This window comes from Glycomyces sp. L485, assembly GCF_022548875.1.
In the GTDB taxonomy this organism is placed as follows: domain Bacteria; phylum Actinomycetota; class Actinomycetes; order Mycobacteriales; family Micromonosporaceae; genus Glycomyces.
In genome coordinates this window covers 55,940-111,044 of the sequence record NZ_JAKZEW010000005.1, presented here as the reverse complement: position 1 = coordinate 111,044, position 55,105 = coordinate 55,940, and the positions used below count along the sequence as shown (strand labels likewise).

At 69.0% G+C, this 55,105-nt stretch carries 56 protein-coding genes, 6 tRNA genes and 2 pseudogenes (2 of these 64 cut by a window edge); 20 read left to right on the top strand and 44 right to left on the bottom strand.

Going from position 1 to position 55,105, the window contains the following annotated elements; all coding sequences use genetic code 11:
• Window positions 1–35: the 3' portion of a hypothetical protein gene (locus L0U85_RS05175; protein WP_241376689.1), read on the top strand. The gene continues 148 nt to the left of window position 1, outside the view; 35 of the gene's 183 nt are visible here — the last part of the coding sequence; the start codon falls outside the window, past its left edge; its stop codon occupies window positions 33–35.
• 145 nt (window positions 36–180) lie between these two features.
• Window positions 181–819 carry a TetR/AcrR family transcriptional regulator gene (locus L0U85_RS05170; protein WP_241376688.1) on the top strand — a complete coding sequence of 213 codons (639 nt, stop codon included), beginning with the start codon at window positions 181–183 and terminating at the stop codon, window positions 817–819.
• 91 nt (window positions 820–910) lie between these two features.
• Here L0U85_RS05170 and L0U85_RS05165 read toward each other — a convergent pair.
• Together L0U85_RS05165 and L0U85_RS05160 are read right to left on the bottom strand one after the other, a co-directional pair.
• Window positions 911–1,011 (bottom strand) — tRNA-Gly (locus tag L0U85_RS05165).
• A 65-nt stretch (window positions 1,012–1,076) separates the two neighbouring features.
• A tRNA-Gly gene (locus tag L0U85_RS05160) sits at window positions 1,077–1,152 on the bottom strand.
• 304 nt (window positions 1,153–1,456) lie between these two features.
• On the opposite strand from L0U85_RS05160, the gene L0U85_RS05155 reads away from it, so the two are divergent.
• The 5 genes from L0U85_RS05155 to L0U85_RS05135 all read left to right on the top strand — a co-directional run bounded on the left by L0U85_RS05155 (window position 1,457) and on the right by L0U85_RS05135 (window position 6,969).
• On the top strand, window positions 1,457–1,795 hold the full coding sequence (locus L0U85_RS05155; protein WP_241376687.1) for a winged helix-turn-helix domain-containing protein: 339 nt from the start codon (window positions 1,457–1,459) through the stop codon (window positions 1,793–1,795).
• The gene (locus L0U85_RS05150; RefSeq protein WP_241376686.1) at window positions 1,795–2,040 is read left to right on the top strand and encodes a hypothetical protein; all 246 of its coding nucleotides are present in this window, start codon (window positions 1,795–1,797) and stop codon (window positions 2,038–2,040) included. The genes L0U85_RS05155 and L0U85_RS05150 overlap by 1 nt, the downstream gene beginning before the upstream one ends.
• 181 nt (window positions 2,041–2,221) lie before the next feature.
• Entirely contained in the window at window positions 2,222–4,603 is a 2,382-nt protein-coding gene (locus L0U85_RS05145; protein WP_241376685.1) for a phosphoketolase family protein, read from the top strand.
• A 77-nt stretch (window positions 4,604–4,680) separates the two neighbouring features.
• The gene (locus tag L0U85_RS05140; RefSeq protein ID WP_241376684.1) at window positions 4,681–5,145 is read left to right on the top strand and encodes a DUF4188 domain-containing protein; all 465 of its coding nucleotides are present in this window, start codon (window positions 4,681–4,683) and stop codon (window positions 5,143–5,145) included.
• Between the two features lie 378 nt (window positions 5,146–5,523).
• Window positions 5,524–6,969, top strand: coding sequence for an ATP-binding protein (locus L0U85_RS05135; protein WP_347177360.1), 1,446 nt, complete (start codon window positions 5,524–5,526; stop codon window positions 6,967–6,969).
• Between the two features lie 179 nt (window positions 6,970–7,148).
• Here L0U85_RS05135 and L0U85_RS05130 read toward each other — a convergent pair.
• The 3 genes from L0U85_RS05130 to L0U85_RS05120 form a co-directional block, all read right to left on the bottom strand.
• A tRNA-Cys gene (locus L0U85_RS05130) sits at window positions 7,149–7,222 on the bottom strand.
• A 49-nt stretch (window positions 7,223–7,271) separates the two neighbouring features.
• Window positions 7,272–7,343: transfer RNA gene (locus tag L0U85_RS05125), tRNA-Val, on the bottom strand.
• Window positions 7,344–7,367: 24 nt separating this feature from the next.
• Window positions 7,368–7,440 (bottom strand) — tRNA-Gly (locus L0U85_RS05120).
• 135 nt (window positions 7,441–7,575) lie between these two features.
• Here L0U85_RS05120 and L0U85_RS05115 point away from each other — a divergent pair.
• From L0U85_RS05115 to L0U85_RS05095, 5 genes are all read left to right on the top strand, one after another.
• Complete coding sequence (locus L0U85_RS05115) at window positions 7,576–9,915, top strand: Tex family protein (protein ID WP_241376682.1); 2,340 nt, start codon at window positions 7,576–7,578, stop codon at window positions 9,913–9,915.
• Between the two features lie 10 nt (window positions 9,916–9,925).
• Complete coding sequence (locus L0U85_RS21095) at window positions 9,926–11,068, top strand: sensor histidine kinase (protein WP_241376681.1); 1,143 nt, start codon at window positions 9,926–9,928, stop codon at window positions 11,066–11,068.
• On the top strand, window positions 11,065–11,736 hold the full coding sequence (locus L0U85_RS05105) for a response regulator transcription factor (RefSeq protein ID WP_241376680.1): 672 nt from the start codon (window positions 11,065–11,067) through the stop codon (window positions 11,734–11,736). The genes L0U85_RS21095 and L0U85_RS05105 overlap by 4 nt, the downstream gene beginning before the upstream one ends.
• Window positions 11,737–11,838: 102 nt before the next feature.
• Window positions 11,839–12,084, top strand: coding sequence for an MMPL family transporter (locus tag L0U85_RS05100; RefSeq protein ID WP_241376679.1), 246 nt, complete (start codon window positions 11,839–11,841; stop codon window positions 12,082–12,084).
• 338 nt (window positions 12,085–12,422) lie between these two features.
• The gene (locus L0U85_RS05095) at window positions 12,423–13,172 is read left to right on the top strand and encodes a CPBP family intramembrane glutamic endopeptidase (RefSeq protein ID WP_241376678.1); all 750 of its coding nucleotides are present in this window, start codon (window positions 12,423–12,425) and stop codon (window positions 13,170–13,172) included.
• Window positions 13,173–13,176: 4 nt separating this feature from the next.
• Here L0U85_RS05095 and argH read toward each other — a convergent pair whose 3' ends face one another.
• The 8 genes from argH to argC form a co-directional block, all read right to left on the bottom strand.
• Window positions 13,177–14,574 carry an argininosuccinate lyase gene (gene argH / locus L0U85_RS05090; protein ID WP_241376677.1) on the bottom strand — a complete coding sequence of 466 codons (1,398 nt, stop codon included), beginning with the start codon at window positions 14,572–14,574 and terminating at the stop codon, window positions 13,177–13,179.
• A gap of 1 nt (window position 14,575) precedes the next feature.
• Window positions 14,576–15,787: an argininosuccinate synthase gene (locus L0U85_RS05085; protein ID WP_241376676.1), complete on the bottom strand. Its 1,212-nt coding sequence runs from the start codon at window positions 15,785–15,787 to the stop codon at window positions 14,576–14,578.
• Window positions 15,780–16,358 carry an arginine repressor gene (locus L0U85_RS05080; RefSeq protein ID WP_241376675.1) on the bottom strand — a complete coding sequence of 193 codons (579 nt, stop codon included), beginning with the start codon at window positions 16,356–16,358 and terminating at the stop codon, window positions 15,780–15,782. Before L0U85_RS05080 ends, L0U85_RS05085 begins: the two co-directional genes overlap by 8 nt.
• A gap of 67 nt (window positions 16,359–16,425) precedes the next feature.
• Window positions 16,426–17,373 carry an ornithine carbamoyltransferase gene (gene argF / locus L0U85_RS05075; RefSeq protein ID WP_241376674.1) on the bottom strand — a complete coding sequence of 316 codons (948 nt, stop codon included), beginning with the start codon at window positions 17,371–17,373 and terminating at the stop codon, window positions 16,426–16,428.
• The gene (locus L0U85_RS05070) at window positions 17,370–18,572 is read right to left on the bottom strand and encodes an acetylornithine transaminase (RefSeq protein ID WP_241376673.1); all 1,203 of its coding nucleotides are present in this window, start codon (window positions 18,570–18,572) and stop codon (window positions 17,370–17,372) included. The genes argF and L0U85_RS05070 overlap by 4 nt, the downstream gene beginning before the upstream one ends.
• Entirely contained in the window at window positions 18,569–19,468 is a 900-nt protein-coding gene (gene argB, locus L0U85_RS05065) for an acetylglutamate kinase (RefSeq protein WP_241376672.1), read from the bottom strand. Before argB ends, L0U85_RS05070 begins: the two co-directional genes overlap by 4 nt.
• Window positions 19,465–20,619, bottom strand: a complete 1,155-nt coding sequence (gene argJ, locus L0U85_RS05060; RefSeq protein WP_241376671.1) for a bifunctional glutamate N-acetyltransferase/amino-acid acetyltransferase ArgJ — start codon at window positions 20,617–20,619, stop codon at window positions 19,465–19,467. The genes argB and argJ overlap by 4 nt, the downstream gene beginning before the upstream one ends.
• The gene (gene argC / locus L0U85_RS05055) at window positions 20,616–21,629 is read right to left on the bottom strand and encodes an N-acetyl-gamma-glutamyl-phosphate reductase (protein WP_241376670.1); all 1,014 of its coding nucleotides are present in this window, start codon (window positions 21,627–21,629) and stop codon (window positions 20,616–20,618) included. Before argC ends, argJ begins: the two co-directional genes overlap by 4 nt.
• A 445-nt stretch (window positions 21,630–22,074) precedes the next feature.
• On the opposite strand from argC, the gene L0U85_RS05050 reads away from it, so the two are divergent.
• Window positions 22,075–22,962 (top strand): transposase family protein, encoded by an 888-nt coding sequence (locus tag L0U85_RS05050; RefSeq protein WP_241376669.1) that lies wholly within the window; start codon window positions 22,075–22,077, stop codon window positions 22,960–22,962.
• 276 nt (window positions 22,963–23,238) lie between these two features.
• Window positions 23,239–23,751: a hypothetical protein gene (locus L0U85_RS05045; RefSeq protein ID WP_241376668.1), complete on the top strand. Its 513-nt coding sequence runs from the start codon at window positions 23,239–23,241 to the stop codon at window positions 23,749–23,751.
• 207 nt (window positions 23,752–23,958) lie between these two features.
• Here L0U85_RS05045 and L0U85_RS05040 read toward each other — a convergent pair whose 3' ends face one another.
• The 14 genes from L0U85_RS05040 to L0U85_RS04975 form a co-directional block, all read right to left on the bottom strand.
• A complete protein-coding gene (locus L0U85_RS05040) occupies window positions 23,959–24,600 on the bottom strand; it encodes a response regulator transcription factor (protein ID WP_241376667.1) in 642 nt (213 codons plus the stop codon).
• Window positions 24,597–25,754, bottom strand: coding sequence for a histidine kinase (locus tag L0U85_RS05035; protein ID WP_241376666.1), 1,158 nt, complete (start codon window positions 25,752–25,754; stop codon window positions 24,597–24,599). The genes L0U85_RS05040 and L0U85_RS05035 overlap by 4 nt, the downstream gene beginning before the upstream one ends.
• Window positions 25,755–25,980: 226 nt before the next feature.
• Window positions 25,981–26,400 (bottom strand): DUF4190 domain-containing protein, encoded by a 420-nt coding sequence (locus tag L0U85_RS05030; RefSeq protein ID WP_241376665.1) that lies wholly within the window; start codon window positions 26,398–26,400, stop codon window positions 25,981–25,983.
• Window positions 26,400–27,125 carry a phosphatase PAP2 family protein gene (locus tag L0U85_RS05025; RefSeq protein ID WP_241376664.1) on the bottom strand — a complete coding sequence of 242 codons (726 nt, stop codon included), beginning with the start codon at window positions 27,123–27,125 and terminating at the stop codon, window positions 26,400–26,402. The genes L0U85_RS05030 and L0U85_RS05025 overlap by 1 nt, the downstream gene beginning before the upstream one ends.
• Entirely contained in the window at window positions 27,125–28,600 is a 1,476-nt protein-coding gene (locus L0U85_RS20455; RefSeq protein WP_347177358.1) for a penicillin-binding transpeptidase domain-containing protein, read from the bottom strand. The genes L0U85_RS05025 and L0U85_RS20455 overlap by 1 nt, the downstream gene beginning before the upstream one ends.
• Before the next feature lie 120 nt (window positions 28,601–28,720).
• Window positions 28,721–31,186, bottom strand: a complete 2,466-nt coding sequence (pheT, locus tag L0U85_RS05015) for a phenylalanine--tRNA ligase subunit beta (protein ID WP_241376663.1) — start codon at window positions 31,184–31,186, stop codon at window positions 28,721–28,723.
• 3 nt (window positions 31,187–31,189) lie between these two features.
• Entirely contained in the window at window positions 31,190–32,257 is a 1,068-nt protein-coding gene (gene pheS / locus L0U85_RS05010; protein ID WP_241376662.1) for a phenylalanine--tRNA ligase subunit alpha, read from the bottom strand.
• A 145-nt stretch (window positions 32,258–32,402) separates the two neighbouring features.
• A complete protein-coding gene (locus L0U85_RS05005) occupies window positions 32,403–33,209 on the bottom strand; it encodes an RNA methyltransferase (RefSeq protein ID WP_241376661.1) in 807 nt (268 codons plus the stop codon).
• Window positions 33,210–33,593, bottom strand: coding sequence for a 50S ribosomal protein L20 (gene rplT, locus L0U85_RS05000; protein WP_241376660.1), 384 nt, complete (start codon window positions 33,591–33,593; stop codon window positions 33,210–33,212).
• Between the two features lie 46 nt (window positions 33,594–33,639).
• Window positions 33,640–33,834 carry a 50S ribosomal protein L35 gene (gene rpmI, locus L0U85_RS04995; protein ID WP_241376659.1) on the bottom strand — a complete coding sequence of 65 codons (195 nt, stop codon included), beginning with the start codon at window positions 33,832–33,834 and terminating at the stop codon, window positions 33,640–33,642.
• A 78-nt stretch (window positions 33,835–33,912) separates the two neighbouring features.
• A complete protein-coding gene (gene infC / locus L0U85_RS04990; protein ID WP_241376658.1) occupies window positions 33,913–34,482 on the bottom strand; it encodes a translation initiation factor IF-3 in 570 nt (189 codons plus the stop codon).
• Window positions 34,483–34,803: 321 nt separating this feature from the next.
• Complete coding sequence (locus L0U85_RS04985) at window positions 34,804–35,271, bottom strand: PH domain-containing protein (RefSeq protein ID WP_241376657.1); 468 nt, start codon at window positions 35,269–35,271, stop codon at window positions 34,804–34,806.
• Between the two features lie 20 nt (window positions 35,272–35,291).
• Window positions 35,292–35,687, bottom strand: coding sequence for a hypothetical protein (locus L0U85_RS04980; RefSeq protein WP_241376656.1), 396 nt, complete (start codon window positions 35,685–35,687; stop codon window positions 35,292–35,294).
• Window positions 35,684–35,989: a ribbon-helix-helix domain-containing protein gene (locus L0U85_RS04975; RefSeq protein WP_241376655.1), complete on the bottom strand. Its 306-nt coding sequence runs from the start codon at window positions 35,987–35,989 to the stop codon at window positions 35,684–35,686. Before L0U85_RS04975 ends, L0U85_RS04980 begins: the two co-directional genes overlap by 4 nt.
• Before the next feature lie 123 nt (window positions 35,990–36,112).
• Here L0U85_RS04975 and L0U85_RS04970 point away from each other — a divergent pair, with 123 nt between their 5' ends.
• The 4 genes from L0U85_RS04970 (at window position 36,113) to L0U85_RS04955 (ending at window position 41,648) form a co-directional block, all read left to right on the top strand.
• Window positions 36,113–37,588: an aminopeptidase P family protein gene (locus L0U85_RS04970; RefSeq protein ID WP_241376654.1), complete on the top strand. Its 1,476-nt coding sequence runs from the start codon at window positions 36,113–36,115 to the stop codon at window positions 37,586–37,588.
• Between the two features lie 378 nt (window positions 37,589–37,966).
• Complete coding sequence (acnA, locus tag L0U85_RS04965) at window positions 37,967–40,687, top strand: aconitate hydratase AcnA (protein WP_347177359.1); 2,721 nt, start codon at window positions 37,967–37,969, stop codon at window positions 40,685–40,687.
• Between the two features lie 63 nt (window positions 40,688–40,750).
• Window positions 40,751–41,161, top strand: coding sequence for a VOC family protein (locus tag L0U85_RS04960; protein ID WP_241376652.1), 411 nt, complete (start codon window positions 40,751–40,753; stop codon window positions 41,159–41,161).
• A gap of 25 nt (window positions 41,162–41,186) precedes the next feature.
• A complete protein-coding gene (locus L0U85_RS04955; protein ID WP_241376651.1) occupies window positions 41,187–41,648 on the top strand; it encodes a DUF3291 domain-containing protein in 462 nt (153 codons plus the stop codon).
• 101 nt (window positions 41,649–41,749) lie between these two features.
• Here the strand turns inward: L0U85_RS04955 and L0U85_RS04950 are convergent, their stop codons facing one another.
• The 5 genes and pseudogenes from L0U85_RS04950 to L0U85_RS04935 all read right to left on the bottom strand — a co-directional run bounded on the left by L0U85_RS04950 (window position 41,750) and on the right by L0U85_RS04935 (window position 45,235).
• Entirely contained in the window at window positions 41,750–42,592 is an 843-nt protein-coding gene (locus L0U85_RS04950; RefSeq protein ID WP_241376650.1) for an endonuclease/exonuclease/phosphatase family protein, read from the bottom strand.
• Window positions 42,593–42,714: 122 nt separating this feature from the next.
• A complete protein-coding gene (locus L0U85_RS20450; protein WP_277605388.1) occupies window positions 42,715–42,843 on the bottom strand; it encodes a hypothetical protein in 129 nt (42 codons plus the stop codon).
• On the bottom strand, window positions 42,812–43,051 hold the full coding sequence (locus L0U85_RS21090; protein ID WP_347177357.1) for an FAD-dependent oxidoreductase: 240 nt from the start codon (window positions 43,049–43,051) through the stop codon (window positions 42,812–42,814). The genes L0U85_RS20450 and L0U85_RS21090 overlap by 32 nt, the downstream gene beginning before the upstream one ends.
• Window positions 43,052–43,282: 231 nt before the next feature.
• Window positions 43,283–44,476: a VLRF1 family aeRF1-type release factor gene (locus L0U85_RS04940; RefSeq protein WP_241376649.1), complete on the bottom strand. Its 1,194-nt coding sequence runs from the start codon at window positions 44,474–44,476 to the stop codon at window positions 43,283–43,285.
• Window positions 44,477–44,525: 49 nt separating this feature from the next.
• Window positions 44,526–45,235 (bottom strand): annotated as a pseudogene (locus L0U85_RS04935) (DsbA family oxidoreductase).
• A gap of 142 nt (window positions 45,236–45,377) precedes the next feature.
• On the opposite strand from L0U85_RS04935, the gene L0U85_RS04930 reads away from it, so the two are divergent.
• A tRNA-Val gene (locus L0U85_RS04930) sits at window positions 45,378–45,452 on the top strand.
• A 203-nt stretch (window positions 45,453–45,655) separates the two neighbouring features.
• On the opposite strand, the pseudogene L0U85_RS21085 reads toward L0U85_RS04930, so the two are convergent.
• Window positions 45,656–46,165 (bottom strand): annotated as a pseudogene (locus L0U85_RS21085) (tyrosine-type recombinase/integrase); the annotation flags it as partial.
• Between L0U85_RS21085 and L0U85_RS04920 the strand changes: the two are divergent.
• Window positions 46,124–46,645 (top strand): hypothetical protein, encoded by a 522-nt coding sequence (locus L0U85_RS04920; RefSeq protein WP_241376646.1) that lies wholly within the window; start codon window positions 46,124–46,126, stop codon window positions 46,643–46,645. The pseudogene L0U85_RS21085 and the gene L0U85_RS04920 sit on opposite strands and share 42 nt — an antisense overlap.
• 101 nt (window positions 46,646–46,746) lie before the next feature.
• Here L0U85_RS04920 and L0U85_RS04915 read toward each other — a convergent pair whose 3' ends face one another.
• The 11 genes from L0U85_RS04915 to L0U85_RS04865 form a co-directional block, all read right to left on the bottom strand.
• Entirely contained in the window at window positions 46,747–46,965 is a 219-nt protein-coding gene (locus L0U85_RS04915) for an excisionase family DNA-binding protein (protein ID WP_241376645.1), read from the bottom strand.
• A 173-nt stretch (window positions 46,966–47,138) separates the two neighbouring features.
• A complete protein-coding gene (locus L0U85_RS04910; protein WP_241376644.1) occupies window positions 47,139–48,152 on the bottom strand; it encodes an AAA family ATPase in 1,014 nt (337 codons plus the stop codon).
• Between the two features lie 25 nt (window positions 48,153–48,177).
• Entirely contained in the window at window positions 48,178–49,095 is a 918-nt protein-coding gene (locus tag L0U85_RS04905) for a bifunctional DNA primase/polymerase (protein WP_241376643.1), read from the bottom strand.
• A gap of 323 nt (window positions 49,096–49,418) precedes the next feature.
• On the bottom strand, window positions 49,419–49,628 hold the full coding sequence (locus L0U85_RS04900; RefSeq protein ID WP_241376642.1) for a hypothetical protein: 210 nt from the start codon (window positions 49,626–49,628) through the stop codon (window positions 49,419–49,421).
• 30 nt (window positions 49,629–49,658) lie between these two features.
• Entirely contained in the window at window positions 49,659–51,698 is a 2,040-nt protein-coding gene (locus tag L0U85_RS04895) for a hypothetical protein (protein ID WP_241376641.1), read from the bottom strand.
• Between the two features lie 65 nt (window positions 51,699–51,763).
• Complete coding sequence (locus L0U85_RS04890) at window positions 51,764–52,840, bottom strand: hypothetical protein (protein ID WP_241376640.1); 1,077 nt, start codon at window positions 52,838–52,840, stop codon at window positions 51,764–51,766.
• Window positions 52,841–52,906: 66 nt separating this feature from the next.
• On the bottom strand, window positions 52,907–54,169 hold the full coding sequence (locus L0U85_RS04885) for a hypothetical protein (protein WP_241376639.1): 1,263 nt from the start codon (window positions 54,167–54,169) through the stop codon (window positions 52,907–52,909).
• Entirely contained in the window at window positions 54,166–54,387 is a 222-nt protein-coding gene (locus L0U85_RS04880) for a hypothetical protein (protein WP_241376638.1), read from the bottom strand. Before L0U85_RS04880 ends, L0U85_RS04885 begins: the two co-directional genes overlap by 4 nt.
• On the bottom strand, window positions 54,387–54,773 hold the full coding sequence (locus L0U85_RS04875) for an RRQRL motif-containing zinc-binding protein (protein ID WP_241376637.1): 387 nt from the start codon (window positions 54,771–54,773) through the stop codon (window positions 54,387–54,389). The genes L0U85_RS04880 and L0U85_RS04875 overlap by 1 nt, the downstream gene beginning before the upstream one ends.
• A gap of 2 nt (window positions 54,774–54,775) precedes the next feature.
• Window positions 54,776–54,985, bottom strand: a complete 210-nt coding sequence (locus L0U85_RS04870; protein ID WP_241376636.1) for a hypothetical protein — start codon at window positions 54,983–54,985, stop codon at window positions 54,776–54,778.
• Window positions 54,982–55,105, bottom strand: the end of a protein-coding gene (locus L0U85_RS04865) for a hypothetical protein (protein ID WP_241376635.1). 368 nt of this gene lie beyond the right edge of the window; only the last 124 of its 492 coding nucleotides appear in the window; the start codon falls outside the window, past its right edge; the stop codon is at window positions 54,982–54,984. Before L0U85_RS04865 ends, L0U85_RS04870 begins: the two co-directional genes overlap by 4 nt.

Here is a 55,105-nt window from a genome sequence, read left to right as displayed (position 1 = left end):
TCTTCGGCTACATGGGGGCCGGCCAGCAGAGCTGATGCCGTCGGGCGGCCTTTCGCGCCGCTCGATCCCCTGTTCACGGGCGTTCTCGAGAATTTTAACGGAACGGATTGTTCTGGTCTGTTATGGTGGCGACCGCTTCGGCGATCAGAACAAAACATTCTGTTCCAGTATGATGTCCTCATGGCCGACAAGCCGATGGGCGGGCGCAAGGCCCAGGCCGCCCGCAACGACAAGCTCATCCTCGAAGCCGCCCGCGAGGTCTTCATCACCGACCCGGAGGCGCCGATCGCGGACGTCGCCAAGCTGGCCGGCGTCGGCATCAGCGCACTGTACCGGCGCTATCCGAGCAAGGAGGACCTGCTGCGGAAGCTGTGCAGCGACGGACTGTCCCGCTACACGGAGCTGGTACGCGAGGCGGTCGAGACCGAGGGCGACCCTTGGGATGCCTTCTGCACGTTCCTGCGGAAGGTCGTGGAGGCCGATACGCCGTCGATCACGACGAGACTCGCCGGGACGTTCACACCGTCGCCCGACCTGTTCGAGGCGGCGGTGGCCGCCGACGCATTCAACCGGGCGCTGATCGACCGTCTCAAGGACGCCGGACTGCTGCGCGCCGAGATCGAGAACGGGGACTTGGCGTTGGTGACCGAGTCGGTCGCCTCGATCAACCTGGGCGGGGCCGAGCGGACCCGCGAACTGCGCCTACGGTGCCTGGAGCTGCATCTGGAGGCGCTGCGAGCGCCGGGGGCCGAGCCGCTGCCCGGATCGGCCCCGACCGAGGAGGAGATGGGCGCCCGCTGGAAGCACCTTGAAGGATAGGGGAACCGACGGAGAGAGGCACCCGCATTTCACGGGTTCACCCCGCGAACCACCCGAACAACGAAAAAGCCCGGCGCTGCCGCCGGGCCCCTGGAGCGGACGACCGGGATCGAACCGGCGACCTACACCTTGGCAAGGTGTCGCACCAGCACGAAGTGCTGCCAACAACACCGCCAACTGCGCTACGTCCGCATTTCACGGGTTCACCCCGCGAACCACCCGAACAACGAAAAAGCCCGGCGCTGCCGCCGGGCCCCTGGAGCGGACGACCGGGATCGAACCGGCGACCTACACCTTGGCAAGGTGTCGCGCTACCAACTGCGCTACGTCCGCATTTCACGGGTTTACCCCGCGAACGATGAATACTGTAGCGCATGATTCAGGCTTTGCACACGGGGCCTAGGGCGTCTCCTCTGTCCCTCGGCGGCGAGGTCGGCGAGCGCGCCGAACTCCTCGTGGTCGGGCAGGCGCAGCTCAAGTTGTTCGGTCCGGACCGGAGTTTGTAGATCGGCAGGTGCTCGGTGAGCATGCATCGATTCTGGTCGTGGCGCGGTTCACCGGCAATCCGATTTCCAAGGCTTGCGTCATCACACTGACATGTGTCAGACTTTTCTTACATATAGCAGGGATGGTTGACATGGACTCGGAGGAACTGACAGGGGCGGAGCTGGTCGCGGCCTTCGCGGCCCTGTCCAACCCGCACCGCCTGCGCATCCTCGGCGCACTCGCGGACGGCAGGCAGTACGTGAGCCTGCTGGCCCGGCAGCTCGGCATGAGCCGCCCGCTGCTCCACATGCACCTGCAGAAGCTGGAGGCCGCCGGGCTCGTCACCGGCGAGCTGGAGCTGTCCGAGGACGGCAAGGCCGTCAAGTACTTCTCGGCGACGCACTTCACGCTCCGCGTCACTCCTCAGGCCATCAAAGCGATCGTGCCGACTCTCCCCGAGCCGGCCGACAAGGGAGAGGAAACCAACTGATGGACACCGCCAATGCCGGAATGCTGTTCGTATTCGGCGTACTGCTACTCATCACGGCCGTCATCATCGCCGGGATCGTCTGGGGAGCGTCCACCACGAAGGCGAAGGCCTCGGCCGCCCGAGAGGCCAACTACCGCGAACTGGCAGAGAAGACCAGCATGGACGCAGCGGAGACCAAGGCGTCGCTCTCGGAGATCAAGGGCCGGGTGGCCGCGATCGAGCGGATGTTGAAAGAGGTGGAATGATCGCCGGTCGCGACGCGGGCCGGGGCCCGCTCCGGCCCACCGATCCGGGACCTACGCGGGGCCCAACGTCCCTGGGCGGATCCCGGCGCTCCAGCTAAGCAGGGCCGGTGTGCCGCAACCTGGCCCGAATAGTTCTTGCGAATTGTTCAAATCACGCCCCGGATGCGGCAGTCTCGAACCCATGAGCACTTCTGAGACCAATCGCAAGGCGAGTCCCTTGTCTGCGGACGAACTCCGCCGTATCGACGCCTACTGGCGCGCCGCCAACTACCTCACCATCGGCCAGATCTACCTTCTCGACAATCCGCTCCTGCGCGAACCTCTCCAACCCGAGCACATCAAGCCCCGCCTCCTCGGCCACTGGGGCACCAGCCCCGGCCTCAGCCTCATCTACGCGCACCTCAACCGCTGCATAAGGGCCCGCGACCTCGACATGATCTACGTGACCGGCCCCGGCCACGGTGGACCCGCGATCGTCGCCAACACCTGGCTCGAAGGCACCTACCCTGAGCTCTACCCATCGGTCGGACACTCCGAGCAGGGCATGAAGGAGCTCTTCCGCCAGTTCTCCTTCCCCGGCGGCATCCCCTCACACGTCGCCCCCGAGATTCCCGGCTCCATCCACGAGGGCGGCGAGCTCGGCTACGCCCTCTCGCACGCCTACGGCGCCGCTTTCGACAACCCCGACCTCACCGTCGCGTGCGTCGTCGGTGACGGCGAGGCCGAGACCGGCCCGCTGGCCGGCTCGTGGATGTCGAACGTGTTCCTCAACCCGGTCTCCGACGGCACGGTCCTGCCGATCCTGCACCTCAACGGCTACAAGATCGCGAATCCGACCATGTTCGCGCGCATCTCCGACGAGGACCGCACATCGTTCTTCCGCGGCTGCGGCTACGAGCCGTTCACGGTCGAAGGCGACGACCCGCAGTCCGTCCACCAGCAGCTGGCAGCGACGCTCGACATGTGCTTCGACCGCATCACCGAGATACGGACCGAGGCCCGGCGCCACCCGGCTTCTCCGCCGCGGCCGCGCTGGCCCATGATCGTCCTGCGCACCCCGAAGGGCTGGACGGGCCCCGACGAGGTCGACGGCGTCCCTGTCGAGGGCACCTGGCGGGCCCACCAGGTCCCGCTCGCGAATGTCCGCAATAATCCCGAGCACCTCGCGGCACTTGAGGAGTGGATGCGGTCCTATCGCCCCGAGGAGCTGTTCGACGCCACCGGCGCACCGATTCCGGAGCTGCGCGGGCTCCACCCCGAGGGCACGGCCCGCATGAGTGCGAGCCCGCACGCCAACGGCGGACTCATTCTGCGCGAGCTCGTGCTCCCCGACTACCGCGACTACGGCGTCGAGGTCGAGGACCACGGTCAGACCGTCGCCGAGGCCACGAAGGCGCTCGGCGCGTGGCTACGCGACGTCATCTCCGCCAACCCGGACCGGTTCCGGCTCTTCGGCCCCGACGAGGTCGAGTCGAATCGCCTCGGTGCGACCCTCGAGGTCACCGACCGCCAGTACGAGGCCGAGCTGTACCCCACCGACGTCAACCAGGCACCGCACGGCCGAGTCATGGAGGTGCTCTCGGAGCACTTGTGCGAGGGCTGGCTCGAGGGCTACCTCCTCACCGGCAGGCACGGGCTCTTCACCTCCTACGAGGCGTTCATCCACATCATCGACGCCATGTTCAACCAACACGCGAAGTGGCTGGAGTCGACGAACGACATCCCCTGGCGCCAGCCGATCGCCTCGCTGAACTACCTCCTGTCCAGCCACGTCTGGCGCCAGGACCACAATGGATTCTCGCACCAGGACCCGGGGTTCATCGACCACGTCATGAACAAGAAGGCCGACGTCGTGCGCGTCTACCTGCCCCCGGACGCGAACACGCTGCTGTCTACGATGGACCACTGCTTGCGCTCGCGCCAGTACGTCAACGTCGTCGTGGCCGGCAAGCAGCCCGCGCTCCAGTACACCAGCATGGAGGAGGCCGTCCGACACTGCGAACGGGGCCTGGGCATCTGGGAGTGGGCCTCCACCGACGACGGCCTCGCCCCCGACGTCGTGCTCGCCTGCGCCGGCGACACCCCCACGCTGGAAGTGCTCGCCGCGGCGGACCTGCTGCGCACGCACCTGCCCGACCTGCGGGTCCGGGTGGTCAACGTCGTCGACCTCATGCGGCTCCAGCCGGACACCGAGCACCCGCACGGCCTGAACGACAAGGAGTTCGACACGATCTTCACCACCGACAAGCCGGTCCTGTTCGCCTACCACGGCTACCCGATGCTCATCCACCGGCTGACGTACCGGCGCACCAACCACCACAACATCCACGTGCGCGGCTACAAGGAGGAGGGCACCACGACCACGCCGTTCGACATGGTGATGCTCAACGACCTCGACCGGTACCGGCTCGTGATCGACGTCATCGACCGAGTGCCGGGACTGGGACACAACGCGGCCGGGCTGCGTCAGCAGATGGTCGACGCCCGCCACGCCGCCCGCGAGTACACCCGCGCCCACGGCACGGACATTCCGGAAGTGGCCGAGTGGCGGTGGCGCCACTGAGGCATGGGTGGCGCCGTCGGCACGTGTCGTTCCCCCTTGAGGGGAGGGGCCCCACCGCTTCCCTTGGAGGACTTCACATGGCGAACATCCGAGCCGGCCGTGTAGTGGCGGACCACGACGAGGAATTCAGCGTGTTCACCGTCGGGATGCGGATCAACCGGCTGTGGAAGATCCACAAGTGGTGGCCCGTGTTCGTCTCGATGCCGCGGATGCTGCGCGAGCTCCAGGACGATCCCGAACTCGGGCTCCTGGACTCGCGCAACATGATCGGCGGGCGCGTCATCATGGGCGTCCAGTACTGGAAGAGCGCCGGCCACCTGGAACGCTTCGCGCACTCCACCGACCACTCGCATCGGCGCTTCTGGAAGTGGTTCAACCAGAACGTCAAGGGCGACGGCGACGTGGGGCTGTGGCACGAGCATTATCCGACCCGCGCGGGCGAATTCGAGACCTCCTACTCCAACATGCCGCTGTACGGTCTGGCGAAGGCCACGGCCACCAAGGACGCCGGGCGGACCGACCCCGACGACCACGGTTTCTAGCCGTCGAGGACTGTCAGGTCGGCCGAGCTCGGGGCGGATGGCGATCGCGGCATTCTCTGCCTGGAAGCGCCTGCGGGCGCCACGGGCCCGAAAAGCGGAGATCGAGGCCGAATAGCCGCATACGGGCGCGAGGGGCGTTCCCGGAACGGATTCTGGGAAGTCATCGAATCCCCCCGAATCGGCGGTTGCTCCCAGACCTGCTCCCCGAACAGGTCTGGGGCTCCAACCTCCGCGGCATACTCACCCGGGACGAGTGGGACCGGCTCGACAATGCGAGTGCTCGAACAGCTAACCGCTCTTTCGCAAGACTTGAACTATAGTTAGTTGAACTACATTTCAATTTGGGGAGGCTGCGTGACTCTACTGAAGCCTGTCGACATGTTCGACCGCGAACGCGAGTGGTCGGCGCTGGACCGGTTCGCCGGGAGCGGGCAGTCGAGTGCGACCCTCGGGGTCGTGTCCGGACGCCGCCGCCAGGGCAAGACGTTCCTGCTCGAGGCGCTCTGCGAGGCGGCAGGCGGGCTGTACATCGCAGCGGAACAAGCCTCGGAGGCCGAATCGCTGCGATCCTTCGCGGCCGCAGTAGGCACCTTCGCAAGGTCGCCGCTGCCGATCGCCTTCACTGACTGGCGCCAAGCTGTCGACGCACTCCTCGCCGTCGGGGTCGACAGAGAGATCCCGGTCGTCATCGACGAGTTTCCCTACCTGGTCAAGGCCAGCCCGCAACTGCCTTCGATCATCCAGGCCGCGTTCGCACCCCGACGCGCCGAATTCACCGCATCGCGCACGAGGCTGCTGCTCTGCGGATCAGCGATGTCCTTCATGGGGTCACTCCTGTCCGGAACCGCGCCCCTGCGAGGCCGGGCCGGGATGGAGCTGGTCGTCCCCACGCTCGACTTCCGGCTCGCCGCCGAATTCTGGGGCATCACCGACCCCTTGCTCGCGCTCAAAGTCAATGCCGTCGTCGGCGGCACACCCGCCTACCGCAGGCAGTTCACCGCCGACGACGCACCCTCCTCCATCGAGGATTTCGATCCGTGGATGCTGCGACACCCGCTGAACCCGGCCAGCCCGCTGTTCAGGGAAGCCCGCTACCTGTTGAGCGAAGAGACCGAGATCCGCGATCCGGGGCTGTACCACTCGGTGCTCGCGGCCGTGACCGCAGGGAACGCGACCAGCGGCGGCATCGCCGGCTACGTCGGCCGCAAGGCAAGCGACATCGCCCATCCACTACATGTCCTCGAAGACGCCGGGCTCCTCCGCAAGGAGACGGATGCGTTCCGCAAGAACCGCACGGTCTACCGCGTGAACGAGCCGCTCATCGCCTTCCATCAGGCCGTCCTGCGCCCGAACTGGACCGACTGGGAACTGGGCCGGCAGCCCGAGCGCCTCTGGTCCCGCGCGCAATCGCGATTCAATCCGCAGGTACTCGGCCCCCGCTTCGAGCAAATCTGCCGCGAATGGGCTCAGACCTACGCGGATGAAGAGGTCTTCGATGGTTTCGCCGATCGGGTCGGGAGCGGCACCGTAAACGATCCGGCCGATCGCACCACCCACGAGGTCGACCTGGCGGTCTTCACTACCGCAGACGACGGCAGCGAATCCCTACTGGCCATCGGCGAATGCAAGCTGAGCGAAACCATGGGCAAGGCCCACCTCGAACGGCTGGAGCACATTCGCACACTGCTGTCGACCCGATTCGACACCAGCCGAACGAAACTCGCGCTGTTCAGCGGCTCCGGATTCTCGGACTCCCTGCCGCAACGGGAAGATGTGGTCCTGATCGGGCTACCCGATCTCTACGGATTCACGAGAAGCGCTTGACCGAGCCCAACGAGTACCGCGACGTCGTATCCGCGAAGAAAGATGGGGCCGAGGGGACTCTTCACTTGAGGCGACCTCGCCTCGCCGCCCGAGAGTGCCAGTACTTCTACATACGCATGCGAAAACCCCGGGAACATTTCTCATGTTCTCGGGGTCCGTTTGTGGAGGTACTGAAGGTGTGGAGGTGGGTACGGGAGTCGAACCCGTGTATACGGCTTTGCAGGCCGCTGCCTCGCCACTCGGCCAACCCACCCTGATGCGAAGCGGGCCCAGGTCTTACGACCCGGACCCCTCCGCGGCGGTGGACGATACTGGGATTGAACCAGTGACCTCTCCCGTGTCAGGGGAGTGCTCTCCCGCTGAGCTAATCGTCCGGGATAGCGCTCTTTCGAGCTCCGAGCGGACGACCGGGATCGAACCGGCGACCTACACCTTGGCAAGGTGTCGCGCTACCAACTGCGCTACGTCCGCATGTCATCAGGAGGTTTTCCGTTGCCCCCCGGCGACGGGATAGAACTTTACCCAATGCTCGCGGGGGCGTCCACTCGGGGGTCCGGTACCGCGGCTTCGGCCGCCGTTGTCGCAGCGTTCTGGCAGAATGCTCCCGTGGCTCAAGCTATCGATCAACGCATCGCCGAAGAACTCTCGGTCGGCGCCCACCAAGTCCGCTCCGCCGTCGCTCTACTCGACGACGGCTCGACCGTCCCGTTCGTCGCCCGCTATCGCAAGGAGGCCACCGGGGGCCTCACCGACGAACAGCTCCGCGCGCTCGAAGAGCGCCTCGGCTACCTTCGCGAGCTGGAGGCGCGACGCACCTCGATCCTCGAATCGGTCTCCGAACAAGGCAAGCTGACCGCCGAGCTGCGGGCGCAGATCGACGCCGCCGACACCAAGGCCAGGCTCGAAGACCTCTACGCCCCATACAAACAGAAGCGCCGGACCAAGGCTCAGATCGCGCGCGAGGCCGGGCTCGAACCGCTCGCCGACACGCTGCTGAACGATCCGACACAGGACCCCGAGACCGTCGCCGCCGGCTTCCTCAACCCCGAAGCGGAGGTCAACGACGCCGCGGCGGCATTGGCCGGGGCCCGCGCCATTCTCACCGAGCGGTACTCCGAGGACGCCGACCTCATCGGCGAGCTGCGCGAACGCATGTGGCGACGCGGCCGCGTCGCCTCCCGCGTCAGGGACGGCGCCGAGGAGAAGGGCGCCAAGTTCTCCGACTATTTCGAATTCTCCGAGACGTTCACCACCCTTCCGTCCCACCGGGTCCTGGCGCTCCTGCGCGGCGAGAAGGAGGAAGTTCTCTCCCTCACGCTGGAGCCGGGCGGGGACGAGGCCGACGCGGCCGACTACGAGGCCATGATCGCCGCGAAGTTCGGCATCCAGGACCTCGGGCGCGCCGCCGACGCCTGGCTCGCCAAGACCGTCTCCTGGGCGTGGCGCACGAGGATCCTCGTCAAGCTCGGCGTCGACCTTCGGATGCGGCTGTGGCAGGGCGCCGAGGACGAGGCAGTCAAGGTCTTCGCCACGAACCTCAAGGACCTGCTGCTGGCCGCTCCTGCCGGGCAGAAGACCGTCATGGGCCTCGACCCGGCCTACCGCACCGGTGTGAAAGTCGCCGTCGTCGACCCGACCGGGAAGGTCCTGGAGACCGCCGCGGTCTACCCTCACCAGCCCCAGAACCAGTGGGACGCTTCGCTCGCCGCCTTGGCGGCGCTCGTGCAGAAGCACGGCGTGGAGCTCATCGCCATCGGCAACGGCACCGCCTCCCGCGAGACCGACAAGCTCGCCGGGGATCTGGTGAAGGCGCTCGCGGGCAAGGCCGAGCTCGCCAAGCTCGTGGTCTCCGAGGCGGGCGCCTCGGTCTACTCCGCGTCGGCCTACGCCACCAAGGAGCTGCCCGGCCTGGACGTGTCGCTGCGCGGCGCCGTGTCCATCGCCAGGAGGCTCCAGGACCCGCTCGCCGAGCTGGTCAAGATCGACCCCAAGCACATCGGCGTCGGCCAGTACCAGCACGACCTGACTGAGTCGAAACTCACCAAATCCCTTGAGGCCGTGGTCGAGGACGCCGTGAACGCCGTCGGGGTCGACCTCAACACCGCGAGCGTCCCGCTGCTGAGCCAGGTCTCCGGGCTCACCCAGTCGATCGCGGCCAACATCGTCGCCTGGAGGGACGAGCACGGCCGGTTCAACGACCGCAAGGACCTGCTCAACGTCGCCAGGCTCGGCCCGAAGGCGTTCGAGCAGGCCGCCGGGTTCCTGCGCGTCCCCGGCGGGTCGAACCCGCTCGACGCCTCCGCCGTCCACCCCGAGGCCTATCCGGTCGTCGAGCGCATCCTCGCCGGCACCGGCGAGGGCATCACCGGCCTGCTCGGGAACGCGGCGACGCTCCGCAAGCTCAAGCCCGGCGACTTCGCCGACGAACGCTTCGGCGTCCCGACGGTCTCGGACATCCTCACCGAGCTGGAGAAGCCCGGCCGAGACCCGCGCCCGGAGTTCAAGGCCGCCACGTTCAAAGAGGGCGTCGAGAAGGTCTCCGACCTCGAAGAGGGCATGATCCTCGAGGGCGCGGTCACGAACGTGGCCGCGTTCGGCGCGTTCGTCGACGTCGGGGTCCACCAGGACGGCCTCGTCCACATCTCGGCGCTCGCGAACCGCTACGTCGAGGACCCGCGCGAGGTGGTCAAGCCAGGCGACGTCGTCCGCGTGAAGGTCCTGTCGGTCGACATTCCACGCCAGCGCATCTCACTGTCGATGCGGCTCGACGACGAGCCCGAGGCCGGCGGCGGCAAGAGCCGCGGAGGCGAGGGCGCAGGCCGGCGCGGCAAGAGCGGCAAGAGCGAGAAGGGCGGCCGTCAGCAGCAGCGCCAGGCGCGCGGCGGCCAGTCCCAGCCGCAGGGGGCGATGGCGGAGGCGCTCAGGCGGGCCGGCCTGAGCCAATAGGTTCAGAGCCGTGTTCGACCGCTACTCCGACCGCAAGGGCGACCTCATCGTCGGGATCGCCAACGCCTTCGTCATCCTGGCGTGGACGGGCGTCGACGCGGCACTGCGAGAGCCCGATCCGATCGGGCTCTCCGAGCCGGTCGCGTGGGCGGCGCTGCTGGTCGCCTGCGCGGTGGTGTTCTTCCGCTCGGCGTATCCGCTGACGGTCACAATCGTCACCTGGGTGTGCACGATGGTGTACTACCCGGCGTCCGCGGTCGACGGACCGATGCTGCTGGCGTTCGTCATCGCCCTGTATTCGCTGGCGGCGCATGGCAGGACGATCGCGGCCACCGTCGTCGGCGCGGTGACGTTCGTGCTGACGGTGGTCTCGGAGACCCTCGCCGGCTTCGCGCACATGACCGAGGGCGAGACATTGCTGCTGTCGGGGTGGATCATCGCGATCGTCGCGATCGGCACGGTGGTCGCCCACTACAGGCGCTACCGTGCCGAGATGGAGACCGCCCTGGCCGAGGGGCAGCGGCGCAGCATCGCCGAAGAGCGGCTGCGGATCGCCAGGGAGCTGCACGACGCGGTGGGCCACCACCTGTCGCTCATCAACGTGCAGACCGCGGCGGCGCTGCGCAGGCTCAAGAGGAACCCCGAGTACGCGACGAGCGAGACGCTGGAGATCGTCTCGGAGACGAGCCGGCTGTCGCTTCGGGAGCTGCGCTCGATGGTCGGAGTGCTGCGCGAAGCCGGTGAGGACTCGCCGACCGGTCCGGGACCGAGCCTCGATCAGTTGCCGTCGCTTGTGGCGGCGGCCGAGGCGACCGGTCTGGAGGTGACGCTGCGCCAGGACGGGCGGGCCGAGCTGCCGGCGGCGGTGGACGCGGCGGCCTACCGGGTGGTGCAGGAGGCGCTGACGAACGTGGTCAGGCACGCGGACGCGGGCCGAGCGCGGATCAACGTGGTGACCGGGACGTCGACGCTGGCGGTGAGCGTCACCGACGACGGTACGGCATCGGTGAAGGCGGACAAGGTGATCGCGGGGAACGGGCTGGCGGGGATGCGTGAGCGGGCCGAGGGGCTCGGCGGTACCTTCAACGCGGAGCCTCGCGACGACGGCGGCTTCGTCGTCGAGGCCACGTGGCCGCTGGAGGTGCAGCAGTGATCCGAGTGATGCTGGTCGACGATCAGCGGCTGGTGCGCGCCGGGTTCGCGTCGATCCTGGGCGACGAGGACGACATCGAGATCGTCGCCGAGGCGAACGACGGCGGCGAGGCCATGGAGCTGATCCGCAGGCACCGCCCCGACGTGGTCCTCATGGACATCCGCATGCCCGGTGTGGACGGTCTGGAGGCGACCGACCGGATCGGTTCGGACCCGAGGCTCGAAGGGGTCAAGGTCGTCATCCTGACGACGTTCGACGAGGACGACTACGTCTACCGGGCGCTGCGGGCGGGCGCGAGCGGGTTCCTGGTCAAGGACACCGACCCGGACGAGCTGCTCAGGGGCATCCGCGTGGTCGCCGCGGGCGAGGCGCTGATCTCACCGAAGATCACGCGGCGGCTCATCGGCGAGTTCGCCGGGCGCGTCGCCAGGCCCGAGCCGAGCCCGAAACTGAACTCGCTGACCGAGCGCGAGACCGAGGTCTTGAAGCTCGTGGCGACCGGCATGAGCAACGACGAGATCGCCGGAACGCTCTTCCTGGCTCCGGCGACGGCGAAGACGCACGTCAGTCGCATCATGTCGAAGCTATCGGCCCGCGATCGGGCGCAGCTGGTGGTCACCGCGTACGAGTCGGGGCTGGTGCGCCCGACCTGGACCGACGGCGAGTGATGCGACTCGGGGAGTACGCCTCGGGGCCCGCCTGACGCCCCGGTGGTAGGCCGATCGCCTCTGTCGGGCCGATGCGGACCGGGGCCGCCGACGGCGATAGTCATGTTCGGCGCGTTCATGCTCTCCGAGGCACGGCTGCTCCAACAGTTCGGCATCGGCCTGGCCGTGGCGATCTTCATCGACGCGATCGTGATCCGCTGCCTGCTGGTCCCGGCGATCATGAAGATCATGGGCAGGGCGGCCTGGTGGATGCCGAGGTGGCTCGACCGGGTCCTCCCGCACGTGACGGTCGAACCCGAGGCCGAGGCCCCGCGCGCCCAACAGCGCGAGCCGGCCCACACCCGATAAGCACCACACGACAACCGATGAGCGGCCCCGGCGTTTCGCGCCGAGGCCGTCGGTGTTCAACCCGGCAGTCCGCGACAGCGGGTGACCGCATATTCGACCTGCTCCATGTCTTCGCCGTTCAAGAAGTCGACTCCTATAGCGATGAGCACCCCGAAGCCCTGGGCCCGCCGTGGTTCCGGCTCCTCTGGCCGTCCGAGGGCGCACTGGCGCCGGCGATCGGGTTCTTCGCGATCATCTGGGGCGCCATCACGATCGTCACCAGCGTCAGGTTGCGCGCCTCGCGAAGGAGCTCAGCAGCCGTACCGATCCGGCGGCGCTGTCCGACTAGCATTCGTGGCGTGTCCCTTCGCGAATCCAGGTTCTCCCCGCCCCCGCTCGTCCTGGCCGCGGGCCTGACGCTGCTCTGGCACGCGGTCCTGTTCACGGCCGCGGAGCTCGTCCCCTCCCAGGAATCACCACACCTCGGGGCCACGCTCATCACCCTCTGCACCCTGCCGGTCCCGGTGCTCGCCGCCCTCGCCATGGGCGACTGGCGCTACACGGGGTTCGCTCCGATCCGCTCCGGCGTCCCCGTCTTCGGGGTCACGGTGCCACTGTTCCTGGTCAGCGCCGTCTATATCGTGCCCGGCATCGAAGGCGACGGAGAGACACTCCTGCGACTGGCGGTCTTCTGCCTCGTCGTCGGCATAACCGAGGAGAGCCTGTCCCGAGGCGTCGTGCAGCGCGCGCTCACGAGCGTGGGCCGACTGCCCGCGGCGGTCTGGGTCGGCGTGCTCTTCGGGCTGGGCCACGCGCTGTCGGGCCTCTGGTTCGGCCGGGACCTCGGCGACACGCTGTTCCAGGTCGTCAGCACCGCCGCGTTCGGGTTCGGCTACGCGGCCGTGCGGTTCCACCTGACCACGGTCTGGCCCCTGGTCGCCTCGCACGCGCTCTACAACTTCGCGCAGTACGCCAGCCCGGGCGCCGCCGCCTGGCCCGTGCAGGCGGCGGTGGCGGTCGGCTTCATCGGCTACGGGATCTGGGTGCTGCGGCTCCTCGACCGGCGTACGGAGCCGACCGAGGAGCCCGCGCGGACCGCGCCGCGGTAACGACCTAGATCTCGGACCAGACGCGCCAGGTCTCGACCTGTTCGCGGACCGCCGCGAGCTGGTCGGCCACGGCCTTCGGGCCGGTCGAGCCCGGAGTGGTGCGGGCCGCCAGCGCACCGTCCACGTCGAGCACCCGCTTGACCGTCGGGTCCAGGTGCTCGGAGATCCCGGCCAGGTCGGCGTCGTCGATCTCGTGAAGCTCGATGCCCCGCGCCTCGCAGTGCGCGACGCACGCGCCGGCGATCTCGTGGGCGCTGCGGAACGGCACGCCCCTGCGCACCAGCCAGTCGGCGATCTCGGTCGCCAGGCTGAAGCCCTTCGGCGCCGCCGCCCGCGGGAGTTCGACGTTGAACGTCAGCGTCTCGACCATGCCGGTCACCGCGGGCAGGAGCAGCTCCAGGTTGTCCAGGGAGTCGAAGACCGGTTCCTTGTCCTCCTGCAGGTCCTTGTTGTAGGCGAACGGCAGACCCTTGAGCGTCGTCAGCAGGCTCATGAGGTTGCCGGTCAGCCGCCCGGACTTGCCGCGAGCGAGTTCGGCCACGTCCGGGTTCTTCTTCTGCGGCATGATCGACGACCCGGTCGAGAAGGCGTCGTCCAGCGTGACCCAGCCGAACTCCTGGCTCGCCCACAGAATGACCTCCTCCCCCAGCCGGGAGAGGTGGACGCCGATCATCGAGCACACGAACGCCAGTTCGGCGGCGAAGTCGCGGTCGGCAACGCCGTCGATGGAGTTCGCCGCCGGGGCGTCGAAGCCGAGCTCGGCGGCGACGGCCGCCGGGTCGAGCGGCAGCGACGAGCCCGACAGGGCGCCCGAGCCGAGCGGCGAGACGGCCGCCCGCCTGTCCCAGTCGGCGAGCCGGTCCAGGTCGCGCAGGAAGCCCTGGGCGTGCGCGAGCAGCTGATGTCCCAAGGTCACCGGCTGCGCGTGCTGAAGGTGCGTCATGCCCGGCGCGGGCGCGTCGGCCACGGTCGCGGCCTGCTCGGCCAGCGCGGACACGAGGCCCGCCAGGTTCGCGGCGAGGCCGCGCGCTTGCGCTCGGCAGTACATCCGCAGGTCGGTGGCGATCTGGTCGTTCCGGCTGCGCCCGGCGCGGAGCTTGCCGCCGAGGTCGCCGAGGCGTTCGACCAGGCCGCGCTCCAGCGCGGTGTGGACGTCCTCGTCGGCGACGGTGCCGGTGAAGGCCCCGGAGGCGACGTCGTCGCCGAGGCCGTCCAGCGCTTCGAGCATCCGGTTCAGTTCGGTTTCGTCGAGGAGCCCGGCCCGGTGCAGGACGCGGGCGTGGGCCTTGGAGGCCGCCAGGTCGTACGGTGCCAGCCGCCAGTCGAAGCCGATCGAGGCGTTCAGGGCTTCTAGGGCGGCGGCGGGGCCGCCGGTGAAGCGGCCTCCCCACAGTTTCGCCACGCTATTCGCCCTCGGTCTTGATCCGCTCGTTGCGGGCTGCGGCGAGCTTGGAGGGCAGGCTCCACAGCTCGACGAAGCCGCGCGCGTTGGACTGGTCGAACGCGTCGCCCTCGTCGTAGGTGGCGAGGTCGAAGTCGTAGAGGCTGGCGTCGGAGCGCCTACCGGTGACGGTGGCCTTGCCGGCGTGGAGGGTCAGCCGGACGTCGCCGGTGACGTGGGCCTGGGTGTCGGCGATGAACGCCTCCAGGCTGTCCTTCAGCGGCGAGAACCACAGGCCGTCGTAGACCAGTTCGCCCCAGCGCTGGTCGACGTTCCGCTTGAAGCGGGCTTGCTCGCGCTCCAACGTGACGTTCTCGAGCTCCATGTGGGCGGCGATGAGGGTGATGCCGGCCGGGGACTCGTATACCTCGCGGGACTTGATGCCGACCAGCCGGTCCTCGACCATGTCGATCCGGCCGATGCCCTGGGCGCCGGCGCGCTCGTTGAGTTCGTGGACGAGGTCGAACGCGGACTTGGCGACGCCGTCGATGGCGACGGGGCGTCCGGCCTTGAAGGAGATGATCACTTCATCGGCCTCGCGCTGCTGCGCGGGGTCCTGTGAGTAGGAGTAGATGTCCTCGATAGGGCCGTTCCAGATGTCCTCCAGGAAGCCGGTCTCGACGGCCCGTCCCCACAGGTTCTGGTCGATCGAGTACGGCGACTTCTTGGTGACGTCGATCGGGAGCTTCTTCTCCTCGGCGAAGGCGATGGCCTTGTCGCGGGTCCAGGCGAAGTCCCGGGCGGGGGCCACGATCTTCAGGTGCGGAGCGAGGGCGGCGAGCCCGGCCTCGAACCGGACCTGGTCGTTGCCCTTGCCGGTGCAGCCGTGCGAGACGATCGTCGCGGCGTGCTTCTCGGCGGCGGCCACCAGGTGCTTGACGATGAGCGGGCGCGAAAGCGCGGAGACGAGCGGGTAGCGGTCCATGTAGAGGGCGTTGGCGGCCACTGCCGGGAAGCAGTACTCGGCGGCGAACTCCTCGCGGGCGTCGACGACTTCGGCGGCTACCGCGCCGCAGCCGATGGCCCGCTCCCTGATGGCGTCGAGGTCCTCGCCGCCTTGGCCGACGTCGATCGCCACGGCGATCACCTCGGCATCGAGCTGCTCGGCCAGGTACGGGATCGCCACGGACGTGTCCAGGCCGCCCGAATAGGCGAGCACTACCTTCTCAGTCATTGCTGTTCTCCTTCATCTCACTGGTGGTGTAGGGGATGGCGGTCTCGATGGAGGCGGCGTCGCCTCCGGCGTCTTGGGTGGGGGCCTTGCCGGCCCACTGGAGCATCTGGTCGGCGACCTTGCGGCCGGTCACGCCGTCGCTCGCGATGACGGCGATGGTGTCGTCGCCGGCGATGGTGCCGATGACGTCGGCGAGGCCGGACCGGTCGATGGCGCTGGCGAGGTACTGGGCGGCCCCGGGCGGGACCCACAGCACGGCCATGTTGGCCGAGTAGTCCGCCCCGACGAGCAGTTCGCGCAGCAGGCGCTTGAGCCGGTCGGGGGCGGCCTCGGCGTCACGCAGGGGCCGTTCGCCTTCGGGGAAGATCGAGTAGACGGCGCCGCCGCCGTCGGTGCCGCGGACCTTGATGGCGCCGAGCTCTTCGAGGTCGCGCGACAGGGTCGCCTGGGTGACCTCGATGCCGGATTCGGCGAGGAGTTCGGCCAGTTCGGACTGGGACTTGATCGCCTCACTGGAGATGAGTTCGACGATGCGGGACTGGCGCGCCGCCTTCGTGGTCGGCAAGTTCATCAGCGTTCACTCCGGTTCGGGGTGGGCGAGTGAAGCGGGCCGGTCGGGCGGGGCGACGGGTGGGGGCTCATTCGCGTTCACCGCCGATCATCCAGGAGAGCAGGGCCTTCTGGGCGTGGAGGCGGTTCTCGGCCTGGTCGAAGACCTTCGACTGAGGGCCGTCCATGACGGCGTCGGTGATCTCCTCGCCGCGGTGCGCGGGCAGGCAGTGCAGGACGATGGCGTCCTCGGCGGCCTGGCCGAGGAGCGCGGCGTTGAGCTGGTACGGCGCGAGGTCGGTGATGCGCTGCTCGCGGTCTTCCATGCCCATCGAGAGCCAGGCGTCGGTGGACACGACGTCGGCGCCGCTCACGGCCTTGACGGGGTCGTCGGTGACGATGACCGAGCCGCCGGTTTCGGCGTTGATCTCGGCGGCGCGCGCCAAGACGTCGGCGGCGGGCTGGTAGCCGGCGGGTGCGCCGACGCGGACGTGCATGCCGGCCATGGAGCAGGCGATGACGGTGGAGTTGCCCATGTTGAACGCGGCGTCGCCGACGTAGGCGATGCTGGTGCCGCGCAGCATGTGCAGGCCGGCTCGGCGGTGCTCGGCGATGGTGTGGAGGTCGGCGAGCAGCTGGCAGGGGTGCCAGCCGTCGGTGAGGGCGTTGACCACGGGGACGGTGGCGTGCTCGGCGAGCTCGGCGATGCGGTCGTCGCCGAAGGTGCGGATGACGATCGCATCGACGTAGCGGGAGAGGACGCGGGCGGTGTCGGCGATGGACTCGCCGCGGCCGAGCTGGCTGGACTGCGAGTCGATGACGACGGGGTTGCCGCCGAGTTCGGCGATGCCGATCTGGAAGGACAGGCGGGTGCGGGTCGAGGGCTTCTCGAAGACGACCGCGACCGACCGGAGCCGTCCGGATTGGTTCAGGCTGTCGAAGCCGTGGCGGTCGTCCTTCATGTCCGCGGCGAGGCGCAGCAGGTCGCCCTGCTCGGCCGCGGTGATGTCGTCGTCTTTGAGAAAGTGCCGGGTCACGGTCGTCCTCCTGGGGCCGGCTGAACCTCGTCGAGCGCGGCGATGAGCTTGTCGCAGAACTCGTCGAGTTCGGGGGCGGTGATGGTGAGCGGTGGCGCGATGCGGATCGTGTCGGGCCGGGGCGCGTTGGCGAGCACGCCGAGTTCGGCGAGCTTCGCGACGACGTCGGCGGCGTACGAGCCGGTCAGGGCGATGCCGCGCCACAGGGCCTTGCCGCGCGCCTCGGTGATCTGGGCGACGCCTCCGAGCCGGGCGTCGAGGTGTTCGCCGAGTGCGGTGACGTTGTCGAGGAGGTGCTCGCGCTCGATGGTGTCGATGACGGCGAGCGCGGAGGCGCAGGCGATGGGGTTGCCGCCGAAGGTGGAGCCGTGCGTCCCGGGGGTGAGGGCCTCGGCGTAGGCGCCGGTGCCGATGGCGGCGCCGATGGGGAGGCCGCCGCCCATTCCCTTGGCGACGGTGATGACATCGGGGGTTATGCCTTCGGCGTGGTGGGCGAACCAGTCGCCGGTGCGCCCGAAGCCGGACTGGATCTCGTCGACGACGAGGGCGGCGCCGTGCGTGGCGGTGAGTTCGCGGGCCGCGGCGAGGTAGCCGGGCGCGCCGGTGAAGATGCCGGCCTCGCCTTGGACGGGTTCGAGGAAGAGCGCGGCGGTCTCGTCGTCGACGGCTGCCTTGAGGGCGTCGACGTCGCCGTATGGCACGAACTCGACGTTGCGCCCGAGCGGCTCGAACGGCTCGCGGATGGAGGCCTTGCCGGTGATGGACAGCGAGCCGAGGGTGCGGCCGTGGAAGCCGTTCTCGGCGGCGACGATCTTCGTCCTGCCGCTGTCCTTGCCGGCCAGCAGGACCAGTTTCAGGGCGGCCTCGTTGGCCTCGGTGCCGGAGTTGCACAGGAACACCTTGCCCTCGACCCGCGCGAGTTCGAGCAGCTTCTCGGCCAGCTCGATCTCCTTCTCGTGCAGGTAGAGGTTGGAGGTGTGGGCGAGCCGCGCGGCCTGGGTGCTCACTGCATCGACAAGGGCCGGGTGGTCGTGGCCGAGGCTGGAGACGGCGATGCCGCCGATCATGTCGAGGTAGGTCGTGCCGTCGACGTCGGTGACGTGGCGGCCCTCGCCGTAGCTGATGGCGACCGGGGGAAGCCCGTAGTTGCCCATGATGGCCGCCTGGAACCGCGACTTGAGTTCGTCCGAATAGGTCATTGTTCCTCCACGACCATGGTTCCGACGCCTTCGGAGGTGAAGATCTCCAGCAGGGTCGAGTGGGGGACGCGCCCGTCGATGACGTGCGCTTGGGGGACGCCGCCCTTGACCGCCCGGAGGCAGGCCTCCATCTTCGGGACCATGCCCGACTGGAGTCTCGGCAGCAGTTCGGCGAGCTGCGAGGTCACTACCTGCCGCAGCAGCGAGTCCTTCTCGGGCCAGTTCGCGTACAGCCCTTCGACATCGGTGAGAATGACGAGCTTCTGCGCGCCGAGGGCCTCGGCGAGCGCGGCGGCGGCGGTGTCGGCGTTGAGGTTGTACAGGACGCCGTCGTGGTCGAGCGCCACGGTCGAGACGACGGGGATGCGCCCGGCCGCGATGATGTCGTCGACAGCGGCGGTGTTGACGCTGGCGACGTCGCCGACGCGGCCCACGTCGACCTGCTCGCCGTCGACGTCGGCCCAGCGCCGCTTCGCGGTGAACAGCTGAGCGTCCTCGCCGCTCATGCCGACCGCGTGCGGGCCGTGGTTGTTGATCAGGCCGACGAGTTCCCGGCCGACCTGGCCGACCAGGACCATCCGGACGACGTCGGCCGCCTCGGGCGTGGTGACCCGCAGGCCCCCCTTGAACTCGGATTCGATGTCGAGCTTGTCGAGCATCTTCGAGATTTGCGGGCCGCCGCCGTGGACGACGACCGGCTTGATGCCGACGCAGCGCAGGAACACCATGTCGGCGGCGAACGCCGACTGGAGCTCGGGGTTGATCATGGCGTTGCCGCCGTACTTGACGACGACGACGTGGCCGGCGAAGCGCTGGAGCCACGGCAGGGCCTCGATGAGTGTCTCGGCCTTGCCGAGCGCCGACTTCAGATGCGGTGCTAGATCACTGATGCTCATGTCGAGTAAGCCGAGTTCTCGTGGACGTAATCGTGGGAAAGGTCATTGGTCCAGATCGTGGCCGATGCCGGGCCGTTGTGGAGTTCGATGTCGATCGCGACGTCACGGCCCTTGAGGTCCACCTCGTCGCGGCTGACACCGGCGGCGCCGGCCTTGCAGATCCACACGCCGTTGACGGCCACGTCGACCTCGTCGGCGTCGAACGGCGCCTTCGCGCAGCCGACCGCGGCGAGGATGCGGCCCCAGTTCGGGTCGCAGCCGAACATCGCCGTCTTGACGAGGCTGTCCCTGGCGACGCCACGGGCGACCTCGACTGCGTCGTCTTCAGTCTGCGCCCCCGAGACGGTGATGGCGATGTCTTTGGTGGAACCTTCGGCGTCGGTCAGGAGCTGGCGGGCGAGATCCTTGCACAGGTCGGTCAGCGCGGCGGTGAACTCGTCGGCGTCGGCCTCGGCGCCCGAGGCGCCGGAGGCGAGCAGGAGGACGGTGTCGTTGGTCGACATCGAGCCGTCGGAGTCGAGCCGGTCGAACGAGTACCGGCAGGCCGTGCCGAGCGCTGCGTCGGCCTGCGCGGCGTCGATCACCGCGTCGGTGGTGAGGACGACGAGCATGGTGGCCAGGCCGGGCGCGAGCATGCCCGCGCCCTTGGCGATGCCGCCGACCGTCCAGCCGGCAGGGCTGGTGACCACGGCGTTCTTCGCGACGGAGTCGGTGGTCATGATCGCGGTGGCGGCGGCTTCGCCGCCGGTCTCGGTGAGTGCGGCGGCGGCCTCGTCGACGGCCGGCAGGAGCTTGCCCATGGGGAGGCGCTCGCCGATGAGCCCGGTGGAGCAGACGGCGACCTCGGCCGCGCCGCAGCCGAGGACCGCGGCGACCTTCTCGGCGGTGGCGTGCGTGTCCTGGAAGCCTTCGGGACCGGTGCAGGCGTTGGCACCGCCGGAGTTGAGGATGACGGACTTCAGCCTGCCGTAAGTGATGACCTGCTGGGTCCACTTGACCGGGGCGGCCTTGACGCGGTTGCCCGTGAATCGGCCGGCGGAGACTTGGGAGGGCCCGTCGTTGACGACGAGCGCGACGTCGGGCTTGCCCGACGGCTTGAGCCCGGCGATGACGCCGGAGGCCCGGAAACCCTTCGGTGCTGTCACCGTCATGGTGCGACTCCGTTCACGGTCAGACCGCTCGCCTCGGGCAGGCCGAGCATGAGGTTGGCGCACTGGACGACCTGCCCGGCCGCGCCCTTGCCGAGGTTGTCGATGGCCGCGCACACGATGATGCGGCCCGAGTCGAGGTCGACCGTGCCCTGGAGGTGGACGGCGTTGGTGCCGTACGTCGAGGCCGTCGCGGGCCAGGCCCCTTCGGGGAGCAGGCGGACGAAGTGCTCGGCGTCGTAGGCCTTGGACAGGGCCGCGCGGACCTCTGCGGCGCTCACGTCCCCGGCGGGCTTCGCGGTGACCGTCGAGAGAATGCCGCGCGGCATCGGGGCCAGCAGCGGCGTCATCGACAGGCTCGCCGCCCCGGTGGCCTGCTTGATCTCGGGTACGTGCTGGTGCGCGCCGGCCTTGTAGGGGCTCATCGAGCCCACGACCTCGCTCGCCAGCAGGTGCTTCTTGGGCGCGTTGCCGGCCCCTGAGGTGCCGGAGGCGGCGACCACCACGATGTCGTTCGGGTCGGCGATGCCGGCCTCGACGAGCGGACGCAGCGCCAGGGTGGTCGCGACCGCGTAGCAGCCGGTGGCGGCGACCCGGTTCGAGGCGGCGATGGCCTCTCGACCGCCGGGCAGCTCGGGCAGGCCGTAGGTCCAGGTCCCTGCGTGCGGGCTGTGGTAGTAGGCCTCCCAGGCGTCGGCGTCTTCGAGCCGGTGGTCGGCGCCCAGGTCGACGACCTTGACGTCGGCGGGCAACTGTGCGGCCAGCGCGGCGGACTGGCCGTGCGGGAGGGTCATGACGACCAGGTCGGCGCCCGCGAGGGCCTCCGGGGTGGTCTCGCAGAATCGTCGGTCGCCGTAAGCGGAGAGGTGGGGGTGGACTGCGGTGATCGGCTCACCGGCCTGGCTGTGGGCGCTGGCGGCTACGACGTCGAGCTGCGGGTGGTCGGCGAGCAGCCGGAGCACCTCGCCTCCCGCGTAGCCGCTGGCACCGGCCACGGCGACCTGGTACGTCACTGGAAACCTCCGATTTGAATGCTTATGCATGACACTGTATCAGCATTCAGAAGGTGGTTCAACGATATATTCCGGTGATTGAGAGCGCACGGAACGTTTCGGTAGCGGCCCCTGGGTTTCAGCGGGTACTTGAGCGCGCACTCTTGTGGAAGAGACTGGAGAAGAGGTAACCGAGCATGCCAGCAGAATCATGGGGAGCGTTGATGCTCGTCATAGGTGCAATCATCGTGCTAGTCGTGATCGGGCTAGTCCGGTGGAGTGTCCGCACCGCGCGTCTCTGGAGGCGTGACCTAGAGCGTCGGAACGGTGGCGATCCACCGCCACCGACCAAACCGCGCCGCCCGTGGGAACGCGACGAATAGGATGACTGAGCTTTTCCCAGCAAGGCTCTTCTGACTGTCTGTGATGAGATGCCCTGAGATGCAACGAAGCCCCCTGGTGAACAATGGAGTTACCACACAACATTGTTGCGCCAGAAGGGCTTCGCTTGTCCTCCAGTGTCACATACCGCTGCGTCCTGCCGGTTGACCGGGAGGTCGTCACCTGGTTCGCGGCGAAGCTCCAGACCGGTCGGCGCCGGCGCCGCACTCGCAAGGGCACCCGGTCGCTTGGGGCCTTCCGCCAAGCGGTCATGGTGCTCCGGTGGCTGTTCGACGGCACCCGAATGACCCAGCTGACGTGTGACAACGCCGTGAGTTCCTCGACGGGGTACCGGTATCTCCACGAGGGCCTGGACATCCTGGCCGCCCAGGTGCCCTCGCTGGACGAGGTGATCGAGGCGGCCCGAGCGGCCGGATACGAGCATGTGGGCCTGGACGGCACCCTGATTCCGATCGACAAGGCGCACGTTGAAGGGCCCACGAAGGGCGTTGACCTGTGGTGGTCGGGCAAGCACGCCGCGCACGGCGGGAACCTCCAGGTCGTTTCCGCCCCGGACGGGTTCCCGATGTGGGTTTCCGACGTTCGTCCTGGTCGCGAGCACGACTCGACCGCCGCTATCGCGGCCGGGCTCGATGTGTGGTTCGCCGAGCTCAATGCCGAGGATGAGGCCAGGCGGCTGCTGGCGCTGGTCGACCTGGGGTATGAGAAGTTCGCCGATGCCGAGCCGGTCCGCTTGCCGCACAAGAAACCGAGGGGGAAGGAGCTGGCCGTCTACCAGCGGCAGTACAACAAAGCCCTCGGCGCGCTCCGCGCCATGGCCGAGAAGGCCAACGCCGATCTGAAGATGCGCTTCCGCGCGCTGTGCCGTACCGGGCTCAACCCCTGGCGGATCGGTGTGATCGCCCGCGCCTGTCTTGCGGTTTTCCAGCACGAACACGCCCGGATCGCATGAACCTCACCCAGAGCACCGATCATCTTGCTGACAAAAGCTCACTGTCTTGATCCTTTCCGATAGCCGAGACGACCAAGTGCGCCATCACAAATCGTAGTGTGATCACCGTCGCTTGCGGGGTGCGTATCGGCCGGGAGTTCCAGCATCACGACGATGAGGACGCGACACGCGCGATCCCGAGCCACGGCATTCCCGGATAGTGCACGCCGACGGTCATTGCAGAGAGCCCCTAAGGTGGGGTCCATGAGAAGCACCCCTCTGATGCCCTCTGCCGCCATGGCGCTCACGCTGGCGTTCTTGACCGGCTGCACCGTCGGCGACGAGACCAATACGACCGATTCGAGCGCTCCGATTGAATCGAGCGGCACTGTCGAAGAGACGGAAACCGCTGGTCCAGTGGAGCCCGCCGCCGACGTCTACGTCACGCGGATCACCACTTTGGAAGGCGACGGGGAGCTGTACAGCGACCAGATGCCCGATGCCCTGATGCTTCAGGAATTCACCTTCACCTCCGATCTCGAGTGGCAGACCTGGGGACCCGATACCGCTGTGGCGAGCGGACGTGTCTCAGGTTTTTGCTGGCCCGATTGCGAGGACGGCTATGAGGCGACCATCGTCCTTTGCGACGTGGTCGACGCCCACTTCACCCGCTTCGCCGTGTTCGGGGACTTCCCGCGCGATGATGTGGAGCCCTGGATTCTGGGTTCGCCGATCGCCTTCGGTGGCGGCACCTTCGACGAAGGCAACGTCTACGGCTGCGAGGAGCCTGACCTCACCTCACTGTCGTGAGCGGCCCGCACGCTGTAGCAGAATTCCCCCCTGGGCACCGAATCAGAAGCTCACTTGCAGTTCGGCCGGCTCGGGTGTTAAGACGTAGCCTTCGCAGCCCGAGAGGTTGATCAAGTCGCCGACCGGCTCCGACGAGACGTTGAACGACTGCCAAACGCCCGTCGCTGAAATCTTCAGCGCTTTTTCAACACTGTGATCGGGATCCCGTTATCGCTCCTGTTCACGCGCGAATATGGCGGCTTGGACGCGGCTGCTCAGGCCCAGCTTCGCCAGCAGGCGCGTCACGTGCGACTTGACCGTGGTCTCGGCTGTGCCGAGCACGGCGGCGATCTCCGCGTTCGACAGGCCCTCGCCGATGAGCGAGAGGACCTCGGTCTCCCGGGGTGTCAGGGCGGCCAGGCCCTCGCCGTCGACCGCGATCGGCGCGTATGAGGGTCGGGCGCGCCCGAACTCGGCGATGAGATTGCGGGTGACGGCCGGGGAGATGAGGCCGTCGCCTCGGGCGACGACGCGGACGGCTTCGACGAGGGTCTCGGCGTCGGCGTCCTTGAGCAGGAAGCCGCTCGCCCCGGCCCGCAGGGCGTCGAAGACGTTCGCGTCATCGCCGTAGCTGGTGAGGACGAGGACGTCGGCGACGCCGCGCAGTTCGGCGGCGGCCGCGATGCCGTCCTTGCGGGGCATGCGCACGTCCATGACCACCACGTCCGGGAGCAGGCGCCTGGCGAGTGCGACGGCCTCGACGCCGTCGGAGGCCTCGCCGACGACCTCGATGTCGTCGACGCTATCGAGCAGCATGCGCAGACCGGCGCGGACTGCGGCGTGGTCGTCGGCGAGCAGGACCCTGGTCATATGGCGTTGCCTTCCGTGGGTATCTCGGCGCTGACGCGCCAGCGCCCGCCGTCGGGCCCGGCCCGGAGGGAGCCGCCGAGCAGTCTGACACGCTCGGACATGCCGACCAGTCCGGCCCCGCCGCTCGGCACCGGGTCGGCCTCGGAGTCGACGGTGTTCTCGACGGCGACCGTCAGCCGCTCGGGTCCGTATGCGACGGCGACCGACGCGTCCGTGCCGTATTTGAGCGCGTTGGTCAGCGCCTCCTGGACGACGCGGAAGGCCGCGGTCTCGACCTCGCCTGTCAGCTTGCGGTCGGGCCCGTCTGCGGTGTAGTCGACCTTGAGGCCGACGCGCCGCATCCGCTCGACCAGCTCGGGAATCTGCTCCAGGCGGTAGGACGCGAGTTCCTCTGCCGCATCGGGGGTGCGCAGCAGCCCGATGATGCGCCGCAGTTCGGCCAGGCCCTCGACGCTGCTCTGGCGGATCGCCGCAACCGACCGCTTGACCGTCTCCTCGTCGAGGTCGTGGCGGGCCTGGAGTCCGGTGGATTGGAGGGCGATGGCGCTCAGGTAGTTCGCGACGGTGTCGTGGAGTTCGCGGGCCATACTGGTGCGCTCGCGCAGCACCGCTTCGCGGCGGCGCACGTCGGCCAGCCGCGCGGTCTGCTCGGCGCGCTCGGCCTCCAGGCTCGCGCGGTCGTGGGCCTGGCGGACGATGATCGCGGTGCCGATCGGCGAGACCAGTACGACCGCGGCCACCGCGGCGGTGCTGATCACGCCGCCCGCGTCGCTGCCCTCGGAGAATGCCCAGACGACGAACACGGCTATGGCCGCTCCCGCACCGCCGATGAGGAACCGGGTGCGGCTCCGCGGCCCGTATCGCGCGTACGAGTAGAGGTTGTCGGTGAATACGCAGACGGTCACGAGCGTGAACCCGACGGCCACTTCGGTGCCGAACCCGGCCACGCCGAGCGCGAGGCACCAGCCGGGCGCGGCGCGGCGGACGGTGACGCCGAGGCACACCAGTGCCGGTGGTACGAACCGCATCGCCAGGGGCACTTCGGCCCGGTAGGGCTCGAAGCTGCCGAGCCCGATGAGGACGCTTCCGGCCGCGAAGAGCGCGACCGCTGCGATGAGGTCGGCGCGCGGGGCGCGGCGGAGGGGGCTGGCCATGCTCCCCATCCCATCACGGCGGTGCGGCTGCGGCGTCGACCTCGGTACCGAGACGGGCCTCCTCCTTTGGTCGCACGGGCCGCGATCGGATGCCACCGGTGAACGGGTGGCACCACCCTGGTCCACCGCTATGAGACCAACCGGATCTTCGATCGCGGGATTTCCGCGCCGTCGAACCGCTGACGCCCGAGTTCGATTCGTGCGATGTCCTTCCGTACGACCGAGCCTAAAGGAGCAGCAGAGCGAAGTCCGTGGCGTCGTCGGTCGGCCAGGAATCGGGCTCGTAATCGGTGATCTCGTTGACCACAAATCCGGTCGCCGTGAAGATCAAGATGATGTACAGGGCCCAGAAGACGATCGAGGCGACGGCGATCCAGCCGAGGACGATTCCGGTCACGGCGAAGCCGTCACCTCGCTCTCCGCGTTCGCGGATCTGCCGCTTGGCGACCATGCCGAAGATCAGGCCGAGCACGCCGATCGGGCTGAATACGCCGACGATGCCGAGGATCATCGCCGCTATCGCCATGCCGTTCATGGGAGGGGGCGGCTGGTAGTACGGATAGCCGTACATCGGTGGATAGGGGTACATCGGGGGCGGCGGGCCTGGCGGCGGCTGCTGTTCGGGTTGTTCGGATTGAGAGGTCATCATGTGCACCTTGGACGGTCGGGCGGCGGACCCGCCAAAGGTAATGCCTCCGGTTCGCTCGGGTCATCACGGGTTCGCGCCAATATCTCGGCACGCTCGCGTTCCAGCAGCGGACCGCACGCCCGCCAACACAGCATCGACACTCCGATGCCGGTGGCGGCGCCGCAGATGGTGTCGGAGAGCCAGTGGGCGTGCTGCCAGGTTCGCGACCACATCATCGCGAGGACCAGCGCCGCGGCGAGCGGCCACCACCAGCGCCCGGCCGCGACCGGGATCGCTACGACGGTGAGCACCACGACCACCGAGGCCATGCGGGCCGAGTGTCCCGAGGGGAACGCGTTGGAGGAGGCGTCGACCATGATGCCGGTCGGACGGTCCCGGTCGCCGACGAGCTTGATCAGCGCGATCGCGAGGTGGGTCGCGCTGACGGCGGCGAGGGCGAACACGGCCGACCGCCAGCGCCGCCACGCGACGAGGATCGATGCGAGCAGCAGCGCGGAGAGGACGCCGATGCGCCCGCCGGAGTTGTCGAACGCGTCGGCCACGAACCACAGGGGCTGGTCGCGGCCGCCGTTCATGAGCCGAAGCCAGGCGTCGTCGAGGCCTTGGAACGGCGGCGACGCCGGGTCGGCGCGGACCCACAGCGCGATGGCGAGCACCGCGAGCGGCAGTACCAGTGCCAGCGGCAGCGCGAGCCGCGAGGTGGGGAATGCTCTGGGCGTCATCAGCAGACGAACCAGCAGTCGTCGCTCGTCGGGGGGTCTTCGGAGGGTTCGTCCGGCGGCGGATCGTCCGGCGGCGGATCGTCGGGGGTGGGGTCGGCGGGCGGATCGTTCGGCTCGTCCGGCGGTTCCTGCGTGGTCGGCTCCCCGGACGAGGGTTCCTCTTCGCTGGGCTCTTCCGAGGTCGGTTCCTGGGACGAGGGCTCCTCGCCGCTGGGGGACTCGCCGCCGCCGGAGCCGCCGTCCCACGACTCGGGTTCGTAGTCCATGACTTCGATCGCGGTGTCGACGACCTGCCGCCACACCGGCATCCCGGCGGTGTCGGCGTCGGACGATCCGGCCTCGCCGATCCAGGCCGCGACGCTCAACTGCGGGATGGCGCCGACATACCACGACTGCGGCGGATCGTCGGGCCAGGCGCCGGAGAGCCCGAAGAAGTCGCGACCTTCGATGGCGTCGCCGTGGCCGATGCCGATGGCCTGGAGCCCGCCGGCGGTGTCGGCCGAGACGGCTTGGGCGGTTCTGATGCCCTGGTCTGCCTGGACCATGTCGTCGCCGACGAGGACGCGCTCGATGAAGTGGGTGTCGGCGCGGAGGCCGTCGGCGGCGATGGTGGCGTACACGGCGGCCATGTCGACGGCGCTGACCGGGTAGCGGCCGAAGGCGGCGGTGTCGAAGGCGCTGTAGTCGATGCCTTGTCCGAAGTCGTGGACGGTGCCGAACTCGTCGGTCATCTCGGAGAGTCCGAGAGCGGCCGCGGTGTCGAGGACGGCCTGGGCGCCCTGCGCTTCGGCGACCTCCGTGATCGCGTCCTGTCGGGACTCGCGGACCGCATCGGCGAGCGTGACCGACTCGTCGCCGTCGCTCCACTTCGAGTCGGGCGCGGTGCCGTTCTCGATGGCGGCCGCGGCGGTGACCATGTCGAACACGGAGGCCGGTGGGTGCGGGGTGGCGGCGCCGTAGTAGCACAGGACCGCGCCGGTGCCCGGTTCGACGGCGGCGACGCCGGTGGCGGTGCCGGACGCCTCGGCGACCTCTTGCAGGCGCCGATCGATGGTGAGGACCACGCGGGCGCCGTCTGGATTGGACTCGGCTTCGAAGAGCCCGTCGAGGGTGATGCCGTAGCGGCTCGCGAGTTCGGCAGTGATCCGCTCGACGAGGCCGGCGTGGCGCGCGGCGAAGTCCTCGGGGACGGCCTCGCCGCTGGAATACAGGAATGGTGCATCGTCCGCGCGGCCCGCGGCGGGCTCGTCGTCGGGGAAGAACTCGGTGCCGATCGCGAGGCCGACGGCGATCACCAGGCCGACGGCCGCGGCGACGGTGAAGTGGATCTTGTTGAGGTTGGCCGGAAGTCCGGGCAGTTCGAAGCCGGTCTCGGCGCGGTGTCGGCCCGCGCCGCGGCCGCGGTGGGTACCGCGGCGGTCGGCGGTCGTGCGCCGCTTACCGGCGCCGAAGCGAGGGGCACTCCCGTTATCCACATACGTACCTTAAAAGGCGCGGACTACCCGACAGGCCCCGGCACCCGACTTTCACCGTATAGCCGTCTATATGAGACGGACCGGCGGGCTTCGTTCCCGCCGGTCCGGACCCGGGTTTCGCTATTCGCGGATGGTGGCCCCGAAGCGCGCGGCCGCGACCGCGACCGCGGCGTCGCGGATCGCGACGCCTTCCTCGTTGGTCAGCGTCCGGTCGCCCGCGCGAAGCTCCATCTTGAACGCCAGGGACTTGCGGTCCTCGCCGAGCTTCGCGTCTCGGTAGACGTCGAACAGGCGCAGGGAGTCGAGCAGCTCGCCCGCGCCCTCGCGCAGCGCGGCCTCGACCTCGCCGGACGGGACGACCTCGGCTACGACGACGGCGACGTCGATAAGCGTCGCCGGGTAGTGCGAGATCTCCGGCGCGGAGGCCGGACCGGGAAGCGCGACCGCGGTCAGGTCGATCTCCACGGCGGCGGTGCGCCTCGGCAGGCCGAGCGCCTCGCACACCTCAGGGTGCAGCTCGCCGGCGTGGCCCACGACCTCACCGTCGACGCGCAGCTCGGCGCACCGACCCGGGTGCCACGGCGCCGACTCGCCCTGGGCGGTCTCCAGCTTCACTCCGGAGGCCTCGGCGACGATCTCGGCGGCCTCGACCGCGTCAGCCCAGTCGACCGCTCGCCCGGCGCTGTCGACGCCGGCGGGGACGGCCTGGCCGCACAGGATCGCGGCGACGTGCCGCGGCTGGACGGGCAGGCGTTGGATCGCCGCTGAGATCGCCTCGTCCTCGGGCCGCTTGGACACCGGCAGGTCGACGATCTCCAGCTCGCTCCAGCCCTCGGAGGGCACGAACACCAGGCCCTCCTCGAACACGGCGAGGTCCCTCGTGCCGCGGGCCAGGTTCGTCCTGACGGCTCCCACCAGGCTCGCGAGGATCGTGGTGCGCAGCAGCGGCGCGGCATCGTCCATCGGGTTGAGGACGGCGACGGCGTCGCGCTGCGGGTCCTTCTCGTCCAGGCCCAGCTCGTCGGCGCGCTCACGCGAGACGAACGGGAAGGTGTACGTCTCGACGAAGCCGTTGTCGGCCAGCGCGCGGGCCACGCGGCGGCGGCGACGCTGCTCCGGGGTCAGCCCCGTCCCGGCGATGGCCCGCGGGATGCTCGACGGGATGTGCTTGTAACCGTGGAGGCGCGCGACCTCTTCGACGAGGTCGGCCGGGTCGGTCAGGTCGGGGCGCCAAGAGGCGGGCGTGACCGTGAGGACCTCGTCGCCTTCCACGGTGCAGCCGGCGGCCTCGATCATCGCGACGACCGTGGCACGGTCGTAGTCGACGCCGGTGGTCTTGGCGGGCAGGTCGACCGGCAGCTCGATCGCCTCGACCGGCCCGCGGTGGTCGACGTCGGCGACCTGGTCGGCGAGCGTCCCGCCGCCGTACTCCACGAGCAGGTCCGCGGCCCGTTGGGCGGCGAGCATGCTGATCGCCGGGTCCGCGCCGCGCTCGTAGCGCTTGGAGGCCTCGCTGGTGAGCCGGTGCCGCCTGGAGGTGCGGGCAATCGCGACCGGGTCCCAGTGGGCGGCCTCGATGAGGACGTTGCGGGTGCCCGGTCCGACCTCGGAGGACTCGCCTCCCATGACGCCTGCCAGCGACAGCGGGCCCGAGTCGTCGTAGATGACCATGTCCTCGGGGTCGAGGGCGCGCTCCACGTCGTCGAGGGTGGTGAGCTTCTCCCCCGAGCTCGCGCGCCGCACGACCAGGTCGCCGGAGAGCCGGTCGAGGTCGAAGGCGTGGAGCGGGTGGCCCAGTTCGAGCATGAGGTAGTTCGTGACGTCGACGGCCAGCCCGATCGGCCGCATCCCGGCCTGAGTGAGGCGCTTCGCCATCCATTCGGGCGACTCGGCGTTCGCGTCGACGCCGTGGACGGCGCGCAGCGTGAAACGGGTGCAGCCGTCGGTCTCGACGCGGATCGGGTGCGGCGGCTCGTCGGTAGCCGGGTGCTCCACGGCCTTCGCCACCGGGTCGGCGAAGGCGACGCCGAGCCGGTGGGCGACCTCGCGGGCGATGCCGCGAACGGAGAAGCAGTAGCCCATGTCGGGGGTGATGGCCAGCTCGAAGACGACGTCGTCGAGGCCGACCAGTGCCCTGGCGTCCTCGCCAACGGTTCCTTCGGGCAGGACCATGATGCCCTCGTGGTCGTCGGAGACGCCGAGCTCGCGGGCGGAGCAGATCATGCCCTCGGACAGGCGGCCGTAAGTCTTGCGGGAGCCGATCGTGAAACCGCCGGGCAGGACCGCGCCGGGCAGCGCGACGACGACCAGGTCGCCTTCGGCGAAGTTGCGGGCTCCGCAGATGATCGATCGGGGCTCGTCCTCGCCGACCTCGACATGGCAGTGCCGGATCGGCTTCTTGAACTCGGTGAGTTCCTCGACGGAGGCGACGCGGCCGACGACGAGCGGGCCGGCGACCTGCTCGCGCAGGTCATGGACCTCTTCGACTTCGAGCCCGGCGTCGACCAGGGCCGCGTCGAGCTCGGCGGTGGACAGGCCCTCGGGCAGGGCGGCGTACTCGGACAGCCAGGAGACTGGGATCCGCATCGATTAATCCTCCACTCGCAGGCCGGCGGGGAAGCGGACGTCCCCGTCGATGATGTCCCTCAGGTCGGTGATGCCGTGGCGCAGCATGAGCGCGCGCTCGACGCCCATGCCGAAGGCGAAGCCGGAGTAGACCCCGGGGTCGATGCCGCAGGCGCGCAGGACGCGCGGGTTGACCATGCCGCAGCCGCCCCACTCGATCCAGCGGGCGCCGTCCTTGTGCGCCGAGAACCACACGTCGACCTCGGCGCTGGGCTCGGTGAACGGGAAGTACGACGGGCGCAGCCGGGTCTTCGCATCAGGGCCGAACACCGACTTCGCGAAGTGGTCGAGGGTGCCCTTGAGGTCGGCCATGGTGATGCCCTCGTCGATGACGAGACCCTCGGTCTGGTGGAACACCGGCGAGTGAGTGGCGTCGACCTCGTCGGTGCGGTAGACGCGACCGGGCGCGACGGTGTAGATCGGCGGCTTCTTGGTGAGCATCGTGTGGATCTGCACCGTCGAGGTGTGAGTGCGCAGCACCATGTTCGACCCGTACTCGCCGTCGCCGTCGGCGATGTGGAACGTGTCCATCATGGTCCGGGCCGGGTGGTCGGGGTGGATGTTCAGCGCGTCGAAGTTGAACCACTCCAACTCGACCTCGGGGCCCTCGCCGATCTCGTAGCCCATCGCGACGAACAGGTCGGCGATGCGGTCCATCTGGACGTTGATCGGGTGGCGGGCGCCCGAGCGGCGCCTCGGGGTGCGGGCGGTGACGTCGACGGTCTCCTCACGGAGGATCCGCTCGGCCTCGGCCGCCTCGAGGACGGCCTTGCGGGCCTCATAGGCCCCGGTGATCTCGGCGCGGGCGGCGTTGACGTTCCGGCCGGCCTCACCGCGCTCCTTGCCCGGGATCGAACCGATCGCTCGGCGGGCCAAGGACACCGGGGCCTTGTCGCCAAGGCACGCGGTTTTGGCGGCGGCGAGCTCGCCGAGGCTGTCGGCGGACTCGATGGCCGCGCTCGCTTCTTTGACGGCCCTGGACAGGGCCTCCGGCTGGAGCAGGCCAGCCTGGTTCTCGTTGTCGTTGCTCATTCGCTCTCTCCTGGCGGGACCTAAAGGAGTCTAAGGAAGCCGTGCGGCTCGGCCGCAGCCCGCCAGAGGGAGTGTGGACAGCTAGCGCCACAGCCCGCACCCGGCGGGCTGAATAAACTTGCGCAAGCTACTTGACATGCGTCGATCATAGCGCCATACGCTGGGCGGAAGCACTCGCATAAAGGCAGACGCCCGCGGCCACGGCGAGGTTGAGGCTCTCGGCCCTCCCCCAGATGGGGACGCCGACGCGGCGGTGCGCGAGCGCCGCGATGCCGTCGTCGAGGCCGTGGGCCTCGGAGCCGAACAGCCAGACCGTGGGCACGTCGAGTTCGCCGTTCGCGCTCAGCGCGAACAGGTTCTCTCCTTGAGCGGCCGCGGCGAGGATCTGCGTCTCGTTGAACACGTCGAGCAACTCGGCGGTGTCGGCGCCGCGGATGACCGGCAGGTGGAACAGGCTCCCGGCGGAGGCGCGCACGCACTTGCCGTTGTACGGGTCGACCGAGTCGGTCCCGAACACGACGCAGTCGGCTCCGGCGGCGTCGGCCGCGCGCAGGACCGTCCCGGCGTTGCCCGGATCGGTGATGCCGTGGAGCACCGCGACCAGGTTCGCCTCGGCAGGCAGCCGCTGGTCGAGGAACCGGCAGACCGCGACCAGCCCCTGCGGGGTCACCGTTTCCGCCAGCGATTCGAGCGCCTCGTCGGTGACCGGGTGCAGGTGCGCCCCGGCCGCGTGAGCGGCGTCGATCAGGTCGTCGTGCCGGACGTCGGCGTCGACGGTGTAGAACAGGTCCTCGACGACGCCCGCGCCGATCGCCTCGCGCACGGCCTGCGGGCCCTCGGCGAGGAACCGCTCGGCCTTGTCGCGGCCACGCCTGCGCTGCAGCTTCCGGGCAGCGACAACCCGGGACGATCGCGGTGTGAGCGCGTCCGTCCCGGGTTCAGCGGCGGTCATCTACTGCTCGACCGGCGCGTTGACGTCCTCGGGGAGGGCGGCCTTGGCCACCTCGACCAGCCCGGTGAAGGCGGCCGGGTCGTTGACGGCGAGCTCGGCGAGGATCTTGCGGTCGACCTCGACCTCGGCGAGCTTCAGGCCCTGCATGAACCGGTTGTAGCTGATGCCGTTGGTGCGGGCGGCCGCGTTGATGCGGGTGATCCACAGCTTGCGGAACTCGCGCTTGCGGGCCTTGCGGTCCCTGTAGGAGTAGGTGTACGAGTGCAGCAGCTGCTCTTTTGCCTTGCGGTACAGGCGGGAGCGCTGGCCTCGGTAGCCCTTGGCCTCCTCGAGTACGGTGCGACGCTTCTTCTTGGCGTTCACCGAACGCTTGACGCGTGCCACAGTTCTATCTCCTTGCGATAAAGCGGATGTGAGTCAACGGGGGGAGCTAACGGCCCAGCAGCTTCTTGACCTGCTTCTGGTCGGCCTTGGCCACCTCGGTGCGGCCTTCCTGGTCACGCTTGAACCTGGCGGACTTGTGCTCCATGAGGTGGTTCTTGCCGGCCTTGCGGCGCATCAGCTTGCCGGAACCGGTGACCTTGAACCGCTTCTTGGCGCCACTGTGGGTCTTCATCTTCGGCATCGTGCTTCTCCTTATGTTCGATGGCCGCGGCTCTAGCGGGCGCTGGGCGCCCGCTGTGGCCCGCGGCGGACGGGCGGTCTACTCCGCGGTTGCTTCTTCGCCGTCGCGGTCGCGGCCGCCCTTGCGGCCGCCGCCTTTCACATCGCCCTTGGGACGGTGCGGTGCGACCACCATGACCATGTTCCGGCCGTCCTGCTTCGGGGCCGACTCGACGCCTCCGAGGTCGGAAATCTCCTCGGCGAGCTTGTCGAGCAGGCGCCGACCCAGTTCGGGGCGCGACTGCTCGCGACCGCGGAACATGATGGTGATCTTGACCTTGTCGCCGGCCTTGAGGAACCGCACGATGTGACCCTTTTTGGTCTCATAGTCGTGCGTGTCGATCTTCGGCCGAAGCTTCATTTCCTTGATGACGGTCTGCTGCTGGTTGCGGCGCGAGGCACGGGCCTTCTGAGCGGACTCGTACTTGTACTTGCCGTAGTCCATGAGCTTGCAGACCGGCGGGCGGGCGGTGGGCGCAACCTCGACCAGGTCCATGTCGACGTCGGCGGCCAACTGCAAGGCCTTGTCGATCGACACAATGCCGACCTGCTCACCCTGCGGGCCGACCAGGCGCACTTCACGTGCCCGGATCTGGTCGTTAACGCGCAAATCGCTGATGGGGCCTCCTTGTTTCGCGATTCTCGCCGGTGCGTCGCACCGGCGCCCCTCTGGCTGTTCGGGCCGCCGCCGACGGCGGGGGCCGTCGGTGACGTGGTCGCGCAAGCGATACCCAGCACGCCTCGGGAAGAGGTCCCAAAAAGAAAAGACCTCAGCTCGCAGCTGAGGTCCACTCCGTGGCACGGCAGCGCTGGCCGCCGTGCGTGACCCGGTAGCCTCTGGGTTCCCTTTGGGGACCCGGCCGCAGGTGGGAGCTGGACTCCGCTTGCTCTGCATCGCGCGTGGCGATGCGATCGACACGCAATATTAGCACTAGCGGCGGGACTGCTCCAACAGCGCCCGCAAATGCTTGATCGCCGCCACAGCCCGCTCCTTGTCGGTGATCTGGATGGCCATGATCGAGACCTCGTCGTCGTCGGCCAGTTCGAGCGTGGCCCACTGGACCCGCTCGGGCAGTGAGACGTCGACGACGACGTCCCAGGGCACCCGCGTGGTGGTGGCGACGTTGCGGACTTCGATGCCCTCCTGGTCCGCGCGGACGCGCAGCCGCAGGAAGGACAGGATGATCCCGGCGCCGAGGAGACCGATGCCGATCATGGCGGCCTGGTCGGCGGGGTGGACGGCGCCGCCGCCGTCGGTCCGGGCGCCTAGGGAGAACGACAGGGCGAGGAACGACCCGGCGAACAGGGTCGCGCCGACCCACGCTCCGATTCGCGACTTGCGGGGCTTGTAATCGAGCGGGCCGACCTCGGTCATGCGCTTCTCCTGTACGGCACTCATGGTTCTCCCTCTGGATTCCCCTACGGCAGCTGGTCTATCTCCAGACCCGAGTCGAATGCCAGCAGAGTCTTCGGCTCGCCGGTCACGATGGGCCAGCCGGGGCGTTTCAGGCCACACCAGGCGACATGCCCGGCGGCTATGTTGCCGTGCTGGCGCGAGCGCGAGAGCATGAGGCCGACGTCGCGAGCCGACTTCTTGTCGAGCTCCATGACCACGGTCACCGGCAGGCCGAGTAGCACGAGCAGGGCGTCGCGGTCGCGCCGGCGCGCCTGAGCCCAGGCCTCAGCGAGCGCCCCCGAGGGGATCGCGAGCACCACGTTCTGCTCGAGCGCGGTGAACACCACGGCCTGCGGGTATGGCATGGAGGTGGCGAACCCTACGATGGCCGACACGTCCAGGATTCGGCCGCCGATCACTTCTTGCCCTCTCCTTCGTCGTCGTTGACGCCGAGGACTTCGCGAGCCCAGGCCAGATGCTCGGCGCCCGGGGCCTGGCCCTTGCGCTCGAACAGGTCCTGGAGCTCGGTCAGGGAACGGTCGCGTTCGAGCCGCTCGGCGACCGCCGCCTGGACGTAGTCGGACACCGAGGCGGCCCGGCCCACCGCGACGAGCCGGCGGATCTGCTCGATCTGCTCGGCCGGGAGCGAGATGGTCGAACGCTGGGAGCCCGCCCCCGCTCGGTGAGGCGGATTGAGCGACGAATTGGCGCGATCGGTCACCGTCTCAGGTTAACGGGAGTCGGCGCTCGGCCGGTACCCGACATGACGGTATTCGCCCTCATGGGCGCGGAGGTACCGTCGGAGGGAACGCTTGAAATCCCGAGCTGAGGAGAAGGACGAGCGATGACCGAGAAGAAGCCCGGCGAGCGGCCGCACGACCCCCAGTTCCCCCAGAAGTTCCTGGAGTTCATGCGCTCGGGTTGGGGCCCTTCAGATCTCGATGTCGCCGAGCTTGAGCAGGCGCCGTACTGCGCGCGGCGCCGCGAGGCCGTCTCGGCCGCGTTCCCCGGAGAGGTGATCGTGGTGCCCACCGGCGAGGAGAAGGTGCGCGCCAACGACACGCACTACCGCTTCCGGGCCTGCTCGGACTTCGCGTGGTTGACCGGCGACCTCGACCCCGAGGGCGTCCTGGTGCTCCACCCGAACGGCTCGGGCCACGACGCGGTGCTCTACCGCAGGCCCCGCAAGGGCACCGACTCCGACGAGTTCTTCCGCTCGGCGAAGTACGGGGAGCTGTGGATCGGGCGCAAGAACTCCCTGGAAGAGGCCTCCACAATGCTCGGCATCGAGTGCCGCGACCTCGAGGGCCTCGAGAGCGTGCTCGACGACCTCTCCCGCTCGCAGGTGCGCGTGCTGCGCGGCGTCGACGCGGACGTGGACGCCCGCTTCGAGGTCGAGCAGGCCGGCACCGACGCCGACGGCAAGCCGGTGCGGAGCCGCGACCAGGAGTTGGCCTCCGTCCTCTCGGAGCTGCGGCTCACCAAGGACACCTGGGAGCTCGCGCAGCTCCAGGACGCGATCGACGCCACCGTGCGCGGCTTCGAGGACGTCGCGCGCATCCTTCCGGCGACAGGCTCGATCCCCGAGCGGCTCATCGAGGGCGTCTTCGGGACCCGGGCGCGCGTGGAGGGCAACGGCCTCGGGTACGACTCCATCGTGGGCGCCGGCTCGCACGCCACGACGCTGCACTGGATCACCAACGACGGGCGCACGACGCCCGGCGAGCTCATCCTGATGGACATGGGCGTGGAGAACGACCACCTCTACACCGCCGACGTCACCCGCACGATCCCGGTGAGCGGCGAGTTCACCCCGCTCCAGCGGCAGGTCTACGACATCGTCCACGCCTCGCAGCAGGCGGGCATGGACGTCATCAAGCCGGGCACCGAGTTCCAGGAGATCCACCAGACCTGCATGCGGGTGCTCGCCGAGGGCCTGCATGACCTGGGCGTGCTGCCCGTGCCGGTCGACGAGGCGCTGTCGAAGGACTCGCTGGTCTACCGGCGTTGGACGCTCCACGGCTTCGGGCACATGCTCGGCCTCGACGTCCACGACTGCGCCGCTTCGCGCCCGGAGCACTACTACAGGGGCCGGGTCGAGGAGAACTACGTGCTGACCGTCGAGCCGGGACTGTACTTCCAGGCCAACGACGAGCTCGTGCCCGAGGAGCTGCGCGGCGTCGGCATCCGGATCGAGGACGACGTGCGCGTCACCGCCGAAGGCTGCGAGAACCTCTCGGCGGGGCTCCCGAGGACCGCCGAGGACGTCGAGGAGTGGCTCGCGGCGCAGCGCGAAGCCGGACCCCGCTCGGCGACCTGACTATATGGAGTACCTGCTGGTCTCGATGCCTAGGTCAGGGCGCGTGCAGCGCCCGACGAGCCTCCGCGTATAGTCCGAATTCAGGCTTTTATCCACCGCACCGGGCCGGCGGCGGCGGTCAACACCGCACACCAACCGCCCGCCGCCGCCGGCCTTTGAAGATCCTTGGTGCGAGTGCCACTCCCTTTCCCCGATCAGGCGACCGTCGGCGCCTGGACTCGGCGTGGTAAGGTTGCATTCGTTAAATAAGACGGACGTACTGTTTACTAGTTCGAGCTCTGTGCCGCCGCTCCCCTCTCGGCCGACCTCCGTCGCCGACGTCGGGCACTGCGGCAGACTGGGCCCGACAACTCAGATCGGAATGAGGAGCTCTAGATGGTGAGCACGGACTCCTTCGGCGCCCGCGAAGCCCTGCGGGTCGGCGAAAACGAATACGACATCTACCGCATCGACAAGGTCGAAGGCCACGAACGGCTGCCTTACAGCCTCAAGGTCCTGCTCGAGAACCTGCTGCGCAACGAGGACGGCGCGGACATCACCGCCGACCACATCCGCGCACTGGGCTCGTGGGACCCGAAGGCCAAGCCCAGCACCGAGATCCAGTTCACGCCCGGCCGCGTGATCATGCAGGACTTCACCGGCGTCCCCTGTGTCGTCGACCTGGCCACCATGCGCGAGGCCGTGCGCGACCTCGGCGGCGACCCGGGCAAGATCAACCCGCTCGCGCCCGCCGAGATGGTCATCGACCACTCCGTGATCGTCGACTTCTTCGGCCACCCCGACTCCTTCAAACGCAATGTGGAGCGCGAGTACGAGCGCAACCGCGAGCGCTACCAGTTCCTGCGCTGGGGCCAGACCGCCTTCGACGAGTTCAAGGTGGTCCCGCCCGGGACCGGCATCGTCCACCAGGTCAACATCGAGCACCTGGCGCGCGTGGTCATGGTCCGCGACGGCCAGGCGTACCCCGACACCTGTGTCGGCACCGACTCCCACACCACCATGGAGAACGGCATCGGCGTCCTCGGTTGGGGCGTCGGCGGCATCGAGGCCGAGGCCGCGATGCTCGGGCAGCCGATCTCGATGCTCATCCCGCGCGTGCTCGGCTTCAAGCTCTCCGGCGACCTCCCGCCCGGGGCGACCGCCACCGACCTCGTGCTCACCATCACCGAAATCCTGCGCGAGCACGGAGTCGTCGGCAAGTTCGTCGAGTTCTACGGCGACGGCGTCGCCAGCGTGCCGGTCGCCGACCGATCCACTCTCGGCAACATGAGCCCGGAGTTCGGCTCCACCTGCGCGATCTTCCCGATCGACGAGCGCACGGTCGAATACCTGTACCTGACCGGCCGCACCGACGAGCAGATCGCCCTCGTCGAGGCCTACGCCAAGGCCCAGGGCCTGTGGCACGACCCGAGCCGCGAGGCCGAGTACTCCGAGTACCTCGAACTCGACCTGTCGACCGTCGTGCCCTCCATCGCCGGGCCCAAGCGCCCGCAGGACCGCATCAAGCTCGACACCGCCGACCACCAGTGGCGCCGCGACGTGGCGGGCTACGTCCACGACGAAGCCGGCGAGGAGTCCTTCCCGAGCTCCGACGCGCCCGCCGAGACGCCCAACGGCGAGCGCCCGCACAACCCGCAGACGGTCAAGACCGAGGCAGGCGAGTTCGAGCTCGACCACGGCGACGTCGTCATCGCGGCGATCACCTCCTGCACCAACACGTCGAACCCGTACGTCATGGTCGGCGCCGGGCTCCTGGCCAAGAACGCCGTCGAGGCCGGACTGGTCTCGAAGCCGTGGGTCAAGACCTCGCTGGCGCCGGGCTCGCAGGTCGTCACCGGCTACCTGACGCGCGCCGGACTCTCGTCCTACCTGGACAAACTCGGATTCAACCTGGTCGGCTACGGCTGCACCACCTGCATCGGCAACTCCGGGCCGCTCCCCGAGGAGATCTCGCAGGCCGTCCAGTCCGGCGACCTCGCCGTCACCTCGGTCCTGTCGGGCAACCGCAACTTCGAGGGGCGGATCAACCCGGACGTCAAGATGAACTACCTCGCCAGCCCGCCGCTGGTCGTCGCCTACGCGCTCGCCGGCTCGATGGACGTCAACCTGACGACCGACCCGATCGGCAAGGGCAAGAACGGTCAGGACGTGTTCCTGCACGACATCTGGCCGTCCCCTGAGGACATCCGCGAGGTCGTCGACGGCAACATCGGCCGCGAGATGTTCCTCGACGAGTACGCCTCCGTGTTCGACGGCGACGAGACGTGGCAGTCGCTGCCGATCCCGACCGGCGACACCTTCGAGTGGGACGACGCGTCGACCTACGTGCGCAAGGCGCCCTACTTCGAGGGGATGCCCGCCGAGCCCGAGGCCGTGGCCGACGTCGAGAACGCCCGGGTCCTGGCCAAGCTCGGCGACTCGGTGACGACCGACCACATCTCCCCCGCCGGGTCGATCAAGGCCGACTCGCCCGCCGGCAAGTACCTGGAGTCGCAGGGCGTGAGCCTGCTCAACTTCAACTCCTACGGCTCGCGGCGCGGCAACCACGAGGTGATGGTGCGCGGCACGTTCGCGAACATCCGGCTGCGCAACCAGCTGGCGCCGGGCACCGAGGGCGGCTGGACGCGCGACTTCACGCAGTCCGACGCTCCGGTCTCGACGATCTACGACGCCGCGCAGAACTACGCCGCGTCCGACACGCCGCTGGTCGTCCTGGCCGGCAAGGAGTACGGGACCGGTTCCAGCCGCGACTGGGCGGCGAAGGGCACGCGCCTGCTGGGCGTGAAGGCCGTCATCGCCGAGTCCTACGAGCGCATCCACCGCTCGAACCTGATCGGCATGGGCGTACTGCCGCTCCAGTTCCCGGAGGGCGAATCGCACCAGAGCCTGGCCCTGACCGGTGAGGAGTCCATCTCGATCAGCGGCATGACCGCCATCGACGAGGGCATCCCGGCGACCGTGACCGTCAAGGCGGTCGCCCCCGACGGCACCGAGACGACCTTCGAGGCCGTGGTCCGCCTGGACACCCCGGGCGAGGCCGGCTACTACCGCAACGGCGGCATCCTCCAGTACGTCCTGCGGGGCCTGCTCGCGGAGTAGTCACGCAATTCATCGAGGGGCGGGTCTGCGGGCCCGCCCCTCCTTCACCTCCCGGAGCTCTCCATGGCGGACATCGACCGCTACCGCGACTCGCGCGGCACCTCGGCGTTCGGCTACGGACTCCACCACGTGCAGATCCCCGTCCCGCCCGGCTCCGAAGACCGCTGCCGCGCGTTCTATGTCGACGTCCTCGGCATGACCGAGGTCGAGAAGCCGCCGGAGCTGGCGAAGCGAGGCGGGCTGTGGCTGCGCACCGACGGTCTCGAGATCCACCTCGGGATCGAGGAGGGCTGTTCGCCGTCCAAGAAGGCGCATCCGGGTATCCTCGCGGCCGGCCTCGACGCCCTCGCCGAGCGGCTCGAACAGTCCGGGCACGCCGTCGAGTGGGACGAGGACTTCATCGGGTTCCGACGGTTCCACACCCGCGATCCGCTCGGCAACCGGCTCGAATTCATGGCGGCCGTTGACGAATGACCGGGGCGACTGGCAGTCTCGGGGCATGGCCTCTCAGACGCACCACCTCGCGCAGGTGAACATCGCCAGGATGCTCGCCCCACTCGACACTCCGCGGATGCGCGGCTTCGTCGAGAAGCTCGACGCGGTCAACGCCGCCGCCGACTCCGCCGACGGGTTCGTGTGGCGGCTCATCGACTCCGACGGCTCCAGCGCCACCGACTTCCGCTTCTGGGGCGACGACTGGCTCATCGTGAACATGTCGGTGTGGACCTCCCCCGAAGCGCTCGTCGCCTACGTCTTCGGCGAGGATCACCGGCCGGTGCTCCAGCAGCGGCGCCAGTGGTTCGAGCACCTCGACGAGGCCGTCACGGCGCTGTGGTGGGTCCCGGCCGGCCACGAGCCGACCATCTCCGAGGCCGAGAAGCGGTTGACGCTCCTGCGCGAGAAGGGCCCGACGCCCGAGGCGTTCACCATGAGGGAGCGGTTTGCCGCCTCGGTGTCGTGAATGCGCTCACGACCGTTCCGCTGAGTTGCCCGCCGCCGACCCGCGCCTCCGCCTGGTCGGCTACGGGCCGTCGGGCGAGCACGGGCGGACGTCCGTCGCGGTCAGAGAGCTCCTCGCAGGCTGAGGAGTGCCTGGACCGGCCAGTGGTCCGAGGGCGTCAGGCCGTCCTCGGCGTAGGTGTTGACGGCGGCCTGATGGACCTCGATGCCGGGCTGGACGAGGATCCAGTCGATCCTGTCTCCTTCGGCTGGGTCGGTGCGCCAGCGGTTGAAGGTGCCCCAGGCTGGGGTGAGCCGCTCGGCGGCGGCGTCCCAGGCGTCGGTGAGTCCTGCGGCGGTGAGCATCCGATGGACCTTCGAGTCGGCGCCGCAGTTGAAGTCGCCGGCGACGATCGCCGGGGCCCCGAACCGGGCGAGGACGTCGAGGTTGAGCCCGGCGCCCTTGCGTCTGGCGCGCTCGGAGCGGTGGTCGAGGTGGTTGTCGACGACGTAGAAGTCCCTGCCGGCCTCCAGGTCCTCGAAGTGGATCCAGGTGAGCATGCGGACGGTGCGGCTCCCCCAGCTGCGCGAGCCGATGACGTTGGGGCGGCGGGAGAGCCACAGGTGGTCGTATTCGATCGGCGCCAGGCGGGACTCGTCCCAGAAGATCGCGGTGGACTCGCTGCGGCTGCCGCCGCCACGTCCGAGATGGAGCCAGTCGTAGCCGTCCAGGTCGGACTTGACGTCGAGAAGCTGGCGGAAGCGTCCCTCCTGTGTGCACAGCACGGTCGGGTGCTCGCGTTCGAGGACGGCGCCGACGAGAGGGCGGCGCTCGGCCCACGAGTGGGGCCGCCTGCCGCCGGCGGTGCGGAGGTTGTAGGTCATCACGTGGATGCCGGGAGCACGCGCGGCGCCGATGAGCGGCAGGTCGCGGTCTGGCTCGGGCTGATCTTCGGCGTCGACCATGAGTGCGACGATAGCGTCCCGAACGCGGACCGTGGGTCGAACGCCGGCCACCGGTCGCAGTGCGCCGGAAGTGAGACGCGGGCCTGCGCGGGCCAGAGGCCGGACGTTCCTGGAGCAGGTGTTCACGGCAGCCTGTGGACGCGGACGTCGGGGATGGCCATGGCCCGGTAGATGCGGTTGGCCTCCTCGCTGGGGGTCCCAGCCGTTCCGGTTCCCCGTTCATGGGTGATCTGCTCGCCCTGTGCCCCCATGCTCAGGAGTCCCTTCAGGATTGTCCTGCGTGATGGTCGAGATAGGCGGTGATTTCGCCGGCGTCGCCTTCGCCGACCCAGCCGATGTAGCCGTCGGGCCTGACGATGCGTTTTCAAGGACGGTGACCTCTACTCCGGCTTCGGCTAGGTCGCCGGCGAGCATCAGGCCGGCGGGTCCCGCGCCTACGACGATGACCTGAGCAGTCATGGCCGCCTCCTTCGAGGTGCGACCGACATCATTAATTCATCATATGATGAATTAAAAGGTAGCACCCGATCGGGAGAAAGGCATTCGAGAGCCGGGATCCGCAGGATCACGACGCGACAAGCGAAATGGCCCAGAAGACGACAACGGGGCCGCGGGAGGTGAGATACCCGCAGCCCCATGCGTACTGCCGATATTAGGTTAGCATAGCCTAACTATGAAGGTCGAGGAGTGTCACCAGCGTAGGAACGCACCGATCCCCTCGGCTTTCTCCGACATCTGCGCGTCGTCGCTGAGAATGGACACAGAGGCGTCGGTGCCCAGCGCCAACTCGATCATCTGCTCCCCCAGCCGCGCCTCCGCCACCGCCGTCGCGAGGTCGGGGTCGCCCGGGACGATCCCGTCGGCCAGCACCGACCCGGCCGGGATGCGGTGGCCGCTCCACACCGAGTCGTTCTTGAGCAGCAGACGGTCGACCCGGCCGCCTTGGAGCGCCTCCAGCACCGCCGTGGAGCCGAGCGCGGCCTTCGGCGGCGCCTCTGCGAAGTCGGCGGCGAGTCGCTCGTCCCTGTGTCGCCTGGCCTGGATCATCTCCGGGGCCAGCGCGTGCTCGATCTGCGCCGGCGTGGCGTGGCTGAGCACGAGCTGTGATGCCACGACCTCGGTCTTCAGGGAGTTGCTGAGCGCTTTGGATGCCGACTCGACCAGTTCCGGCTCGCCGGTGAGGACGAGGAACTCCCAGCCGAAGGCCGCCACATGGGCCTCCAATGTTGTGTGCGCGGCGGCCAGGAACCTGGCCAGGTGCTCGGCGATGCGGAAGTCGAACAGGTCCCGCTGCGACGAGGAGGACTGGCCCTCCTTCTTGCCCCAGGCGCTGCGCTGAGTCGCCGGTCCCGCGAACTCGCGCCATTCCTCGGTGGCGAGCTCGAACGCGAGCCCGGAGATCTCCTCGCATTGGCCGAAGCGGCTGTCGAGGATGCGCATGCCCCTGCCGTCGACGACGGCGATGCCGCAGGGCGAGCCTTCGGCCCAGGCGGCGAACATGGGGGCGATGTGGGAGCGGGGCGCGAACGCGACCCGGTCGGTCAAGGGCGTCTGCATCTCGACGTGGAACGTCTCGCCGTTGCTGAGCGGGACGAACAGCGCGCGGCCGATGCCGGGGGATCCGGGGCGGACGAGCTGCTCGATCTCCAGCTCCAGGTCGTGGAGCCGGCGGTCGAGGGCGCTCCGGGTGGATCCGTCGACCGACTCGAGGAGCAGCTTGACGCCCTTCTCGAGGCGGTTCTTCCAGGGCGGCTGCGACCCCACCTGCTTGGGGTCGGCGTTGACGTAAAGCGAGAGCACACCGGTGTCGTCGCGCAGGTTGACCAGACGGAGTTGTGTCTCGCGGTCCATCGGCATGGCGGCCTCCTCTTCCTTGAGCGGCATTCGCCTCAGGATATTCCGGGAGGAGGCCGCACGGGAAGGATTCGCCGGGTCAGATGGCACAGCCTTCGGGGCCGCAGGCCTCGGCGTCGCCGTTCAGAGCGACGAGGCCGGGTTTCCTTTCGCTCCAGGCCTTGTCGAGGACCTGGCTGAACATCTCCGTGGGCTGGGCGCCGGAGACGCCGTACTTGCCGTCGATGACAAAGAACGGCACGCCGGTGGCGCCGAGTCCGGCGGCTTCGGACTCGTCGGCGCGGACGGCGTCGCGGGCTCGGGGTCGTCGATGACGGCGGTGACCTCGTCCTTCTCCAGTCCCGCGGAGACGGCGACGTCGATGATGCGCTCGCGCTTGAACAGCGAGGCCTCCTCGGCGAAGTTGGCAGCGTAGAAGGCCTTCCAGGCCGCTTCGGCGAGGCCGCGGTCCGCGGCGAGGTGCAGGACCCGGTGGACGTCGAAGGTGCCGGCGACTTCGCGGCCTTCGGCCTGGTATTCGAGGCCTTCGGCGGCGGCGAGCTCGCGGAGGCGGTACTCGCCGTCCTGCGCCTGCTGGGGACTCATGCCGTACTTCTTGGAGAGCATCGAGGTGACCTGGACGGTGTCCTCGGTGCCGTGGCTGGGGTCGAGCTCGAAAGAGCGGAGGCGGATCTCGACGTCGTCGCGGTGGGCGAACTGCTCAACCGCCTTGTCGAAGCGGGCCTTGCCCACGTAGCACCACGGGCAGACGATGTCGGACCAGATGTCGACGCGAAGTTTCTCAGTCATAGAAGCTTCAACGAACCGCCTGTCGCCGAAATTTCGTGATGGCCGACTCAAGAGCCGCCGAAGCCCCCACACCCTGGACTCGCGCCCAAGCCCGCATTCAGGTACCCTTTTTCAGGCTCGGCGCGCCCCTTGCGCGTGCCCAGGGTGCTTAGCTCAGCGGTAGAGCGCTGCCCTTACAAGGCAGATGTCACTGGTTCGAACCCAGTAGCGCCCACCAGCCAATACGGCCCTCAGCGGACTTCCGCTGAGGGCCGTATGTCGCCATATCCGGGGCCATGGGCGGTGTAATTCGGTGTCGAGGAAGTCCTCTCCGAATACGTCATCGAGTAGATCGGCACCCGTGGTAATGACCGGTCGAAGCTGATGCCGGTAGACAGTCCTCGTCGTCGTGGTGGTCCTGTGCCCGACCAGGTCGGCTATCAGCTCCTCCTCTGCCCCTTCGTCGGACATCCAAGAGACGAAGGTGTGCCTCAGCTCGCGCGGGGCCCAGTTCCCCTTCACTTCTGCAAGCTCCACCACGGTCTTGAAGTAGCGGCGGACGTTGCCGGCGTCCTTCACGGTGTCGTCGCGGGTGCCGAAGACGTAGACGATGTCCTCGTGCTTGTGGCCGTTGCGCTTGCGGTCCTGGATCTGTTTGGCGTGGTATTCGGTGAGGATCCGGACCACGTACTTCGGCAGCGCGATCGTGCGGCGGCTCTTCTCAGTCTTGGTGTCGCCGCCGACCCGTACGGAGCGCCAGACCTCGACGTGCGGTCGTAGGTGCTCGCGATGGATTCGCCCACAGGTGCACCGCTCGCCCTTGACCGGGTTGAGGTGGGTGTGCGTCCACTTCAACGGCCGGGCTTCCTCCGTCCGGACCCCTGTGAACATCGACAGTGCCACGTAGGCGTGCGCCCAAGTCTCACGGCTCTTGCGGCATTGCCGGACGATGGCCTTGCCCTCTTCAAGAGTCAGGGCCTTGCTCGGTCGGCCCTTCGTCCCCTTGGGCGCTTCGACCAGGTCGGCGACGTTGCGCGCGATCTTGTTGCGCCGTTGCGCGAGCTTGATGATCCGGCGCAGAGTCCCGAGGATGCGCCGGATCGTGCTGGTCGCGTGAGTCTTGGTGAACCCTGCCAGGAAGTCGTCGATGTCGTCGGCGTTGAGCCGCTTGAGCCTGGCCTTGCCCAGGCCCGGGATGATGTGGTTCTCGATGTCGCTGCGGATGCGTTTGAACGTCTCGTCGTCCTCCTGGTGCTGCGGCAGGCCGCGCTTGATGAAGTCGCGGCAGGCTTCCTCGACGGTGTACTTGTCCCCCAGCTCGACGCCGTTGGCGAAGTCCTCTTTGAGTTCCTTGAAGCCGTCGCGGACTTCCCCCTTGGTGCGGCCCCTCACCTTCGGCCGGTTGCGGCTCCCGTCGGGCTTGTAACCTAGCGAGATCTCTCCGATGAAGCAGCCTTCGGCCTCGCTCCAGTAGATCGTGCCGTCACCACTACGACCCTTCTTGCGGCGCGGTGCCTTGTCGCTCATGATCGCTATTCCTCGCTTCCTTCGGTGATGAGCAGGGTGCGGTATTCGTTGAGCCATTCGGCCGGGATGCGTCGGGAGCGTCCGACCTTGACCGAGCGGAGTCGGCAGCGGCGCAGCTCCTCATAGATGCGGCTGCGTCCGATCCGTAGGACCGCCCCGGCTTCTTCGGGGGTGTAGAACGGCTCGACACTGGCGGGTGTAGTGGTGGTGTTCGGGTGTGTCATGCTGGGCTCACTTCTTTCTGAGGGCCTCGGCGGGTTTGCAGCTCGCGCCGGGGCCTTTTTCCTTGCCTGGCTGAACCCTTCGTGAACCCTTTCGGAAACATGGCCTGACCTGCGGAAAGACCGGGAAAGGGTTCAAAGGGTTCAAAGTTTCAAAGGGTTCAGACCCCGGGTGATCACCACAGCTCCTCGGCTTCGTCGCCGTCGTCGGCCACGGCCCACTGACCGCGCCGGGCCTGGACGAACCAGCCGTCTTGAGCGCCACGCCGCAGCGTGGTCTTGACCGAATCCGGGCTCAGGCCCGTCCCCGCAGCGATGGCAGAAGGGCCGGAGTCGGGATGCTCGCGCAGCCATGCGTGGACTACCGACTGGTTGTCGGTGGCGGTGAGCTGGCGCGGGTCACCTTCGAGGAGCGTCCAGGCGCCGGTGGCGGGGTTGAAGCCCATGGCGTGTTCGGTCTCTTCGACGTCGCGGCCGGTGATATTGAGGATGCCGTCCGCCTGGCCTCTGCCGCGCTTGAGCACGAGCGTGGCGTCGGCGGCCCCGGCGATGCCGTTGGTGCCCGACACCTCGGTCAGGAAGTCCTCAGAGCCTGCCTTGCGGATGTGGTGGACGGCGACGATGGCGATGCCGTGCTTGTCGGCCAAGCGCTTGAGAACGCCCACGGCGGCGTAGTCGCCGTCGTAGGCGCCCACGCCCGGGGTGGGTGCGGGACGGACCTTGGCGAACACGTCGACCACAATCAGGCGGGCGTCGGGGTGCTTGCGGATCCAGGCCTCGATCCACTCGTCGCCGCCCCGGTCGAGCCGGGGGCATTCGGTCAGCAGCGTCAGGCCCTCTGGCGCGTCCTGCCCGGCGAGGATGGTGCGCATCCGGGCTTGGAGGCGCCGGGCGGTGTCCTCCAAGGCGAGGTAGAGGACGGCGCCGGCGTCGACGGGGATCTTGCCGAACGCCCGGCCACCGGAGGCGATGGCGAGGGCCAAAGCCAGGGAGGCCCAGGACTTGCCGACCTTCGGCGGCCCGCACAGCAGTGACAGGCCCTCGCAGAGCATCCCGGGTACGGCCCACTTCGGCTCGGGGAAGACGGTGGCCATGAGCTGGTCGGCGGTCCAGGCGATCTGGCGCGGTTCGGGATCGAAGACGTCCTCGGCGTCGCTGCCCGGGCCGGGATCGGTGGCGGAATCGAACATGATCGGGCTCCTCTCTGTGGTGCTGTTAGTGGTCGGTGGTCTCGGCGGGCAGGGTGCGGGGTGTCTTGGCTCCGGCGGTGAGGCCGGAGGCGATGGTGCGGGCGATCTCGTTGACGCTGAGCCCGCTTGCGGCGGCGGCCTCGGTGAGCGGCCCGGCGGCGTCGGGCTCGGTGAGGTAGCCGCCCGCGACGAGTTGTCCGAGGGCGACGGCGGCGCAGTAGAGCCGGTGGTTGCGCCCGCCCTCGTGCGCGGCGGCGACAGCGGCCGTCTCGCGGTCGATGGCGGCGGCCAGGTAGCGCTCCAGGCGCGCCGAGCGTCGCTCGGCGCGACGCAGCCGGGCTGAGCCGGGAGCCGCCGCAGCGACAGCCCTGTGCTGGGGCCGCTCGACGGGCTTGAGGCGCTGCGCGAGCCAGTCGGGCAGTGGCGCGACCTCGCCGGTGTGGACGGCGGTGTAGGTGCCGGCATCGGTGCGCGAGCCCGGTGCGACGACGTAGCCGCCGACGGCGCGCGTATCGACCAGGTAGGCGAGGCCGCTCGCGGTGTTCCGTAGCTCGATCCCGGCAGGGCGGGTGAAGTACAGGTGCCAGCCGCCAGAGGGAGTGGCGACGGTGAAGGTCTCACCGAACCCGCTCGCGCCGCCCGCTTCGGCAGCGAGGGCGTCGTAACCGACCGCGCCGGTGTAGATGGACCCGTCCGGGTTGTAGCGCTCCTGCCCGCCCTTGGGGCGGTCGAGGTCGACCACGACCAGCCCGGCGGGCCCGCAGGCGAGTCCGATGTTCCACTCCCCTGCGGACCAGCATCGTTCGATACGTTCGGGGTCGGTGGTGGCGCGCTCCTCCCATCGCTTGATCGCGGGCCGCTTGCCGCCGACGGCGAGCGGGAAGATCGGCCAGCCGCGACGGGCGGCGGCCAGGGCGGCGGTGAGGAGATCGTTGGTGGTCATGACGGTGAGGCCTCCTTGGGATGCAGGCCCGGCTCTTCCTGGGCCCGGCATCGTGGTGTCTGCGGTCGGGTCGTCGATGTCGCGTGTCCGTAGAAGGCTGGCGGCACCGATTTGCGGCTCACCCGAGTCACCCGGCCCCTATGGGGGGTCGGTTTCCGGCTCACGGTGAGCCGGAAACCGGATTTATAGGTATGAATCGGACCAGCTTGCGCCGCAGCGTGAGCCGCAGTTCAGTCCTGTGAGCCGTAAACTGAGCCGGAAAATCGGACTATCGGGTATTAATCTCTTCGCTTGAGCCGGAAAATCCGGCTCGTGAGCCGCTGTTACTCGGGCTTGAGTGCGGCGAGGGTCTGCGACAGGTGGAAGGTGGCGGCGGCTTGGGCTATGGCCGACCAGGCTGCGGATTCGGTCTCCTCTCCTAGCTCGGCGTGGTCCTTGGCGCGTCCGAGTGCGACGGTGACCAGCTCGTCGAGCGTGTAGCCCTCCAGCGGGTTGTGGCCGATCTGGTAGCGGTCGCCTGGTTTCTTCTTCACGGTGTGGTGCCTTTCGGTTGTGATCACTGGTTAGGCGGTGACGAGTTGGTCGTCGGCCAGGTAGTAGCGGATGGCGCGGCCTTGGCCCTCGCGGCGGACCTTCGGGGCCTCGCCGGTCTGGAGGGCGGCCAGGACGCGCTTGGCGGTCGAGGTGGACACCTCGACGGCGCGTTCGATCTCGGCGCGCGACAGGCCCTTGTCGGCGGCCTGGACCAGAGCGGCGAGGACCGCACTCTGGCGCTCGTCGTCGCCTTCGACCGGCTCGTCCCCGGCGAGAATCCCGGCGCCGGAGGGCATCTGGTCGTCTTCGAGCGCGTCGGCCAGGAGCGTCGCCGCGTCCATGCCCTGCTCATCGGTGGTCAGGGCCGCTCGGGGAGCGAGGCCGGTGGCCACCTCTTGGCCGGCCGCCGGGCCGGTCTCGGTGCCCTCGGCGGCGCACAGTCCGTCGCCCCAGCCGAGCGTGCCGACCTCGACGGGGTGGAGGTTCGGGCGGTGCGCGGCGTAGGCGTCGACGACGCGGTTCCAGTCGTCCTCGTCGGCGATCTGGGAGTCCATGTCGTAGGACATGGTCTTGACCGGCTCGCCGCCGTCGAGGTCGCCCAGGAGGTTCATGCCGACCTTCGGCAGGCCCGCCTCCAGGAAGTTCACGTCCATGCCCTGCCAGATGTCGCCGGCGTCGACGGCCTTCTTGAGCTGGTGGACAACGTAGGTGCCCATCTGCGAGGTGAAGTCGGGGCGGATCATGTCCCTCTTGGCGGTCTGCGACATCGGCACGAGCATGATCCCGGCCTGACGAACGAACTGCCCCAGGCCGATCAGCAGGTCCCAGATCCTCTCGCCCTGGTCGGGGTCGGCCGCCGAGATGCGCAGCATCGTGTTCGCCAGTTCGTCGATGGGGTAGACGACGGCCGGGGAGTCCGGGCTCGGGACCCAGTTGCGGGCCCGCTTGCCGCCTGCGGTGCGGACCTCGCCGCGAGCCAGGCGCGCGCACCGGTCCGAGGCGAGGTTGTACAGGCCGATCAGGTCGGCTTCCAGCTCGTCGGCGGTGCGGGCGATGCGGTGCAGGGCACGGCCGAACGGCAGCCCGAGGTTGCCCGCCTTGGGGATGTCGCAGACACCGACGACGACGTCCTTGCAGGCGATGAGCGAGAGCAGGACCGCCGAGGCGGTGTTCGTCTTGCCCATACCGGACTTGCCCAGCAGCATCACGCAACGAGAGTCCTGGTTCTCGTTGTAGACCTTCACGGCCGCCACGGCAGCGGAGCCGAGGACCGAACCGGTGGGCAGGCCCTCGGTGACCGAGCGCGTGCCCGGCTCCCACGCCCCACCGGAGGCCCGGTTGTCCGCCTTGAGGGCGGGGTGCACTTTCTCGGCGGTCTGGTCGGGCGACTTGGCGAGGTGGACGATCTTGACCGACCGCGAGGAGCCCTTCTCGACCTTGCGGACCACGACGCGGTCCAGGTGGGTCTTGAGCATGTGGGCGACGTCGTCGGCCTTGATCTGGTCGGGCCGGTCCTCATCGCCGAGGTAGAGCCGCCACTCGCGGGAGCCGTCGGGCCCGATCCGGGTCGAGGTGATGCGGGTCCCGGTCGAGATACCGAGCTTGGCCAGCACGGTCTCCATGCGCCGTTCGGCGCGGCGTTCGGCCTTGTGCCCCTGGTAGGCCTGACCGTTCCACCACCAGGTGCCCAGGACGAGCCCGGCGACGGCGACGACCATGTACGCCTCGGCGTAGGCACCGGCGAGGATCAGCACCACCGACGAGACGGCCGTGAACAGCAAGAACGCGACGCCCGGGGCGCGGGCCGGGCGACCGAGCGTGCCGACCCACCCGTCGGCCCAGACGAACAGCACCACACCGACGGCGGCGGTCCAGGCCCACGCCCACGGCCCGTAGAGCCAGGAGAACAGGGTCGAACCGCCCGCGAAGGCAGCCGCCGCACCGATGCACAGGAACGGCAGCAGGCCACGCCAGTGCAGGACCGTGAACTCGGTCGCCTTGGCCGCGCCGCGCCCGGTCTGGGCGACCACGTGCCCGACCTGGCGGGTGTTTGCGCTGGTGGAACCCATGTCAGATGTCCTTTCGAGTGAGGGTCGGAGCGGCGGCGACGCGCCGCTCCGAGCGGTGCGAGGATCTAGGCGGCGCGACCGAGCGGGATGGTGAGGATCGTGGCCGTCCCGGTGCTCTCCTGCGCCATCTGCGAGCGGTAGAGGCTGGTCACGGCGCGGCGGGCGGCGCCGAACGCGGCCGCCGTGCCGACCGAGGCGTCCCCGGCCGCGCCCACTTTGGTGCGGACGCGCCGGTCGACTGCGAAGGCGCCCAGGCGAGTCGACAGGTTCGTGAGCGAGTCGGCGAGGACCGCCCAGCCTGCCTGGGAGACCTTGACGACCTCCAGGATCGAGGTGGCCTCCTCGTCCAGGCGAGGCTCGAAGGCCATGTAGCAGCTCGCGAGTTTGGTCGCGAGCGGGACCAGGCCTGCGGCCTCGTCCCCGTCGGAGACGGCAGGGAGCGTGTTGACGACCCCGGCATTCGAGTCCTCCTGGGTCAGGCGGTCGCTGTAGATCGTCTCGACCAGGCGTCGGGCCTGACGCATCCGCTCGGCGGTCGTCTCGGCGTCCTCGACCGCCTGGTAGAGGTGGTGGACGACGCGCGCGTGCATGTTGCAGGCGGCGACGACGTCGGAGAACATGTCGACCCCGCCTGCCAGGCGCAAGAACGCCTGGTAGGCGTCACTCATCAGGTTCAGAGTGGAGGTGGCCTCCCTCCCCTGCACGGGCGTGAAGTAGTCCAACTCGGCGGCGACGGCCACGAACAGGTGGCCCATCGGCGTGGAGCCGAGCATCTCTCTGCCGGTCTGCATCAGCGGTCCTCTCTGGAATGCGGTAGCGGGGCGAGTGATGTTGCGCGGGATCACGGTGACGGTCTTGCCGCCGTAGTCGACCTTCGCGGTCGGGGACTTCGCGCCCGCGTTCGTGATGACGGTGGCGGTTTCGCCTGCGCCGACGGTTTTGGTCTTGGTGGTCTGGCCGGCGAGCTTGCGGCCGCCTTTCCAGGCGGCCTTGGGCAGGTTCCACACCAAGCCCTTGCCGCCCCACGCGAGCAGGAACGTCGTCGGGTGGCGCATGAACCAGTTCTGCACGCGGCGCTTCTGGTGCTGGGCGACATTGCGACCGGTCTCGGACCAGAAGCCGGTCCACAGTCCCTTCGCCATGGGCGTCTCCAATCAGTGGCGGCGGGGACCGGGAGAGCAGCGAGCCCGGCCCCCGCCAGGGGTTGGCTATTCGGGCGCCTCGATCGAGGCGAACTGGTCGCGCAGGAGCCGGGCGCGGTCCCTTCCGATGCGGATGGTGCGGCGGATCGACTCGGCGCTCTCCGGGTCGATCGCGCGCCCGGTGCCGGGGTCGATCCGTCCGGTCTGGACGGCCTCGGCGAGCTCGCCGAGCACTTCGGCGTCAGACCTGGACTCCGGCGAGTCACCCTCGCTGGCCTGCGACGGTCCAGGCGCAGTCCAGGTGGACTCGGACTGGACCGGGGCCGTCTGCACCGCGACGCGGAAAGCGGTTTGCGGCCCAGGCTTCGGCTCAACTGAGGCCTCGGTGAGAGCCTGGCGGGAGTGATGGATCAGGCGCGGCACCAGGTTCGCCGAGATCGCCAGCCCTGCCGGGACGATCGCCCACACGAACGCCGCAGGGGTGAGGCCGTCGACGGCCACGTGAAGGCCGACGTTCAGCACCAGGGCCACGGTGACCAGGGCCCATTCGAGGCGGCGGTACGGGTTGGCCTCGCCCTCCCCGACCGCGCCGAGGATCTGCGCGACCAGGATCGCGACGATCGGGAGCGTCAGCAGCGGCTCAACCATCCAGTTGATGAGCTGCGTGCCCGGGGAAAGCACATCGAGGCTCACGCCCACATTGACCGCGCCCAGGCCGGCGGCCAGGATGGCCGGCAAGACCGCGATCCACGGCACCAGCCGCTCAGCGGCAGCGAGGCGCACGATCCGCGAGGTCGGGTCCAGGGCCCGGTCGCGACGCTCCAGGGCCGCCGCCGCGCGGTTCTCCCGACGCCGGCGCGCTTCGGCCATGCGCGCCTCGTGCTCAGCCTGCTTGCGCGCGCCCTCTGCGGCCAGCTCGGCACGCAGCCGCGCGACCTTGCCGTCCAGCCCACGCTCGACGGCACGCTGACCGGCGGCCTGGGCGATGATCTCGCGGGCCTCAGGCTCGGAGATCGCCGCCGCCAAGACCTCGACGTCGGCGGCGGAAGTCGCCGCCGCCCGCTTCAGGGCCGCTTTCGCCGCCTCCGGGTTGGGCCGGGCCAGCTCACCGGTGGGCCTGCCCTTGACGTCCAACACGGAGGGCCACAGCCACGAGTCGGCCTCCGGGTCCACCTCGACGGCCGCTACAGGTCGGGGATCACGCGCCGCCGGCGTCTGCACGGCGGCGCAAGTCGGCTCGACGCCAGTAGCGGCCAGGACGGCGTCCTCGATCGACGCCCAATCACCGCCAGGCTCGTCCGGCCCGATCACGGTGTTGTCAGTGGTCATGACTGGTCTCCGATCTCGCCCAGCAGGGCGGCAGTGAGGGGTTCGACCTCGTCGGCGATGCCAAGCCGGATGCATACCGAGCCGAAGCGCGCTTCGGCGGCGTCGACCAGGCCGCGTGCGGCCTCAGCGAGGGCGGTGTTGTTCTCTTCGATCAGTTCGAGCAGCTCGGACTCGCCGAGCGCCGCGAACGCGGGGAAGTCGGTGGCGAAGGCGCGCATCAGGCCACCTCCAGCCCGGTGGCGGGCGTGAAGCTGGTCGCGGCTTCGTGGCAGTCGAGGCACTCGCCGAAGCGGCGCGGGATGTAGTGGTCGAACTCCCGCTCACAGGTCGGGCACGTCGACAGCGTCACCCAGGCCTTCATCAACGCCCGCAACTGCGCGGGCGTGGCCTCGCGCTTGGGCACCGCCTGGTCCTCGCGGTACAGGTACGCCCGGCGCCGGCCGCGCCGCCACAGGATCTGCGCCGCGATCCCCTGGCGGCCCGGGGTCAGGCCCTTGGCGGCGAGCTGACGGCGCGTAGCCAGGCCACGGGGCGCGTGCCGGTAGTTGAACGTCGGCAAGCCGAACCACTCGGCGGCGGGGTCGTCGAACTCGGCGCGATACATCGCTAGCCCTCCTCGGTCTCGTCGTCGGCACCGAAGTAGCGGACTTCGCCGGGGTCGACGGTGTCGGGGAAGGGACGGCCAGGCGTCTCCAGATAGATCCTGGTGGCGCCGTTGGTGACGTGCTCGATCGTGCGCAGTTTGCCGCCGTGCCAGACCCGGTCGCCGGGGCCGATGAGCACCCCGTCGCCGGAGTAGGCCAGGTTCTCCCTCATCGCGCGCCCCCGAAGTCGACGGCCGCGCCCAGCTCGGCGGCGCGGGTACGGGCGATCTTCTTGACCAGGGCCGTCGCCTTGGCCTTTGACAAGCTCTCGGCGACCGGGTTGGGCTCGGCG

What these genes read in the sequence shown, in the direction of transcription:
- L0U85_RS05170 (WP_241376688.1), top strand. Translation starts at nt 181, where the DNA reads ATGGCCGACAAGCCGATGGGCGGGCGCAAGGCCCAGGCCGCCCGCAAC.
- L0U85_RS05155 (WP_241376687.1), top strand. Translation starts at nt 1,457, where the DNA reads ATGGACTCGGAGGAACTGACAGGGGCGGAGCTGGTCGCGGCCTTCGCG.
- L0U85_RS05150 (WP_241376686.1), top strand. Translation starts at nt 1,795, where the DNA reads ATGGACACCGCCAATGCCGGAATGCTGTTCGTATTCGGCGTACTGCTA.
- L0U85_RS05145 (WP_241376685.1), top strand. Translation starts at nt 2,222, where the DNA reads ATGAGCACTTCTGAGACCAATCGCAAGGCGAGTCCCTTGTCTGCGGAC.
- L0U85_RS05140 (WP_241376684.1), top strand. Translation starts at nt 4,681, where the DNA reads ATGGCGAACATCCGAGCCGGCCGTGTAGTGGCGGACCACGACGAGGAA.
- L0U85_RS05135 (WP_347177360.1), top strand. Translation starts at nt 5,524, where the DNA reads ATGTTCGACCGCGAACGCGAGTGGTCGGCGCTGGACCGGTTCGCCGGG.
- L0U85_RS05100 (WP_241376679.1), top strand. Translation starts at nt 11,839, where the DNA reads ATGTTCGGCGCGTTCATGCTCTCCGAGGCACGGCTGCTCCAACAGTTC.
- L0U85_RS05085 (WP_241376676.1), bottom strand. Translation starts at nt 15,787, where the DNA reads ATGACTGAGAAGGTAGTGCTCGCCTATTCGGGCGGCCTGGACACGTCC.
- L0U85_RS05080 (WP_241376675.1), bottom strand. Translation starts at nt 16,358, where the DNA reads ATGAACTTGCCGACCACGAAGGCGGCGCGCCAGTCCCGCATCGTCGAA.
- L0U85_RS05070 (WP_241376673.1), bottom strand. Translation starts at nt 18,572, where the DNA reads ATGACCTATTCGGACGAACTCAAGTCGCGGTTCCAGGCGGCCATCATG.
- argB (WP_241376672.1), bottom strand. Translation starts at nt 19,468, where the DNA reads ATGAGCATCAGTGATCTAGCACCGCATCTGAAGTCGGCGCTCGGCAAG.
- argJ (WP_241376671.1), bottom strand. Translation starts at nt 20,619, where the DNA reads ATGACGGTGACAGCACCGAAGGGTTTCCGGGCCTCCGGCGTCATCGCC.
- L0U85_RS05050 (WP_241376669.1), top strand. Translation starts at nt 22,075, where the DNA reads ATGGAGTTACCACACAACATTGTTGCGCCAGAAGGGCTTCGCTTGTCC.
- L0U85_RS05045 (WP_241376668.1), top strand. Translation starts at nt 23,239, where the DNA reads ATGGCGCTCACGCTGGCGTTCTTGACCGGCTGCACCGTCGGCGACGAG.
- L0U85_RS05040 (WP_241376667.1), bottom strand. Translation starts at nt 24,600, where the DNA reads ATGACCAGGGTCCTGCTCGCCGACGACCACGCCGCAGTCCGCGCCGGT.
- L0U85_RS05035 (WP_241376666.1), bottom strand. Translation starts at nt 25,754, where the DNA reads ATGGCCAGCCCCCTCCGCCGCGCCCCGCGCGCCGACCTCATCGCAGCG.
- L0U85_RS05030 (WP_241376665.1), bottom strand. Translation starts at nt 26,400, where the DNA reads ATGACCTCTCAATCCGAACAACCCGAACAGCAGCCGCCGCCAGGCCCG.
- L0U85_RS05025 (WP_241376664.1), bottom strand. Translation starts at nt 27,125, where the DNA reads ATGACGCCCAGAGCATTCCCCACCTCGCGGCTCGCGCTGCCGCTGGCA.
- pheT (WP_241376663.1), bottom strand. Translation starts at nt 31,186, where the DNA reads ATGCGGATCCCAGTCTCCTGGCTGTCCGAGTACGCCGCCCTGCCCGAG.
- pheS (WP_241376662.1), bottom strand. Translation starts at nt 32,257, where the DNA reads ATGAGCAACGACAACGAGAACCAGGCTGGCCTGCTCCAGCCGGAGGCC.
- L0U85_RS05005 (WP_241376661.1), bottom strand. Translation starts at nt 33,209, where the DNA reads ATGACCGCCGCTGAACCCGGGACGGACGCGCTCACACCGCGATCGTCC.
- rpmI (WP_241376659.1), bottom strand. Translation starts at nt 33,834, where the DNA reads ATGCCGAAGATGAAGACCCACAGTGGCGCCAAGAAGCGGTTCAAGGTC.
- L0U85_RS04985 (WP_241376657.1), bottom strand. Translation starts at nt 35,271, where the DNA reads ATGAGTGCCGTACAGGAGAAGCGCATGACCGAGGTCGGCCCGCTCGAT.
- L0U85_RS04970 (WP_241376654.1), top strand. Translation starts at nt 36,113, where the DNA reads ATGACCGAGAAGAAGCCCGGCGAGCGGCCGCACGACCCCCAGTTCCCC.
- L0U85_RS04960 (WP_241376652.1), top strand. Translation starts at nt 40,751, where the DNA reads ATGGCGGACATCGACCGCTACCGCGACTCGCGCGGCACCTCGGCGTTC.
- L0U85_RS04955 (WP_241376651.1), top strand. Translation starts at nt 41,187, where the DNA reads ATGGCCTCTCAGACGCACCACCTCGCGCAGGTGAACATCGCCAGGATG.
- L0U85_RS04950 (WP_241376650.1), bottom strand. Translation starts at nt 42,592, where the DNA reads ATGGTCGACGCCGAAGATCAGCCCGAGCCAGACCGCGACCTGCCGCTC.
- L0U85_RS20450 (WP_277605388.1), bottom strand. Translation starts at nt 42,843, where the DNA reads ATGGGGGCACAGGGCGAGCAGATCACCCATGAACGGGGAACCGGAACG.
- L0U85_RS21090 (WP_347177357.1), bottom strand. Translation starts at nt 43,051, where the DNA reads ATGACTGCTCAGGTCATCGTCGTAGGCGCGGGACCCGCCGGCCTGATG.
- L0U85_RS04940 (WP_241376649.1), bottom strand. Translation starts at nt 44,476, where the DNA reads ATGCCGCTCAAGGAAGAGGAGGCCGCCATGCCGATGGACCGCGAGACA.
- L0U85_RS04915 (WP_241376645.1), bottom strand. Translation starts at nt 46,965, where the DNA reads ATGACACACCCGAACACCACCACTACACCCGCCAGTGTCGAGCCGTTC.
- L0U85_RS04910 (WP_241376644.1), bottom strand. Translation starts at nt 48,152, where the DNA reads ATGTTCGATTCCGCCACCGATCCCGGCCCGGGCAGCGACGCCGAGGAC.
- L0U85_RS04905 (WP_241376643.1), bottom strand. Translation starts at nt 49,095, where the DNA reads ATGACCACCAACGATCTCCTCACCGCCGCCCTGGCCGCCGCCCGTCGC.
- L0U85_RS04895 (WP_241376641.1), bottom strand. Translation starts at nt 51,698, where the DNA reads ATGGGTTCCACCAGCGCAAACACCCGCCAGGTCGGGCACGTGGTCGCC.
- L0U85_RS04890 (WP_241376640.1), bottom strand. Translation starts at nt 52,840, where the DNA reads ATGGCGAAGGGACTGTGGACCGGCTTCTGGTCCGAGACCGGTCGCAAT.
- L0U85_RS04885 (WP_241376639.1), bottom strand. Translation starts at nt 54,169, where the DNA reads ATGACCACTGACAACACCGTGATCGGGCCGGACGAGCCTGGCGGTGAT.
- L0U85_RS04880 (WP_241376638.1), bottom strand. Translation starts at nt 54,387, where the DNA reads ATGCGCGCCTTCGCCACCGACTTCCCCGCGTTCGCGGCGCTCGGCGAG.
- L0U85_RS04875 (WP_241376637.1), bottom strand. Translation starts at nt 54,773, where the DNA reads ATGTATCGCGCCGAGTTCGACGACCCCGCCGCCGAGTGGTTCGGCTTG.
- L0U85_RS04870 (WP_241376636.1), bottom strand. Translation starts at nt 54,985, where the DNA reads ATGAGGGAGAACCTGGCCTACTCCGGCGACGGGGTGCTCATCGGCCCC.